This window comes from Prevotella illustrans, from assembly GCF_017426725.1.
Lineage (GTDB): Bacteria > Bacteroidota > Bacteroidia > Bacteroidales > Bacteroidaceae > Prevotella > Prevotella illustrans.
In genome coordinates this window covers 1-48,210 of the sequence record NZ_JAERMS010000019.1, presented here as the reverse complement: position 1 = coordinate 48,210, position 48,210 = coordinate 1, and the positions used below count along the sequence as shown (strand labels likewise).

The 48,210-nt window shown below is 51.1% G+C and carries 33 protein-coding genes and 2 tRNA genes; 21 read left to right on the top strand and 14 right to left on the bottom strand.

Features of this window, described 5'->3' with window-relative positions; genetic code table 11:
• Positions 1–375: 375 nt before the first annotated feature.
• From JHU38_RS07255 to JHU38_RS07245, 3 genes are all read right to left on the bottom strand, one after another.
• Positions 376–2,442, bottom strand: a complete 2,067-nt coding sequence (locus JHU38_RS07255; protein ID WP_107582117.1) for a glycoside hydrolase family 20 protein — start codon at positions 2,440–2,442, stop codon at positions 376–378.
• Between the two features lie 312 nt (positions 2,443–2,754).
• Positions 2,755–4,515: a M56 family metallopeptidase gene (locus JHU38_RS07250; RefSeq protein WP_107582116.1), complete on the bottom strand. Its 1,761-nt coding sequence runs from the start codon at positions 4,513–4,515 to the stop codon at positions 2,755–2,757.
• Positions 4,516–4,522: 7 nt separating this feature from the next.
• Complete coding sequence (locus tag JHU38_RS07245) at positions 4,523–4,882, bottom strand: BlaI/MecI/CopY family transcriptional regulator (RefSeq protein ID WP_021589600.1); 360 nt, start codon at positions 4,880–4,882, stop codon at positions 4,523–4,525.
• Between the two features lie 321 nt (positions 4,883–5,203).
• On the opposite strand from JHU38_RS07245, the gene JHU38_RS07240 reads away from it, so the two are divergent.
• The 5 genes from JHU38_RS07240 to sucD all read left to right on the top strand — a co-directional run bounded on the left by JHU38_RS07240 (position 5,204) and on the right by sucD (position 8,116).
• Positions 5,204–5,404: a hypothetical protein gene (locus JHU38_RS07240; RefSeq protein ID WP_107582115.1), complete on the top strand. Its 201-nt coding sequence runs from the start codon at positions 5,204–5,206 to the stop codon at positions 5,402–5,404.
• A 13-nt stretch (positions 5,405–5,417) separates the two neighbouring features.
• A complete protein-coding gene (locus JHU38_RS07235) occupies positions 5,418–5,552 on the top strand; it encodes an HTH domain-containing protein (protein ID WP_232369878.1) in 135 nt (44 codons plus the stop codon).
• Positions 5,553–5,669: 117 nt separating this feature from the next.
• Entirely contained in the window at positions 5,670–5,828 is a 159-nt protein-coding gene (rd, locus tag JHU38_RS07230) for a rubredoxin (RefSeq protein ID WP_021589580.1), read from the top strand.
• Positions 5,829–6,087: 259 nt separating this feature from the next.
• Positions 6,088–7,227 carry an ADP-forming succinate--CoA ligase subunit beta gene (sucC, locus tag JHU38_RS07225; RefSeq protein ID WP_021589539.1) on the top strand — a complete coding sequence of 380 codons (1,140 nt, stop codon included), beginning with the start codon at positions 6,088–6,090 and terminating at the stop codon, positions 7,225–7,227.
• Positions 7,228–7,243: 16 nt separating this feature from the next.
• Positions 7,244–8,116: a succinate--CoA ligase subunit alpha gene (gene sucD / locus JHU38_RS07220; RefSeq protein WP_025881866.1), complete on the top strand. Its 873-nt coding sequence runs from the start codon at positions 7,244–7,246 to the stop codon at positions 8,114–8,116.
• Between the two features lie 141 nt (positions 8,117–8,257).
• On the opposite strand, the gene JHU38_RS07215 is transcribed toward sucD, so the two are convergent.
• Positions 8,258–9,538 (bottom strand): O-acetylhomoserine aminocarboxypropyltransferase/cysteine synthase family protein, encoded by a 1,281-nt coding sequence (locus JHU38_RS07215; protein WP_107582114.1) that lies wholly within the window; start codon positions 9,536–9,538, stop codon positions 8,258–8,260.
• Positions 9,539–9,800: 262 nt separating this feature from the next.
• Between JHU38_RS07215 and JHU38_RS07210 the strand changes: the two genes are divergently transcribed.
• The 6 genes from JHU38_RS07210 (at position 9,801) to JHU38_RS07185 (ending at position 15,263) form a co-directional block, all read left to right on the top strand.
• A tRNA-Val gene (locus JHU38_RS07210) sits at positions 9,801–9,875 on the top strand.
• Positions 9,876–9,886: 11 nt separating this feature from the next.
• Positions 9,887–9,968, top strand: a tRNA-Tyr gene (locus JHU38_RS07205).
• 13 nt (positions 9,969–9,981) lie between these two features.
• Entirely contained in the window at positions 9,982–10,308 is a 327-nt protein-coding gene (locus tag JHU38_RS07200; RefSeq protein ID WP_146157017.1) for a hypothetical protein, read from the top strand.
• A gap of 13 nt (positions 10,309–10,321) precedes the next feature.
• Positions 10,322–14,107: a phosphoribosylformylglycinamidine synthase gene (gene purL / locus JHU38_RS07195; protein WP_107582112.1), complete on the top strand. Its 3,786-nt coding sequence runs from the start codon at positions 10,322–10,324 to the stop codon at positions 14,105–14,107.
• Between the two features lie 39 nt (positions 14,108–14,146).
• Complete coding sequence (locus JHU38_RS07190) at positions 14,147–14,683, top strand: chromate transporter (protein ID WP_021589583.1); 537 nt, start codon at positions 14,147–14,149, stop codon at positions 14,681–14,683.
• 7 nt (positions 14,684–14,690) lie between these two features.
• Complete coding sequence (locus JHU38_RS07185; protein ID WP_107582111.1) at positions 14,691–15,263, top strand: chromate transporter; 573 nt, start codon at positions 14,691–14,693, stop codon at positions 15,261–15,263.
• 43 nt (positions 15,264–15,306) lie between these two features.
• Here the strand turns inward: JHU38_RS07185 and JHU38_RS07180 are convergent, their stop codons facing one another.
• From JHU38_RS07180 to JHU38_RS07155, 6 genes are all read right to left on the bottom strand, one after another.
• A complete protein-coding gene (locus tag JHU38_RS07180) occupies positions 15,307–17,205 on the bottom strand; it encodes a glycoside hydrolase family 13 protein (RefSeq protein WP_107582110.1) in 1,899 nt (632 codons plus the stop codon).
• A 12-nt stretch (positions 17,206–17,217) separates the two neighbouring features.
• The gene (gene pulA / locus JHU38_RS07175; protein ID WP_107582109.1) at positions 17,218–19,143 is read right to left on the bottom strand and encodes a type I pullulanase; all 1,926 of its coding nucleotides are present in this window, start codon (positions 19,141–19,143) and stop codon (positions 17,218–17,220) included.
• 63 nt (positions 19,144–19,206) lie between these two features.
• Positions 19,207–21,339 carry a glycoside hydrolase family 97 protein gene (locus JHU38_RS07170; protein WP_107582108.1) on the bottom strand — a complete coding sequence of 711 codons (2,133 nt, stop codon included), beginning with the start codon at positions 21,337–21,339 and terminating at the stop codon, positions 19,207–19,209.
• Positions 21,340–21,418: 79 nt separating this feature from the next.
• The gene (locus tag JHU38_RS07165) at positions 21,419–24,115 is read right to left on the bottom strand and encodes a 4-alpha-glucanotransferase (RefSeq protein ID WP_107582107.1); all 2,697 of its coding nucleotides are present in this window, start codon (positions 24,113–24,115) and stop codon (positions 21,419–21,421) included.
• Between the two features lie 352 nt (positions 24,116–24,467).
• On the bottom strand, positions 24,468–25,793 hold the full coding sequence (locus JHU38_RS07160; protein WP_107582411.1) for an MFS transporter: 1,326 nt from the start codon (positions 25,791–25,793) through the stop codon (positions 24,468–24,470).
• Positions 25,794–25,879: 86 nt separating this feature from the next.
• Complete coding sequence (locus JHU38_RS07155) at positions 25,880–26,881, bottom strand: LacI family DNA-binding transcriptional regulator (RefSeq protein ID WP_232369877.1); 1,002 nt, start codon at positions 26,879–26,881, stop codon at positions 25,880–25,882.
• 400 nt (positions 26,882–27,281) lie between these two features.
• Between JHU38_RS07155 and JHU38_RS07150 the strand changes: the two genes are divergently transcribed.
• The 5 genes from JHU38_RS07150 (at position 27,282) to JHU38_RS07130 (ending at position 37,364) form a co-directional block, all read left to right on the top strand.
• Positions 27,282–30,332, top strand: a complete 3,051-nt coding sequence (locus JHU38_RS07150) for a SusC/RagA family TonB-linked outer membrane protein (RefSeq protein WP_107582106.1) — start codon at positions 27,282–27,284, stop codon at positions 30,330–30,332.
• Between the two features lie 21 nt (positions 30,333–30,353).
• Positions 30,354–32,018 (top strand): RagB/SusD family nutrient uptake outer membrane protein, encoded by a 1,665-nt coding sequence (locus JHU38_RS07145; protein ID WP_107582105.1) that lies wholly within the window; start codon positions 30,354–30,356, stop codon positions 32,016–32,018.
• 27 nt (positions 32,019–32,045) lie between these two features.
• Complete coding sequence (locus JHU38_RS07140) at positions 32,046–32,978, top strand: SusE domain-containing protein (RefSeq protein ID WP_107582104.1); 933 nt, start codon at positions 32,046–32,048, stop codon at positions 32,976–32,978.
• Between the two features lie 64 nt (positions 32,979–33,042).
• Positions 33,043–34,575: a SusF/SusE family outer membrane protein gene (locus JHU38_RS07135; protein WP_107582103.1), complete on the top strand. Its 1,533-nt coding sequence runs from the start codon at positions 33,043–33,045 to the stop codon at positions 34,573–34,575.
• Positions 34,576–35,357: 782 nt separating this feature from the next.
• Entirely contained in the window at positions 35,358–37,364 is a 2,007-nt protein-coding gene (locus JHU38_RS07130) for an alpha-amylase family glycosyl hydrolase (RefSeq protein ID WP_107582102.1), read from the top strand.
• Between the two features lie 35 nt (positions 37,365–37,399).
• Here JHU38_RS07130 and JHU38_RS07125 read toward each other — a convergent pair whose 3' ends face one another.
• Genes JHU38_RS07125 through JHU38_RS07110 form a run of 4 tightly spaced genes read right to left on the bottom strand, consistent with a single transcriptional unit; the run spans position 37,400 to position 41,837 of the window.
• The gene (locus tag JHU38_RS07125) at positions 37,400–38,512 is read right to left on the bottom strand and encodes an efflux RND transporter periplasmic adaptor subunit (protein WP_107582101.1); all 1,113 of its coding nucleotides are present in this window, start codon (positions 38,510–38,512) and stop codon (positions 37,400–37,402) included.
• Between the two features lie 48 nt (positions 38,513–38,560).
• The gene (locus JHU38_RS07120; protein WP_107582100.1) at positions 38,561–39,805 is read right to left on the bottom strand and encodes an ABC transporter permease; all 1,245 of its coding nucleotides are present in this window, start codon (positions 39,803–39,805) and stop codon (positions 38,561–38,563) included.
• A 24-nt stretch (positions 39,806–39,829) separates the two neighbouring features.
• A complete protein-coding gene (locus JHU38_RS07115) occupies positions 39,830–41,089 on the bottom strand; it encodes an ABC transporter permease (protein WP_107582099.1) in 1,260 nt (419 codons plus the stop codon).
• Between the two features lie 28 nt (positions 41,090–41,117).
• Positions 41,118–41,837, bottom strand: a complete 720-nt coding sequence (locus tag JHU38_RS07110; protein ID WP_107582098.1) for an ABC transporter ATP-binding protein — start codon at positions 41,835–41,837, stop codon at positions 41,118–41,120.
• Positions 41,838–42,169: 332 nt separating this feature from the next.
• On the opposite strand from JHU38_RS07110, the gene JHU38_RS07105 reads away from it, so the two are divergent.
• From JHU38_RS07105 to JHU38_RS07085, 5 genes are read left to right on the top strand one after another with little or no spacing between them, the layout of a single operon-like run.
• Positions 42,170–43,441, top strand: a complete 1,272-nt coding sequence (locus tag JHU38_RS07105; RefSeq protein WP_107582097.1) for a TolC family protein — start codon at positions 42,170–42,172, stop codon at positions 43,439–43,441.
• Positions 43,442–43,454: 13 nt separating this feature from the next.
• On the top strand, positions 43,455–44,387 hold the full coding sequence (locus tag JHU38_RS07100; RefSeq protein WP_107582096.1) for an HlyD family secretion protein: 933 nt from the start codon (positions 43,455–43,457) through the stop codon (positions 44,385–44,387).
• A 23-nt stretch (positions 44,388–44,410) separates the two neighbouring features.
• The gene (locus JHU38_RS07095; protein WP_107582409.1) at positions 44,411–45,871 is read left to right on the top strand and encodes an ATP-binding cassette domain-containing protein; all 1,461 of its coding nucleotides are present in this window, start codon (positions 44,411–44,413) and stop codon (positions 45,869–45,871) included.
• A gap of 1 nt (position 45,872) precedes the next feature.
• On the top strand, positions 45,873–46,931 hold the full coding sequence (locus JHU38_RS07090) for an ABC transporter permease (protein ID WP_107582095.1): 1,059 nt from the start codon (positions 45,873–45,875) through the stop codon (positions 46,929–46,931).
• Between the two features lie 6 nt (positions 46,932–46,937).
• Positions 46,938–48,023, top strand: coding sequence for an ABC transporter permease (locus tag JHU38_RS07085; protein WP_107582094.1), 1,086 nt, complete (start codon positions 46,938–46,940; stop codon positions 48,021–48,023).
• Positions 48,024–48,210 lie beyond the last annotated feature (187 nt).

Sequence of the window (48,210 nt, the reverse complement as noted above, 5' to 3'; positions counted from 1 at the left end):
TTAAGGCGAAAGCGGATGCAAAAGTAGAGAGTTTTTGGCAAACCACCAAATATTTTCAAAAGTTTTTTGCTTTTTCTGTAACCTTTCTGCCATATTTCCTCCATTGACTTCCAAACAACAACCTTAAAGATGATATTCACCTTATATATAATAATAGAGCGACTCTATCACGTTCGTATAAAAAAGGCGCACGGAACGTATAGATCACCTACCCGTTCCGCACTATGTATAAAAAGAGTTACAAAAATAACATATAGTTAAAATTATTCATCCCAAGGAGGATAGCCCGGCCACCGGTCCGCGACATCTTCCTCTTTCTGAAAGTTAGTGGACTGTCATTTCGATTTGCGGCTTTATATAAGCCTGCTTCCAAAGTCATTGTACACAGATTTCATCGGTAAAAATCCAACCGCCTTCAGGCCCTGCTTTTGCCTGGTAACGAACAAAGCGTGCTTTCGTTTCTCCATTCCATTCACAATCTTTCACGCAAAAATCAGCAGAGGTGTCAACATCATGGCGGCTGTCATCCAGCGTTTTGAAATTCTCCCCATCCTCCGAAACCTGTATGACAACCTCACCAGGTGTATAAATCACGGCACTGGCCGATTGGAAAAAGCTTGCCTTAACCTGCTTCAACGCCTTCACCTCGCCCAGATCAATCGTCACGTCCAACCGTCCATGTCCGATAAATCCCTGCCATGCGCCATCATGGAAGTCCCAACCGCCACGAATGCCGTCCACCAAAGCGCCGTCACCAGAACTCCGATAATTGTCTGCATAGGGAGCATTGTAGGTCACCTTCTTGCCCAAAGCCAAATGGCAGAGCGGTTCTTTCTTTTCCGGTCGGTTTCCAATCTCCTTACGCAAGTCGAAAGGATGGTAACCACGGCCCGCCAAAACATCCTGCATACGCAAAGCCCTGCGATGGAAGTCGGCGAAATCCGCCTTGCGATTGCTCCATCCATTTTCGGCTATCGCAAACAAGCGTGGATAAAGCATATACTCGCAATGCGACATTGTCTCGACCTGCTCAGTCCATAGGTTTCCCTGCACGCCAAGAACACGTCCGGCAATGCTGTCGGGCAACTGGCAGGCCGGGTCGAAAGAATGGCATTGTTCCAGCGGCATATAGCTGCCAAAGGCCTTCGGCTGCGAAGGAGGACAATCTTGGTAATGGTCCAGATAGCAATACCGACCGGGCGTCATGATGACGTCGTGACCCGCTTTCGAAGCCTCGATGCCGCCTTTCTCGCCCCGCCACGACATGACCACAGCGTTGGGAGCCAGCTTTCCCTCGAGAATTTCATCCCATCCTATCAATATCCGGCCATGATCATTGAGGAACCGCTCTATTCGTGCGGTCAGATAGCTTTGCAATTCAGCCACGCTCGCCAACCCTTCTTGCGTCATCCGCAGCTGGCAACGGGGGCAGTTGCCCCAGGCTTTGCGCGAAGCCTCGTCGCCACCGATATGAATATATTTGGACGGAAAGACTTTCATCACCTCCTTCAAGACATTCTCCAAGAAAGTGAAAGTTTGTTCATTTCCCACGCAAAGGTCGGAAGACTTGTCAACAACACCCTGACACAGCAGTTCCGGATAGGCGTGCAAGACCTCCGCACTGTGCCCGGGCATTTCTATTTCAGGTATGACAATGATGTGTCGCGCAGCCGCATACGCCACGATTTCCTTCAAATCCTGCTGCGTATAATAGCCTCCATAAGCTCCATCGTCCCCCTTGCGGGCGTAGGGGCGCCCCTCTTTTCGCCATTTATCCCAATTGGACTCCGTCCTCCATGCCGCCTCTTCCGTCAACTTCGGGTATTTCTTGATCTGCATGCGCCATCCGGCTTCATCTGTCAGGTGCAAATGCAGCCTGTCCATCTTCAGACAAGCCATCGCGTCCAGTTGCTTCATGATGAACTCCTTGGGCCAAAAATGGCGGGAACAGTCCAACATCAGTCCCCGATAGACGAACCGCGGCTCGTCCTTTATCGTACAACAGGCTATGCGTCCCTGCTCCTCCAGCTGTCTCAACGTCTGCAAACCATAAAACAACCCCACCACAGTGGGAGCCTCCAAATGAATCTCCGTGGGCGAGACATGCAACTCATAACCTTGCAACCGCTTGTCATTCGCCGCCAACCTGCCATCCTTTTGCGGACGAGTGAGGTTCATTCGCACGATGCGGTCAGCCTTCTTGTCGAACGTCAAGGCAGGGAAAGCCTCGGCAACCTGCAGCCGCAGCCATCGGCCTTCCTTATGTTTCACGTTGGTGACAAGCCGAAGCCGCCCCGTCGTCACAAAGTTTCCATCCGTCTCGACATACGAAGTCGGCGCGGGAATCAGCTTCGCCGAACCCGCAGGCCGCGCACTTTCAGCTGCAAACGCGCTGGTGACAAACGATAAAAATGCCAAGAAAAGAAATAAAAAGTGTTTCATGAAATAAAATAATTTATGCTTATGGATGTAACAGATAGGTTTAACGTCATTTCATCTTCCGTTTCAATCGCCATATATCCGTTGTTTCCGCATATTCAACTATAGAAACGATAAAACTTGATGCAAAGATACATATTTTTAGCGCAAGACAAAGGGCGCAGGTGTTATTTATGAGAAATACAAACCTTACCGAGCAACCTAAAACCAAAATGCCGAGCATTGACAATCGCAACACTCGGCACTTCCAGAAAGCCATCCCTCACGGACAGCCATTACCGGAGAGATTTATAGTTTACCATCAACCGTGGCCACTTACTTCTTTTTCAGCTTCACCAACACGACGGGCTTGCCGCCGGAATCGTACTGTTTCATCGTGGCTTCGTCCTTCTGCACGGTTATACTTTCAATGTCGTCGGGGTTCAAAGCGTCGACATTATCGACGCGCTTGCCATCGACAAAGAAGACTGACGACGTATTGCCCTTGACCTGTGATATAGTTACGCCGGTAGCATTGTATTGCTCGAAGTTGATAGGAATGTTATACTTCACTCTCACGGGCTTACCGTTCAGCTTGCCCGGTTCCCATTTGGGCATGCCTTTGACGGCATCGAGAGCAGCCTGGTCGAGTTTCGGACTGACGCTCCTGACCACTTTCGGTTCGACAACGGCGCCATTCGTGTCCACGATGAACTGGACAACAACTCTTCCACTCGCCTTGGTAATCGGATATTTCACCTTGCCCGAGATATATTTCATCATCGCCTCCTTTCCACCAGGGAAGTTCGGCATTTGGTCCACTATATCATAAGCCGCCTGCTGCTTGTCGCCCGGTCGCGCCACGCTAAGCGTCACGTCGCGACGGCTGCCCTTCACGGTAAACAGAACAGTGCCCGTGCCGATATATTTCACTTCCACAGCACTTCCGACAGGCACTTCCGACAGGCGATAGCGGCCTTCCTTGTCCGTCACCGTGCCCCGTTTGCTGCCCCGCAGCACAACGGTCGCGCCGACAACGGGCCGCCCTTTCGTGTCGCGCACCGTGCCCGAGACCGTCAGTTTCTTCACGGGCCGGGCGGCTTCGTCCACGGCTTTCGCCGTCATGTCTTCCAACGTGGCGGCCGACTGCGAAGGATTGGCAATCTCGGTCTGCAACAGTTGCTCAGCCTTGTCGGAGAGCGAACGGGCCATCGGCACATTGCGGCCTACCGTGCGCGCCACCGACTCGATGTTGCTTACTATCAACAATGCGGCTGCCAAGGGCGCAAAGAGCAGATACTTGGCCATGCCTATCTGCTTGGTTCTTCTCTTGTTCATCATTTTAATTCTCTTTTTAAGCGGTAAAACATTGAAGTTGTTGGCCACATCCAAATGGTTTGGATGATAAGCCAGGCCGAGCAGATGATACTGATAGGCTTTGCGCGCGTTGCCATCAGCCAGCACCTTGTCGTCGGCAAGAAATTCCAGATTGACTCTCACTTCGTGTTTCAGCAGCCAGGCGAACGGATTGAACCAGCAGAATATGCTGAACCATTCGGCCACCATCGTGTCGACGGAGTGCCACTGCGCCACATGGGCGTGCTCGTGGGTGAGTATTTCGTTCAGCTGAACGGCCGTGTGACGGTCGGGATTGACGAATATCCAGCGGAAGAAGGAGAACGGTCCCTCGCAACCGTCCAGGCAATGCACCCGCATGCCGCCCATACGGCGCACCCGTGTCTTGCGGGCCAGGGCCACAATGCCCATCAACTGCCACGCCATTCGCAGCGAAAGCAGGCCCACACCGAGCCAATATACATAGCCAAGGGCGTCGAATACCGTCATCGTCGGCCCCTGGGCGTAGACCTCCAAGGCCGGCAGCACGTTCACGGCATAGCTCTCCGCCAGGGTGGCCGTGGCCGGCGTGTCCTCTATCCACCAAGCGATGTCGAGCACAGGCAACGCCAACGTCACGCCATAGATGGCCCACAGCGTGAAGCGGCGCAGCGTGAAAAACGTGTCGCGGCTCACCATCAGCCGGTAGAAACCGTAGAGCAGCATGAGCGCCAGATTGACTTTGAGCAGGTAAACAGCCATAAACTTGTCAATTTTCGTTTTCTATTTCAGAGATAATATCGCGCAAATCCTTTTCGGAGATCTGCTCTTCACGTGCGAAAAAAGTAACCATGTCCTTGAACGAGTCTTTGAAGTAATCGCGCACGAAGCCCGTCATGAAGCTGCGCTTGTAGTCCGCCTCCTCGATGTTGGGCGAATAGCTGTAGCCCTTTCCTTCGCGTTCGGCCTTGACGAAGTCCTTCCGTTTCAGGTTGTTCACCACCGACGCCACCGTCGTATAGGGCGGTCGAGGCTCGGGCAGGGCCTCCACAATCTGCTTCACGACGCACCGGCCCAGTCGCCAAATGCACTTCATCACGTCTTCTTCTTGTTTGGTTAGATTTTCCATATCGTCGTTTCTCGGGATTTCAATTGAATGACAGCTTTTCAACAAGCATGTTGCAAATCTACGAAAAAATCGTAACAATCAAACTATTAGTGCGTTAATTAATTCTAAAAGCATGAAAAACGACCGATGGGCGTGGGTGTTCAAAAGCGCAGCAACTGCGTTTCTGCATGACAACGGCACTGCTTTGAGCGTGTAAAAGCAGCCCTTTGGAAACGTGAAAGCAGCCCTTTTGGCGCGCAACGGCAGCCCTTTTGCAAGCCGAAAGCGCAGCTTTTGAAAAACGACGGCGCAAGTATGGATTAAAAACCGTATTTTTGCAGGATGAAGAAGGCATATCGAGACACGAGCAACTACACACCTCCATTCACGGTTTCAGCCAAGGCCATCAATCTGATTGCTGACATTTCGGCGTTGATAGAACGTCATGCTGTCAGGTTGGAGCAGGCTGACAAGTTCCTGAAAAGTGGCAAAAAGCCTTTCCAACCTGTCGGAAACAACGTGGCATGTCTATGCTTTGATTAAGGAAAATCCCTATATGACAAATGTTGTTCTGGCCCGGCGGTTAGGTATTTCAGACCGTATGGTCAGGAAACATATCACGACTTTGAAAAGCATTGGGCTGCTCTCTCGGGTGGGAAGCAATAAAACGGGATATTGGAAGTTGAAATGACAAGGTTCGATTTGCCGATAAAAAACACGTCATTTATTTTGCCATTCCAAACCATTGCGCTATATTTGCAGCCAAGTTAATTAATAAAGACAATCAAACATTAAATACAAAGACATTATGAAGAAGTATGTATGCGACACATGTGGCTGGGTGTACGACCCCGAAGTAGGCGATCCGGACAACGGTATAGCACCGGGAACGGCGTTTGAAGACCTGCCCGAAGATTTCGTATGCCCCGTATGTGGTGTAGGCAAGGAAGATTTTAGCGAAGAATAAAGTCCGATTTGCACGAAATAAGAAGCCATGCTTCATCTGGAAACAGACGGGGCATGGCTTTTCTTGTGGCCGTTGTGGCGGCGGAACGCTGCCACAACGACGCCCCGCAATGCCGTTGCGACGCTTCTGCCGACCGTTGTGCCCGCATACACCTTATTATATATAGCAAAAGCATAAAAATATCAGCATTTCCTTTCGCCCTTGGAAAATATTTTGTAATTTTCCGCGGTAATTCCTAAACATATATTATTTAATAACTATGAAGGTACATGAATATCAGGCAAAGTCTTTCTTTGCGAGTTATGGGGTCCCGGTGGACAGACACGCGCTGTGTCGCACGGCTGAAGAGGCCGTGGCGGCTTACCGGGAGTTGGGAACCGGCAAGGCCGTCGTCAAGGCACAAGTCCACACGGGTGGGCGCGGCAAGGCCGGCGGCGTGAAACTTGGCGGCAGCGAAGACGAGATTCGTCGCCATGCCGAGGCCATCCTGGGGATGGACATCAAGGGATTCACGGTCGACCGCGTGCTGGTGAGCGAGGCGGTGGACATCGCCGCGGAGTATTATGTCAGCATTCTTGTCGACCGAAAGTCGAAGTGTCCCATGATGATGCTGAGCCGTTCGGGCGGCATGGACATAGAACAGGTGGCCAGGGAAACCCCCGAGAAGATTGAGAAGATCGTCATCGACCCCGTTCTCGGCATGACGGACTTCCTGGCACGGCAGGCCGCTTTCAAGCTCTTCGACGACATGGTGCAGGTGAAGCAGGCCACGAAGATTTTCCAAAACCTCTACCGGTTGTTTGTAGAGAAAGACGCCTCGCTCGTCGAAATCAACCCGCTTGTCAAATTGGGAGACGGCACCCTCAAGGCCATCGACGCCAAGATGACGTTCGACGACAACGCCCTGTTCCGCCATCCCGACGTGAAGGAACTCTTCGAACCTACACCCGAAGAGCGCAAGGAGCAAGAGGCGAAGGAGAAAGGGTTCAGCTACGTGAACCTGGGAGGCAAGATTGGGTGCATGGTGAACGGCGCCGGACTGGCCATGGCCACGATGGACATGATTAAACTGTACGGCGGCGAGCCTGCCAACTTCCTTGACATCGGCGGCAGTTCCAACCCCGAGAAGATCGTGGAGGCCATGAAACTCCTCTTGAGCGACAAGCATGTCAACACCGTTCTCATCAATATCTTCGGCGGAATCACGCGTTGCGACGACGTGGCCAAGGGCCTGATAGAAGCCTTCAAGACGATAGAGACCGACATCCCCATCGTGATTCGCCTCACGGGAACCAACGAAGCCGAGGGCCGCGCGCTGCTCCAGGGCACCCATTTCACCGTGGGCACCAGCATGTCGGACGCCGGTCACAAGGCGGTAGAACTGAGTAAACAACATTAAAAACCATGATTAAGCTATGAGTATTTTACTGCATAAAGATTCGAAAGTTATCGTTCAGGGTATCACCGGTCGTGATGGCAGCTTCCATGCCACCAAGATGAAGGCGTATGGAACGCAGGTTGTGGGTGGCACATCACCCGGAAAGGCCGGTCAGGAGGTAGCGGGCATTCCCGTATTCAATACCGTCAGGGACGCCGTTGAGGCCACCGGAGCCGACACTTCCATCATTTTCGTCCCCGCTCCGTTTGCCAAAGACGCCATGCTCGAAGCCATTGACGGCGGCGTGAAGCTCGTCATCTGCATCACCGAGGGCGTTCCCACGCTCGACGCCGTGGCCGCACAGCGTTACGCAAAGATCAAGGGCGTGAAGGTGATAGGCCCCAACTGCCCGGGACTGATTTCTCCCGAGGAGAGCATGGCGGGCATTATGCCGACTAACATCTTCAAGAAAGGCCACACGGGGGTCATCAGCCGCAGCGGAACGTTGACATACGAGGTGGTTTGTCAGCTGACACAAGCCGGTCTGGGACAGTCGACGGCAGTCGGTGTGGGCGGCGATCCCGTCGTCGGACTTTACTTCGAAGACTTGCTCCGCATGTTCCAGGACGACCCGGAGACCGACTCCATCGCCCTCATCGGTGAGATAGGAGGCGACGCCGAAGAGCGTGCCGCACAGTTCATCAAGCAACATGTGACGAAACCCGTGGCCGTATTCATCTCCGGCCGTCAAGCTCCTCCGGGCAAACAGATGGGCCATGCCGGCGCCATCATTTCGGGAGGATCGGGCACTGCGGCCGGCAAGGTGGCGGCATTTGAGGCCGTCGGCGTTCCCGTTGCCGATGAAACGAGCGAAATCCCCACGTTGCTGAAGAAGCAGTTGGGCCGCTAATCAGCGATGATTGATACACGAAAAAGAGGATATTCGGTGCCGAATATCCTCTTTTTTATGGTTGGATGAATCGAAATGGGGCGTCAAACACCCATTTCACGCTTCACGTTCCATATTTGTCACGGGCCTTCGCCCCGCCGTCTACAGCTTCTGCATGGCCTGTTCCAGGTCGGCGATGATGTCGTCGCAGTTCTCTATGCCGACGGAAAGGCGGATGAGGTCGGGAGCTATGCCCGCTTCACGCAGCTGCTCGTCGGAGAGTTGGCGGTGGGTGTGGCTTGCCGGATGGAGCACGCAGGTGCGGGTGTCGGCCACATGCGTCACGATGGAGACGAATTCGAGGCTGTCCATCCATTTGATGGCTTCCTCACGACTGCCCTTCAGACCGAAGGCGATGACGCCACAGGAGCCGTTGGGCAGGTATTTTTGCCCCAATTCATAATACTTGTTGTCGGGAAGTCCGCAGTAGTTGACCCATGCCACGCGCTCGTTTCGCTCCAACCATTCGGCCACTCGCTGCGCGTTGGCGCAGTGTTGGCGCACGCGCAGGTGGAGCGTTTCAAGTCCCAGGTTGAGCAGGAACGAGTTCTGTGGGGCCGGAATGCTGCCCAGGTCGCGCATCAGCTGCGTCACCAGCTTCGTGCAATAGGCCGCCTTGCCGAACGATTGGGTGTAGGTCAGCCCGTGATAGCTCTCGTCGGGCGTCGTCAGACCTTTGAACTTGTCGCCCTGGGACTCCCAGTCGAAGTTGCCCGAGTCGACCACCACGCCGCCCACTTGTGCCGCATGACCGTCCATATACTTGGTGGTGGAGTGGGTGGCGATGTCGCATCCCCACTCGAAAGGCCGGCAGTTGATGGGCGTGGCAAAGGTGTTGTCGACGACGAGGGGCACGCCGTGCTTGTGGGCGATGCGTGCGAAGCGCTCGATGTCGAACACGTGGACGCCGGGGTTGGATATTGTCTCGCCGAAGAAGCACTTGGTGTTGGGACGGAAGGCCGCCTCTATCCGCTCGTCGCTCCACTCCGGGTCGATGAACGTGCAGTCAATGCCCAGCTTCTTCATCGTCACGCCGAACAGGTTGAACGTGCCGCCATAGATCGTATTGGTCGTGATGAAGTGGTCGCCGGCCTCACATATATTGAAGATGGCATAGAAATTGGCCGCCTGTCCCGAAGAGGTGAGCACGGCGCCGACGCCTCCTTCGAGTGCCGCTATCTTCTTCGCAACGGCGTCGTTGGTAGGGTTGGCCAGGCGGGTGTAGAAGTATCCCGCGTCTTCAAGGTCGAAGAGGCGGGCCATCTGTTCGCTGGTTTCGTATTTGAAAGTGGTACTTTGGTAGATGGGCAGCTGCTGCGGCTCGCCCTTCGACGGCTTCCATCCGCCATGGATGCAGATGGTTTCCAGGTTTCTTTTCTTCATTTTTCGTTGTTGGATTATGTATGTGGTGCTGCAAAAGTAGTGCAAACGAACGGAACGCCCAAACAAGAAGGGCATTATTTTCATGTCGCGGGAATCCGAGAAGGCTGCTTCCGCGTCGCAAGGTGCATCCATGACGGTGCATGGAGCGGCGTTTGCGGCTCCAATGGCCGATGTTTTTTGGTTAAAACATGTAAAATTACAATATGAAAGTTTGGCTTTGTCGATATAATCCCATACTTTTGCACCCGCTTACGAGGAGTAAGGGCGTTTAGCTCAGCTGGTTTAGAGCGTCTGCCTTACAAGCAGAGGGTCGGCGGTTCGAATCCGTCAACGCCCACACTACGGTTCGGGTAGTTTCCAGAGTGGCCAAATGGGGCAGACTGTAAATCTGCTGCTTCTAGCTTCGGTGGTTCGAATCCATCACTACCCACAAGCCAAGAGATTTGAATTGCGGTTCAAGTCTCTTTTTTTTATTGCCCTTTTTCAATCAATTCAAACGTGAAGTGTCGGGTGCGCATCGTGCGGTGTTGGAATCGCCGTGCGTCGTTTTCAAGCCCACGGGCCTGCCTTTCCTGCGGGGAAGGATTGCTTTTGGCTCGCCATCGCTGCCCTTTCGGCTTGCAAAAGGGCTGCCGTTGCGCGCCAAAAGGGCTGCTTCTGCGCCGCAAAAACTGTGCTTTCAGAAAACAAAAAAACAGCCTTATCCGGTCATTTATTTGGTCATGTCACGCATTTCGACTAACTTTGCAGCATTGAGTTTAATACATTAATTCATAATTAAACATGATTCTTTTCTTTAGAACTCCCTCCCAAACCGTGATTGCGACAGAGATCGACCATCAGCCGAACCTGGATGAAATCGACAAACTTCGCTGGCTTTACGGCGACGCTACGCCCGAAGAAGCCCAAACGCTGAATGGATTCTTCGTGGGACCACGCCGCGAAATGGTCACTCCCTGGAGTACGAATGCCGTTGAGATTACTCAGAACATGAGTCTTGACGGCATTTCGCGTATAGAAGAGTACTTCCCCGTGGAGTCGGAGCAGGCCGAACACGACTCCATGCTGCAACGCATGTACGACGGTCTGGGCCAGAACATCTTCACCATAGACCACCAGGCGGAGCCCATCAAGTATGTGGACGACCTGGAGAAGTACAACGAGGAGGAAGGACTGGCCCTCAGCGAGGACGAAATGGCCTATCTGCACAAGCTGGAAAAGGAGAACGGACGGCCGCTGACCGACTCGGAAATCTTCGGTTTCGCGCAAATCAACTCGGAACACTGCCGCCACAAGATCTTCGGAGGACAGTTTGTCATCGACGGAAAGGTGATGGAGTCGTCGCTCTTCAGCCTCATCAAGAAGACGACGGAGGAGAATCGGAACAAGGTTATCTCGGCTTACAAGGACAACGTGGCCTTCTCCGAGGGGCCGGTTGTCGAGCAGTTTGCGCCCGCCGACCAAAGCACCAGCGACTATTTCAGGGTCGAGGACATCGAGAGCGTCATCTCGCTGAAGGCCGAAACCCACAATTTCCCGACGACGGTGGAGCCTTTCAACGGCGCCGCAACGGGCACCGGAGGCGAAATCCGCGACCGCATGGGCGGCGGTGTAGGCTCATGGCCCATCGCCGGAACGGCCTGCTACATGACGGCTTACCCACGGTTGAAGGACGACGACGGGCAAACTGACACCGAACGCACATGGGAACAGCTCATCCCCGTGCGCAAATGGCTCTACCAGACGCCCGAACAAATACTCATCAAGGCGTCGAATGGCGCCAGCGACTTCGGCAACAAGTTCGGCCAACCGCTCATCACGGGCAGCGTACTGACCTTCGAATACGAGACGACGGCCGACGACGTGAACCCCGACGGCGCAGGACAGATCTACGGCTACGACAAGGTGATCATGCTGGCAGGCGGCGTGGGCTACGGCAAGAAGCGCGACTGTCTGAAGAAAGAGCCGCAACCGGGCAACAAGGTGGTCGTCGTGGGCGGCGACAACTATCGAATCGGACTGGGCGGCGGCTCCGTCAGCTCGGTGGACACGGGCCGTTACAGCAACGGTATCGAACTCAACGCCATCCAACGCGCCAACCCCGAAATGCAAAAGCGGGCCTACAACCTGGTGCGCGCGCTTGTCGAGGAGGACAACAACCCCGTGGTCAGCATTCACGACCATGGTTCGGCTGGCCATCTGAATTGTTTGAGCGAGTTGGTTGAGGACTGTGGCGGTCGCATTGACATGCCCCAGCTCCCGATTGGTGACCCGACGCTGAGCGCAAAAGAAGTGATTGCCAACGAATCGCAGGAACGCATGGGCTTGCTCATCGACGAGAAGCATATCGAACACGTGCGCAAGATTGCCGAACGCGAACGTGCGCCGATGTATGTGGTAGGCGAAACGACGGGCGACGCGCACTTCAGCTTTGCCCAAAGCGATGGTGTCAAGCCGTTCGATCTTGATGTCAAGCAGATGTTTGGCCACACACCGAAGACCGTTATGGTAGATGAAACGGTCACACGTACCTACGCCGATGTACAGACAGATGATAAGAAAATCGACGAATATTTAAATAAGGTGCTCCAATTAGAGGCTGTTGCCTGCAAGGATTGGCTGACCAACAAGGTCGACCGCTCCGTTACGGGCAAGATAGCACGCCAGCAATGCCAGGGCGAGATACAGCTCCCGTTGAGCGATTGTGGCGTCGTAGCCCTCGACTATCGTGGCCGCAAGGGTATCGCCACGGCACTTGGACACGCTCCGCAGGCCGGATTGGCCGACCCGAAAGCCGGCAGCGTGCTCTCTGTTGCCGAAGCACTGACCAACCTCGTGTGGGCACCGATGGCCGATAAGGAAACTCCGCTCAACGCGGTGAGCCTCAGTGCCAACTGGATGTGGCCCTGCCGCAGCCAGAAAGGTGAGGACGCACGCCTCTACGAGGGTGTTCAGGCATTGAGCGACTTCTGCTGTGCCATCCATGTTAACGTACCAACGGGCAAGGATTCGCTCTCGCTTTCGCAGCAATACCCCGATGGCAGCAAGATTATCGCGCCGGGAACGGTTATCGTCAGTGCCGGCGGCGAGGTCAGCGACGTACGAAAAGTGGTGAGCCCGGTGCTTGTCAACGACAAGAATACAAGCCTTTATCATATTGATTTCAGCTTCGACGAGCAGCGACTGGGCGGTAGTGCCCTTGCTCAAAGTTTGGGTAAGATTGGTAGCGACGTGCCTACGGTACAGAATCCGGAGTATTTTGTCGACTGCTTCAACGCCATTCAGGAGCTTATCGAGCGGGGATGGATTATGGCAGGCCATGATATCAGTGCGGGCGGTTTGATAACCACCTTGCTCGAAATGACCTTTGCCAACACCGGAGGTGGTCTGCATGTCAACCTGCACGACCTGGCAGGCAACGATATGGTGAAAATGCTGTTTGCGGAGAACCCCGGTGTGGTGATCCAAGTGAGCGACGCGCACAAGAACGAGTTGAAAGAATTCCTCGACGATGCAGGTATCGGCTTCGCCAAGATTGCCTATCCTACGCCCGACAGCCGAAAAATTGTCGTGAAGAACGATGCTTACGAGCACACATTCGATATCGACAGCCTGCGCGACACGTGGTACAAGACCAGCTATTTGCTGGATCGCGACCAGAGTTTCAATGGTATGGCCAAGCAACGATTCGACAATTACAAGAAGCAACCGGTAGAAATGAAGTTCAACAACGACTTCAAAGGCACGCTCGAAAGCTATGGTCTCAACGCCGACAGATGGAAAACAGCAACAGCCGACACCCAACAGCCGGCACCCAAAGCAGCTATTATTCGTGAAAAGGGTACCAATGGCGAGCGCGAAATGGCCTATTCGCTCTATCTGGCCGGCTTTGACGTAAAGGACGTGACGATGACCGACCTCATCAGCGGTCGCGAAACACTGGAAGAAGTCAACCTGATTGTCTTCTGCGGAGGCTTCTCTAACTCTGACGTTTTGGGCTCAGCCAAAGGTTGGGCGGGAGCTTTCCTCTACAATCCGAAGGCAAAAGAGGCGCTCGACAAGTTCTACGCACGTGAGGATACGCTGTCATTGGGTATCTGCAACGGCTGTCAGCTGATGGTAGAGCTCAATCTTCTCAACCCCGAACACGAACATCGCAGCCGTCTTCTGCACAATACGTCGAAGAAATTTGAAAGCGTTTTCCTCTCGCTTAACATTCCACAGAACGACAGCGTGATGTTCCGTAGCCTCAGCGGCAGCAAACTGGGTATTTGGGTGGCCCACGGTGAAGGCCGATTCAGCCTGCCCGAAGCCGAAGATAGGTACAATGTCATTGCCAAATACAACTATGCCGAATATCCCGCAAACCCCAACGGCAGCGATTACAACGTGGCCGGTATCTGCTCGAAGGATGGCCGTCATCTGGCCATGATGCCCCACTTGGAGCGTGCGATCTTCCCTTGGCAGAACGCTTGGTACCCTGCCGACCGACGCAATGATGAGGTAACACCTTGGATTGAGGCCTTCGTCAATGCCCGTAAGTGGATAGAAGAGAAGACAAAAGCATAGAAAAGCAAGAAAAAAGAAGCTAAATTTGAACCATAAATAATGTATCTCACATTATTCAAAACATTCTTTAAGATTGGCATAGTCACCTTTGGCGGTGGCTATGCCATGATTCCCATGATCAAGGCTGATGTTGTTGACAAATACAAATGGATTAACGAGGAGGAATTTCTCGACCTTTTGGCAATTGCCCAAAGCTGCCCGGGCGTGTTTGCCATCAACATCAGCATTTTTATAGGCTACAAACTACGCCGACTGAAGGGCGCGATCTGTACGGCATTCGGTACAGCCCTCCCCTCTTTCCTTATCATTCTGGCCATCGCCATGTTCTTCCATGCCTTTCAGGAGAACAAAACCGTGGCTGCCATGTTTGCCGGTATACGCCCGGCCGTGGTCGCATTGATTGCCGTTCCTACGTTTGAACTGGCCAAGAATGCAAAAATCGGCCTGTCCAACTGCTGGATTCCCATTGGCGGAGCACTGCTGATATGGCTTTTGGGTGTCAATCCGATTTATGTAATCATAGCCGCCGGACTGGGAGGTTACATCTACGGACAATTCTTAAAGACCACGGAGTGAAACGCTTATGATATTCCTATACTTATTTCTGACGTTTTTCGAAATCGGACTTTTCGGCTTTGGTGGCGGCTATGCCATGATATCGCTCATTCAGGGACAAGTGGTCAGTCGCTGGCACTGGCTTTCGATGGGCGAATTTACCAACGTCATTGCCATCAGTCAGATGACACCGGGCCCCGTGGGTATCAATTCGGCCACCTACTGTGGCTATATGGCCGTGAAAAATGCCGGCTTCGACGCGCCCATGGCTATCCTTGGATCGGCCACAGCCACGTTCGCGCTGGTGTTGCCGTCGTTCATTCTCATGCTGCTTATCAGTAAAATGCTGATGAAATACATGCATACACAACTCGTAGAGGATGTGTTTTCGGGCCTGCGTCCTGCCGTTGTAGGACTTCTTGGGGCCGCCGCACTGCTGCTGATGACCGCCGAAAACTTCTCTACTCCCGATAACCCATGGCATTTCTACATCAGTATTGCCCTCTTCGTGGCCACTTTTGTGGGCACCAAATACCTAAAAATCAATCCTATCGCCATGATAGGCTATGCCGCTTTTGCGGGTCTTTTGTTACTATATTAATTAATCGGGCTGATCAGATTTGCCTGACCAGCCCGATTAATTACTATTCCGACCACTCCCATATCAAAGTCTGGCGGGGCGACAGCGGCACATTGGCCGACAAATCGACCGGCTGTCCCGTCATCACATCGGTAGCCTGAACATGCTTACCAATGATTTCCGCATAACGTTGAACATCGAGTTGGGCGTTGCGGCGCAACCCATTGAGTACCGTCATCACCGTTTTGCCGCCATGTCGGCGCGCGATGACGTAGACGCCGTTGTGGGGAATGAACTGCGTCTGCGTGCCACGGCTGACGACCTCGTTGCTCTGACGCCAGTGGAGCAGTCGGCTTAGCCAGTTGAACATGGCATTTTCTTCGGCCGTACGGCCCTCTGGCGTGAACGCGTTGCGCTTATCGCCGGGAAAACCACCCGGGAAATCCTTGCGAACATTACCATCGGTCACGGCCTTGGTGCCATTCATAAGCACCTCTGTACCATAATAAAGTTGCGGAATGCGATTGATGGTAAGCAACAAAGCCAATGCCTGCTTCAGTGCCAACGTATCCCGACCCTCGCCCAAGAAGCGATCTGTGTCGTGATTCTCAATGAAAGCCATCACGCTCGATGGATTCTCATAGAGATAATCATAGCACAAGCTGTTGTAAATGCGGTTCAGTCCCTGCCACCAACCATCGGTTTCCTCGGTCTTTGCCTGACTTAATTTGTCGAAAAAACTGAAGTCCATCACCGTCTTGAGATAACTGTTGATGGTCGAAAGCTTTGAATCCTTCTGCCAAGCAGCCGTATAAGCCGGCTCTGTGACCCATGTTTCGCCCACCGTATTGAAGTTCGGATATTCCTCATCCAGCCTTTCCATCCACTGCGCCATGCCCTCGCGGTCGGCATACGGATAAGTATCCATGCGTATTCCGTCGATTCCGACGGTCTCAATCCACCACTCGCTGTTCTGAATCAAGTAAGTAATAACATGCGGATTGCGCTGATTGAGGTCGGGCATGGTAGGAACAAACCAGCCATCCACGGTCTCACGCATGTCCGCTTTCGACGCGTAGGGGTCCAATACGGGCGTCAACTTATAGGAAGTTTGCAGATACCGGTCGTTCACCTTGGCCCGCTGACCCTCCTTTTGGCCGGTCTGCGCCTCATGAAGCCACTCCGGCGTGTTGAACCAGTCCCTTGTCGGCATATCCTTTACCCATGGATGTTCGAAGCCGCAGTGGTTAAAAATCATATCCATAACCACTTTCAGTCCCTTCCGATGGGCCTCATCAATCAGTTGTCGATAGGCTTCATTGCTACCAAAGCGTGGATCTACCTTATAATAATCTGTCGTAGCATAGCCATGATAAGTACTTGTATTGCCTTCATCGGGCGAGTTATTCTCGAGCACAGGCGTAAACCATAATGCCGTAACGCCCAGTTCTTTAAGATAATCCAAGCGCTCGCGAATGCCTTCAAGGTCGCCGCCGTGCCGCAGACTGGGCTGTGTACGGTCTTCCTTGTAGGCATTGAGGCCTTTCACCTGTGCCGGATGGTTCTTTCCTTGCGCAAAACGGTCGGGCATGAGCATGTAGAGTACATCGGCATTGGTAAATCCCATGCGCTTATCGCCGGCCATCTCACGCTCTTTGAGCGGATATTTCACCTTTTTGCCATCGAACTTCAACGTCATCTCTCCGGGCCGGGCACCCTCCAAATTCAGGTAAACCAGCAGGTAATTGGGCGAATCGAGCCGCACGAGCGAGTCGATACGTGCCCCCGGATAGTCCACCGTGACATGGGCATTGCGGATGTTCTTCCCGTAAACCATTAGTTGCAGGCTCGGATTCTTCATGCCGGCAAACCAGTTGGCCGGCTCTATTCGGTCTATCTTCGGGGCTGCTTCTATCGTCACAGTGCCCAGAAGAAAACTCAATAAGGCAATTATCTTTTTCATTTCATGTAGTTTTTAGTTGTGCAGAATCAATGCCGATTGGGGTGCTACGGTCACCGTGCCGCCCTGTTGGCTACCCATTCCCTCCTCACGGATGACCCCATTGCGGCAAACAACAGTGTATTCGCCTGCCGGAATGTCTACCGTGCGACTTTCACGACTGCCGTTGAGCAACACGACAATACGCTTCCAAGGCTCACCGGGATAGTCTGTGAGCATGAAACCCACCAAGCAATCCTGTGTGGGAAGAAACGAAAGACGCGCCCTGACGTCAGCTGCCGAGCCGCTGCCAAAGGCCGGATGGTTCTTGCGAAGACGAATCAGGCGGCTGTAGTAATCGAACACCTGCGGGTAACGCTTAAGATTGTTCCAGTCAAGACGATTGATACTGTCGGGCGAATTATAAGAGTTGTGCACGCCTTTCTTATCGCGCAACATCTCTTCACCTGAGAGTATGAAGGGCACACCCTGTGAAGTGAAGACGGCAGTTTGGGCCAACAAGTCGAGCCGAATAAGTTCTTCGTCGCTGATACCGGGCATTTCGGCACGCAGGCGGTCAACCAGACACATATCGTCGTGACAACTGACGTAGCTGATATGTTGAACAGGCTCGGCCGTCCAGGCCTTCTTGTCGTAGTTCACCTTACTCATATCAACCTCGGGATGGGCAATTCCGCCCACGATACCAAACTTCAGACTCTCTTCCTCGCCTGCGATACCGGCCAGAAAAGCCCCCTTCGTATCATCCGAAAATGGTCCACGAAGCGCGTCACGGATGTTATCGCTGAAGGCCGCGATGCCCGGTAGCTGCGCCATGTGGCCCTTCATGGCCAGTTTTTCCTGCGGATAAACGCAGCTGCCGGCACTCCATCCCTCACCATATATAAATAGGTGGGGATCTATTTTGCTGACTTCGGCACGAATGGCGTTCATCGTCTCAATGTCGTGCACGCCCATCAGGTCGAACCGGAAGCCATCGATATGGTATTCGTTGACCCAGTATTTCACGCTTTCAATCATGAATTGGCGCATCAACGGTCGTTCCGAAGCGGTCTCATTGCCGCAGCCCGAGCCGTTGCCGGGCTGTCCATCCTTGGCGTAACGATAGAAATAGCCGGGATAAGTGCGCTCGAAATTGCTGCCGGCAATATCAAACGTATGGTTATATACCACATCGAGGAAGACACGGATGCCAGCTTTATGCAGGGCCATCACCATCTGCTTGAATTCCTTGACGCGTGCGGCCGGATCGTAAGGATTGGTCGAATAACTGCCTTCGGGCACATTGTAGTTCAGCGGATCATAGCCCCAGTTGTATTGCGGCTGGTCGAGTTTGGTTTCATCCACCGACGCGTAGTCGAACGAAGGCAAGATATGAACGGCTGTTATGCCAAGTTTTTTCAGATGTTCGATGGCCCGTGGCTCCGTAAGAGCCAGGAATTTACCCTTATTCGTTATGCCCGAAGACGCGTCGATAGAGAAATCACGATGATGAAGTTCGTAAATAACGAGGTCGTGAACCGACTTGCTCACCGGTCGCTTATCGTTTTCCCAGCCTGCGGGCTGCGTTGTGGACCAGTCGATGATGGCTCCTCGCCTGCCGTTGACACCTACTGCCTTGGCAAAAATACCCGGTGTCTCGCCCTTTCCTATATCAAACGTATAGAATCGGCCTTTCAGATTGCCCCGAATGGTGGTCGACCAGAGATCACGACCAATCTTTTTCATCCCGACCACACGCAAGGGAGCCCCTTGAAGTCCGTCGGCATAGATGCGGACAACCGGCTTCTGCGGCGCATTAAGTTTGAAAATGGTTTGCGAGGGGGTGTAAGTAACTTCCTTAAAATCAAACTGCAGATTTGTGGAAGCAGCATAGAGGGGGGTCGTTTGTGTCATCAGCGTTGCGGAAAACACGGCTAATAAAGACTTCTTTAGATTCATTATGCTTTAGATTTTAGACACTTCGTCCTTTCTCCGCTTGGGTGGAGAAAGGACGAAGAATTATTATTTAGCTATCAAAGAGATGGCAAAACCGCCACCCGGAGCCTCCGTCAGTTTCAGCACATCGCCCTTCTTAACCATTCGTTTGGTTATGGTATAGGCCTTGGGATTATCCTTATAGTGAGCGTCCTTGGCGTCGGCATAAATCGTACACTCATATTTCCGGCCCTTGTCGAGGAAGTCGAGCCTGACGATACTCTTGTGACCATTCTCGTCGCACTTACCTCCGACAAACCAGTTGTTGGTTCCTTTAGCCTTGCGCGCTACCGTAATGTAATCTGCCGGTTCGGCCTCCAAGTATCTGCTATCATCCCAATCGCAGGCCACATCCTTGATAAACTGGAACGCGTCGTTGAACTTCGCGTAGTTCTCGGGCAAGTCGGCAACCATCTGAAGGGGACTATACATCGTCACATAGAGGGCCAACTGGCCCACCAACGTCGTGCGAACCCACGATTTGTTGTCGCTCCAAGTGCTTAATTGAGTCTCGAGAATACCCGGTGTATAGTCCATCGGGCCGCCCTGAAGACGTGTGAAAGGCAAGATAACCGTATGATCGGGGCGACTACCGCCGAACGCTTCGTACTCCGTTCCACGTGCGCTCTCGTTTCCTACCAAATTAGGATAGGTGCGACAAAGGCCTGTCGGGCGCACGGCCTCATGCGCGTTGACCATGATACGGTGCTTGGCAGCCTCCTTCACCACATAAAGATAGTGCTCGTTCATGGACTGTGAGAAGTGATGGTCGCCCCGTGGGATGATGTCACCCACGTAACCGCCTTTCACGGCGTCGTAACCATACTGATTCATCAGTTTAAACGCGTTCTCCAAGTGGCGTTCGTAGTTGCCTACACTGGAACTCGTCTCGTGGTGCATCATGAGTTTCACGCCCTTGGAGTGGGCATATTCGTTGAGATATTTCAAGTCGAAATCAGGATAAGGCGTAACAAAATCGAAAACATCACGCTTCCAATGGTTGGCCCAGTCTTCCCAACCGACGTTCCATCCCTCTACCAACACTTGGTCGATACCATTGGCGGCGGCGAAATCGATATACTTCTTCACGTTGGCCGTAGTCGCTCCATGGCGTCCGTTGGGCTTTGCCTTCGTCCAATCGACGCGATCCAGCTTGACCGAAGGATATTCATCGGTGTAATTCCATGAGCTTTTGCCGACAATCATTTCCCACCACACCCCGCAATACTTGGTAGGATGAATCCAGCCGGTATCCTCTATCTTGCAGGGTTCGTTGAGATTCAGGATGAGATTCGACGACAACATATCGCGCGCGTCGTCGCTTACGATTACTGTGCGCCACGGCGTCTGACACGGCGTCTGCATGCAACCTTTCAGTCCGGTGGCATCGGGCGTGAGCCAACTTTCGAAAACGAAGTTCTTGTCGTCCAGATTCAAGTGCATCGTAGCGTAGTCAATACACGCCGCCTCATGAATATTGATATAGAGTCCGTCGGCGGTTTTCATCTGCAAAGCCGTCTGCACACCTGTCGGAGAGAAGACTGCCACCGACGAGTTGCTCCAGTTGACCGCGTCATGGAAGCGTCCGCGGATTTCAGAGAGTTTGCTTTCCTGCGTCTCCTGCTCCTGTGTGTCATAGTCGCCGGGCAACCACCACGCCGTATGATCGCCCGTCATGGCAAACTGCGTGTGCTCTTCCTTGATGAGGAAGTAGTTCAACGCCTCCTGCTGGGGGAACTCATAGCGCAGTCCCATGCCATCGTCGTAGACCCGGAAGCGAATGATGATATTGCGATGGGTAGCCGGTTGGTTAAGATCTACCTCCAATTCATTGTACTGATTGCGTATGGTGGCCGTCTCACCCCACACGGGTTTCCACGTTTCATCGAAGGCCGACGTCTTCGTGTCGGTAATCTTGAAACCGTCCATCAGGTCGGTTTCCTTCATTTCGCGTGACGCGTGCCTGTCCTTAGCCAGTTCCAAACCCAGTCGGCTGGGCTTGATGACGCTCTTGTCCTTAAACGTCAACTCGTAGGTAGGCACGCCATTGCCTGTCAAAGAGAACGTCAGTTTGACCTTACCATTGGGCGACGTCACCGTCTGAGCGGCTGCCAGCACAGGCAACAGCATCATGGCCAGAAAAGATTTGATTCGGTTCATGATTTAAAAGTAATGTGATGATTTCGTTAAAACATAATTTTCCCGCCCGTAAAAGCACGGGCAGGAAAACCAATAGGGATTATCGTCCGCTTTCGGCGACAAGCTCCGTGATATTCTCACGGAAACTTTCGTTGGCCATGAGGTCTTCTATCGTCATGTGCATGCGGTACCGCCAATAGTGTTTAGGATTGGCCGGAATGTTGATTCGTTCGGCATTGGGATCTTCCAAGCGCAGGCGTTCGTCGACAGCTAGCCAGTCCTGAATAGACAGCACGCAGAGCATGGAAGGCGAAAACAGCTGACGACTCACGATGTCGCGGGCCAACCAGCCCGGTAACGGATGAGGAGCGCCCCCCGAACGGTAGAGCATGGTGTTATAATAAGCCTGCGTGCGGTCGTAGTCCTCGTCCCACCACTGCCGCAACGTGGGCATATCGTGGCTTGAGATGGTGCAGACAGACCGATAGGGATTGGTTTCGAGATAGCCGAAACGCACCTTCGGATTCTTCGGCATGCTCTGTAATTCAAGGCTCAGAATCTTGAGCTCGCTCATCACCCATGCCACACAGTCGGGCACCATGCCCAGATCTTCGGCGCAAACGAGCATACGCGTGGCCTGAACGAGCTTCGGCAACTTTTTCATAGCCTCACGATACCAGAAGTGGTTGTTGCGACGATAGAAGTAATCATTGTACAAGCGGTTGAAAGCAGCCTTGTCGCTGTCGTACAAAGCTTCGTAGGTGAAGTCGAACTGAGCGCTGATGCGCGGGTGGAAAAGGTTGGCATCCTTGCGGTCGCGCACGAAAAGCACGTTACTAATGAGGGCATAGAGGCCGTCGCGAAGCCAGCATTCGCGCTCATCGGTGACGTCGGCAAAGGCCGCTTCCACCTTTTTCTGCGTGTCATATTCGGGCTTCATGGCCCAAATATCGTCGTGCAGGTGTTGCAGATACGTATCTTTCACGCGCTGAGCGTTCTCACGGAACACGCGGTCTATAATCCAATCGGCGATAAACGGCGTGGTGAAATGCTCTTCCAGAAAGCGCAAACCATAGGCTTCTATCTCCTCGCGCGTCATGCCAAGGGCCGGCGAGAACTGGCCCAAAAGGCCATGAACGGCATCGACAGGTATCTCCCAAATACGGAAGAAGCCCAATACGTGGTCAATGCGGTAGGCATCGAAGAACTTCCGCATGTTCTGGAAGCGACGCACCCACCACGCGCAGTCGTCCTTCAACATCTCCTCCCAGTTGTAAGTTGGGAAGCCCCAGTTCTGCCCATTGACAGAGAAATCATCGGGAGGAGCCCCCGCCTGTCCGTTCAGATTGAAGTACTTAGGTTCCATCCACACGTCGCAACCGTAGCGATTGACCCCAATCGGGATGTCGCCTTTTAAGATAACACCCTTCTTGCGGGCATATTCGTGGGCGGCCTCCATCTGCGAATTGAGGATAAATTGCACGAAATAATAAAACTCTACCTGCTTATAAGCCTTTCTGGTTGTAGCCGACAGGGCCGCACGATCGGCCTCATCCCAGGTCTGATGGTCGGGCCAACGGCTGAAATCGGCCGTTCCGTAAGTGTCGCGCAAATAGCAATACTGGGCGTATGGCACGAGCCACTGCTGTGTTTCCTTAAAGAAAGTCTTGTATTCGGCCGTATTCAGCATGGCCTTACCTTCCTGAGCATAGAGTTCTTTCAGATAGTCGAGCTTGGCCCGGTTCACCTGTTCGTAGTCGATTTGCTTCAGGGCATTGAGCTGTTGACGCAAGGCTTCAAAGTCGTTGCGCTTCTTGGCGTCTTTCAGCGCGGGCAACCCGCTGAGATCGGCATACTGCGGATGCAGGGCGAAAATACTGATGCAGCTGTAAGGGTAGGAATCTGTCCAAGTATGAGTGGTAGTGGTATCATTGATGGGCAGCACTTGCAGTACCCGCTGACGGGTCAATGCCACCCAGTCGATCATCTTTCTGAGGTCGCCGAAGTCGCCCACGCCAAAGCTGGTCTTGGTCCGGAGCGAGAAGAGGGGCACTAATGTGCCGGCCAACTTGCGGTTCCAAATCTCAAAGAAAGCCTGTTCCAACTCGTAGACAACAGCCTCGCCATCTTTCAGGTCGAGCACTTCAACGGTACGGTTAAGCCCTGTTTCCCACATCGGATCAGACGAATCATCGCTGCCGAGGGCTACAAACTTAAATTCAAAAACATGGTCTTCAAATGAATCGGCATTGAGATCGACAATCCACTCATTGAAATTGTGCTCATACATGGGCACGGCCTTGGCGACATTCCACGCACCCAGTGCATCGCTCGCGCCACACATGACCAGCCGCTCATCTCCTCGCAGCTGCGGAGCCCGCACCACGAAGCGCACGGTCTTGGCAAAAGCCGTTGGATTGACCACCACGGTCTTGCGCGGATTGACACACTCCATGAAAGCCGAACTATACAGGTAGGAGTCTTCAGGCACGTCGATCCACTTATCAAAGATCTGATACGTGTCGGCTTTAATCAGGTTCAGATTGAGCGTGTGACACTCGGTAGACCACTCGTGGCGACGTTCGCTGCCCTCGCAGTCCACACTATAGAAATAGGTAAGTACTCTGGCGAGATTGTCTTTCTTGAGATTCATCTCGTAAGTCCACTGAAGACCGTCGACCGTAGCCATGCGATATTGCGCAACGCGTTCGTTTCCGGCCTTGTCGGTCTCAATACAATTCAGCAACAGTTCTTCACCGAAGACCGTCTGATAGTCAATATTGAAATATAAGTTCATAGCGAATGGTTAGTAAATATGCTCCAAAATTAACAATAATCCATGGTCTCCGTTTTCACGGCGAATGGTATTTATTGAAAAAGAAATGCAATCGTTTGCATGGAGAAATATGTATTTTAAAAAACTAAAGAAAAGAGATGATTTGGGGAACGCGGTATGATTGTTTTCTAAAAGCATAACTATTAGCGTGTAAAAGCTATGCTTTGAGCGTGTAAAAGGGCTGCTTTTAGCGTGTAAAAGCTATGCTTTGAGGAGGTAAAAGCAGCCCTTTTGCAACGCGTTCGTTATCAAATTGATTATCAATTACTTACAAAGCCGAAAATCAGAGTATAATCTTCGGAATCGCAAAATTCTATTTCTCCTTGATAATCGACACGCACAGGGCACCGATACCCAACAGCACACCGGCGATAAACATCATATTGGACTGGTCGGAACCTACCAAAGTGAGAATCACACCGCCCAAGAGAGCCGCTACAATCTGCGGCACGCAGATGGTACCGTTGAACAATCCGAGGTAAGCTCCCATGTGGCCGTAGCCCTGCAAGGCATTGGTGACAAAGGTGAAAGGCATGGCCAGCATGGAGGCCCACGCGCAGCCGATGAGCAAGAAGGCCACGAATTGGCCGTACTGGTTAGGAATGAACGGAACGAGCATAAAACCGATACCTCCCAATACGAGGCTCAAAGCGTATGCCAACTTGCGGTTCTTGAACTGCGGCAGCACCATAGCCCAGATTACGCTGCCCATGGCCTGCACGGCATAGAGGATTCCCACCCAGTTGCCGGCCACCTGATAGGCTTCGGTCGACGTAGCGTTCGGGTCGAGCATATCTACATTCCAGCACGTATCGGCAATGGCTCCGTTGGTATAAGTCCACATATACATCATCGAAGCCCAGCAGAAGAACTGTACCAGACCTACCTGCCAGAACGTCTTGGGGGCATTCTTCAGCAGCGTTATCCAGCCGCCGCTGCCGGCGTCCTTGGCATTCACCTCCGTGCTCTCGCCGTTATAAAGGGCGTATTCCTGCGGATTCCACTCCTTTACTTTCAAGGTGGTGTAGATAACACAGAAGATCAGAATGGCCGCGCCTATATAAAACGACCAGATAACGGAGTCGGGAACAATGCCCGGAGCGGCCGTATTGGCAATACCCAAGGCCGTAAAGAGGAAGGGAAAGACAAAACCCACTACGCTGCCCGAATTGCAAAGAAAGCTCTGAATACTGTAGGCCAGTCCTTTCTGCTTCTCGTTCACCATGTCGCCCACCAACATTTTGAAGGGTTGCATGGCCATGTTGATACTCGTATCGAGGAACATCAGCGACATAAGACCAAAAATCATGGCCCCCGAAAGGGTGAGCCCCAGCGAACCGGCGTTGGGCAACAGACACATCACCAGCACCGCCAGAGAGGCTCCTATAAATAAATAAGGTACGCGACGGCCGAACCGACACCACGTTTTGTCGGATAACGTGCCGATGATTGGCTGAACCAGAATCCCCATCAGTGGTGGAAGAATCCAGAAATAACTCAGGTTGTGCGGGTCGGCACCTAACGTAGCGAAGATTCTTGAGATGTTGGCGCTCTGCAGCGCGTAAGCAATCTGTACGCCAAAAAATCCAAAACTCAGATTCCATAGGCCCCAGAAATTCATGTCCGGTTTTTGTTTCATTTTCGTAATATTTTTGTTGTTGTTATTCAGCATTTAGGTTTCGACCACATCATTCAGCTGTGGCGGCCGGGGTATCGGACAACGTTTTAGCGCGTCGTGCCCCGGATTATCAATCGGGTTCTCACGATTCTCTTCTCCACTTTATCCATGGGAATAGAACCTTCGACCTGTCCTATCAAGATATCGGCAGCCTCTTCGCCTACTCTTTTGCCCCGTTGCTCGACGGTGGTGAGCATGGGATCGCAGGCTATGGCACGTTCACCATTGGTAAATCCGCAGATACTCACATCCTCGGGAACCCGGAATCCAAGTTTCTTCGCAGAGTAGAGAATGCCGATGGCCGTATCGTCGTTGACGGCAAAGAAGGCATCAGGGGGTGGATCTAAGGCCAGCATGTCGGGCGTAATGGCCTCGGCGGAAGCACGGTTGTCGCAATATCGAATCAGGCTATCATCGGGTTTGATTCCGTTATTGAGCAAAGCGTCGCGGTAACCGTTATACCGATTCTTCGAGATTTCAAGCTTCATCGATGTGCCATAGAACGCAATGCGCCGGCAACCGGTGCCAATCAAGTGGTTGACGGCAGTGTAAGCTCCCAGATAATCATCCACGACGACGCGGCAGGCATTCAGTCCCGTACAGATACGATCATAGAAAACAAGGGGTAATCCATGCTCCACCAATTTGGTGAAATGGTCGTATTTCTGCGTGTCCTTGGCCTGCGACACAATGACTCCACACACCTTATTCTCGTAAAACGACTGACAAATGGCCGCTTCGCGTTCATATTTCTCATTACTTTGCGCCACGAGAATGCGATAACCACACGCGGAGGCTTCTTCCTCGATGCCACTAAGGATAGAAGAAAAATAGTAATGATTCAACTGTGGAATAATAACCCCGATCAGTTTTTGAGGCTTAACCCGGCTGTTGCGCAAATTCTCGGCTATCACATTGGGATAAAAATTATGCTCACGGGCATAGTCCTGAATCATTTTTCTGCGCTCTTGGCTGATACGCGGACTATCTTTCAGGGCACGAGATATCGTTGACACGGAAACACCAAGTTCACGTGCTATATCCTTCATCGTTATAGGCGTAGTTTCATTCACGGTTAATGAGGTCAATAGTAATCAATCGGACTGGGAGAAAAGCAGCACTATTGCGTGTCTGCAGTTTACCGGTTGCTCCATCCTTGTGTGCAAAGATAGTGCAAATCCATATCCATCATGTCGCCGCAAATATAAAAAAAAAGTTTTGCAAGCGCAAACGTTTGCACATCAAAACACGCATTTTCAACGTTAAAAACGAACAAGCTATTGGGATTCGAACTATTTTTGCATCATCAAAATTACCAAACCGTTGCGCAAACAATGTGCGCAAACAACCTAACGATAAAACGACTGCCCATAAAACCGGAAGTTTCTTATTATAGGAATACGATAATTACTATTATATAAATAACATTAACTTAAAAAACAAAGCAAAATGATGAAGCAGGTAAAAATCAAATTGCCTCTAAGGATGTTTGCCTTTATATTCGGCTTACTCCTTTCTATCAGTGCCTTTGCGCAGCAAAATACTGTCAAAGGTAATGTTAAAGATGCTTCCGGAGAGCCTGTCATGGGCGCTACCATTACTGCCAACGGTAAGACAATCGGTATTACCGACATGGACGGTAACTTCGTAGTCAACGCGGCTCCCGGAACCGAATTGACGATTACGTATTTAGGTATGAGTCCGAAGAAAGTCACAGCCTCGGCCAACATGTCTATCACCATGAACAACGATGAAAAAATGCTTAATGAAGTCGTTGTCATCGGTTATGGTGTCGCCAAGAAAAATGACCTTACAGGATCTGTAACAGCTATTAAACCCGATGAAAAGAATCATGGTCTTGTAACCAATGCCCAAGACATGATCCAAGGTAAGATTGCCGGTGTGAGTGTGGTTAGCAGCACCGGAGAGCCGGGCGCGGGAGCCTTTATCCGCATTCGTGGCGGTTCGTCGCTCAATGCTTCTAACGACCCGTTGATCGTTATTGACGGGCTTGCCATGGACAACCAGGGCGTGAAGGGTCTTTCCAATCCGCTGTCAATGGTAAACCCGAACGATATCGAGTCGTTCACAGTGCTGAAAGACGCCTCGGCCACGGCAATCTATGGTAGCCGTGGCTCCAACGGTGTCATCATTATCACCACCAAGAAAGGCCGTGCCGGTACTGCTCCTCAAGTAAGCTACAACGGCAACGTTTCCGCGTCTATCGTCAAGAAATACATGGACGTGCTCAATGGTGACGAATATCGTTCGCTCGTGGGCAAGCTCTACGGTACAAGCTCGAGTCGCTATGCCCTGCTCGGCAACGCCAATACCGACTGGCAGAAAGAAATCTATCGTACGGCTATCAGCTCCGACCATAATGTAACGGTGCAAGGCGGATTAAAGAATCTTCCCTATCGCTTCAGCATAGGTTATACAGGACAGGATGGTATTTTGAAGACTTCTAACTTCCAGCGTACTACTGCCAGCGTCAACCTAAGTCCGTCGCTGTTGGACGACCATCTGAAGTTCAACGTCAACGGTAAGTTCATGTATGCCAAGAACCGCTATGCCCAAACAGACGCTATCGGAAATGCCATCAGCTTTGATCCTACACAACCTATCACCTCTACCGACCCGAAGTTTGAACGCTTCAACGGCTATTGGCAATGGACACAAAACGCGCCCGCTACCTTTGACAAGTCATGGCCTTACTCCAAGATTGCCCTTGCAAGTTCCAACCCTGTATCACAGCTCAAAGCCAACGACGACCGCTCACGTGCCCACGATTACATGGGTAACGTTGAAATAGACTATCAGATTCACGGCTTTGAGGACTTGCGTCTTCACATGAACTTCAGCGGCGACTGGAGCAACGGTAAGAAAGAACAACACATCGAGCCGTGGTCTCCTACCAACTTCTACTACGGATATCATAAATATGATACCGAAAACAAATATAATCTCAACTACACCGCTTACCTGCAATACTACAAAGATTTCCTCAAGAACCAACACTTCGATATCATGGGTGGTTATGAATGGAGACATGAGAAGTATTGGGGTGACTATAACGATTACGGTATTCACCCTGCCGGAGCCGATGCCGGCAAACATTATAACGATCAAAAGAGCGAATGGAAATCGGAACACTATCTTGTTTCTTTCTATGGACGTTTGAACTACAGCGCGTTGGATCGTTACATGCTCACCGCGACATTCCGTACCGACGGTTCTTCAAGATTTGCCAAAGGACACAAGTGGGGGTATTTCCCGTCTGTGGCACTCGGTTGGAAAATCAATGAAGAGGCGTTTATGAAGGACGTGAAAGAGATCAGCGAACTGAAACTCAGACTCGGCTGGGGTATGACCGGACAGCAGGAAGGCATTGGCGATTATCAATATTTCGCCACCTATCAGCAACCCACCGATACACAGGCGCTTTATCCCGCGGCCGGCGACGGTTATCAATATATTCCCGAACCTTATAACCCTGACTTGAAGTGGGAAACCACCATTACCTACAACGCGGGTATTGACTTCGCGCTTGCCAAGAACATTCTATCGGGTAGCATTGACGTTTACCACCGCAAGACCAAGGACTTGCTGATGTCTGCTCCTGTGGCTGCCATGTCGAATTTCGGTAATAGAGTAACAAAGAATGTTGGCTCATTGGAGAATACCGGTGTAGAAGGTTCACTTACCGTACGTCCTATCCGCACGGCCGATTGGCAATGGGAAATCACGGGTAACGCTACCTATAATAAGAATAAAGTAGTAAAACTTGCCGGTGACGGACAGCCTATCGGTTACGGCGATATCGGACTGGGTAGAGGCTCAACAGCCATGTGTCATCAGGAAGGACAGCCCATAGGAGCGTTCTGGGTATATCAGCAGGTCTATGGTGAGGATGGCAAACCGCTTCAAGGTGTGGTTGTAGACCGTGACGCCAACGGTGTAATAGACGATAACGATCGCTATTACTACAAGTCGTCGATTGCTCCTTGGCTTTTGGGCCTCAGCTCACGCTTGCAATATAAGAATTGGGATTTAGGCTTCTCTCTCCGCGCCAGTGTAGGAAATTATGTGTTCAATAAAAACAAGATGGGCTACCGTTCTCCCGAGTTCATTGGTTCCGGTTCCGGTTTTATGAGCAATACAACTCCTTATGCTAATAAGGTAAACTTCAAACTCTCTGATAAGACTTACGACGCGCTCACCGACTACTTCGTAGAAAACGCATCATTCCTGAAGTGTGACAATATTACATTGGGCTACTCATTCGAAAACCTGTTCAAAGGAGCCAAATACAAAGGCATAAGCGGTCGTGTCTACGCAACGGCCAGCAACGTATTTACCCTTACCAAATATGACGGACTCGACCCCGAAGTTTCGGCTGCCAAGCCGGATGGAAGCAAGCCGGATGTGGCAGGTGGTATCGACAACATCATTTATCCGCGTCCGCTCTCACTGCTTCTGGGTGTGTCGCTTAACTTCTAACATCTCATCAAAGCAACTATTATGAACTTCAAATATATTAAAAATATACTCCCTGCCGCAGCCATTGTGCTGTCCATGGGACTAAGTTCCTGCGTGAACGATTTGAATGTCGAGCCTATTGACCCACGCAAAAATACAACCGTTGACGCGCAAAAGCTCTTCAACAAATGCTACGCGGAATTCGTACTCGAAGGTTATGGTCCCGGCAAATCGGAACTCGATCTCGACGATGCCGGTCTGTCCGTATGCTATCGCCTGATTTGGAATGCCAACGAACTGACCACTGACGAAGCTATCTGTGGATGGACCGACAAAGGTATTCCCGAATACGTAAATAACAGCTACACTCCCACCAACGAAGTTATCTATGGTCTGTACTGGCGTCTCTGCTTCGGCGTGAGCATCTGCAACCAGTATCTTAAAGAGTGTGCCGATTACGATGCTTCAATGACTGCGGAAGTCCATTTCCTCCGTGACCTTTACTATTATTATTTGCTCGATAATTTCGGCAATCCTTCATACACTGAGGTTGTAAGTTCTGACAATCCTGTTCAGATTCAGAGCGCGGAATTGTTCAACAAGATTGTGACCGACCTCGAAACCAATATGGATAAGATGCTGGCACCTTCGGTTCGCAAAAAAGGAACCGCCAATTACGGACGTGCCGACCAAAGCGCTGCATGGATGCTCCTTGCACGCCTCTATCTGAACGCAGAGAAATATACCGGCACCGCTCAGTGGGCCAAAGCCAAGGAATATGCAGAGAAAGTCATCAACAAGTCAGGACGTTCCATTTGGATGGGCGACAATGCTACGACTCATAAAAGCGCCAACGGACAATGGTCTGCCTATCAGATGTTGTTTATGGCCGACAACGACCAGTCTGGCGCATTCAACGAGTCTGTGTTCTCATTCATTCTCGACGGTGCGACAACCGCTTCATGGGGAGCTTCGACATTCCTCGTAGCCTCAACACATGACAGCTATATGGCAGCCGACTATCCACAGAACACCGATCAGGCATGGGGTGGCAACCGTACACGCAAAGATCTTATTGAGAAGTTTATCACTCTTAGTGATTTCGATGCCTTGTCTGACTGGAAGACCGAAACAATCGTAAAGGCTGCCGGTGACGATCGTGCCCTTTTCTATGGTGACAATGCCGACGGAACAGGAAAAGTGAAGAGCCGCAAATATACCAATGACAAAGTTGCGGAGTTCACAGACGGTATCGCTACTACGAAGTTCACCAGCCAGCGATCTGACGGCGGCAAGACAAGCAACACGACACATGTCGACAACGATATCATTCTGATGCGCTTGGCCGAAGCCTATCTCATTTACGCCGAGGCAGAAGCACGCGAAGCCGGTTCCAACCTGACACAGGCAAAGGGTACCGAATATATCAATATCCTGCGCCAACGTGCCAACAACACGAACCTCAAGAGAGCCTATACCCTCGACGAAGTGCTTGATGAACGTGCCCGCGAACTCTATTTCGAAGGCCTGCGCCGCACCGACCTCATCCGATATGGTTACTACGGCAACAGTTCGTATACTTGGCAATGGAAAGGCGGCGTGCAGAATGGTGCCAAGTTTGAGGCTTATCGCAATATCTTCCCGATTCCGAAAACAGAGAAACAAGCCAATCCCAATCTGAAACAGAATCCCGGTTACAACAATTAAATCACTAATTTCCAAGACGATTATACAATGAAAAAGATCATATCATTTGCAATGATGTTGCTGGTGAGCGTTACGGCACTGACATCATGTTCAGACGATCGTGACTCCAATCCCGACATTCAAAAGCCAACGGCTTTTACACTGAACACTCCGGCGATGTCTGAACAGTATATACAGTTGACAGCCCAAAACAAAGTGAACCTCACATGGTCGCAACCCAATTATGGCTACAACGCTTTTGCTACCTATAAAATACAGGTGGGCGTTATGGACAATGGAAACGCGAAATGGAATACGGAAGATATTGTCGATGAAAACGGCAAGGTAACCGGTAACAAACCGAAATATCTGGAAACCTCTTTCAATGTCTGCAATGCCAACATCAGTGGTGAAGAAATCGCTATGGCCTTGTGTGAGATAGATGGTGTCACGAATGAAGGCAACTATGTTGACAAAGGCTATCGCGAAGTAGCCATGCGCGTTGTTTCTTCGGTCAACACCTCGGTCAACGAAGAGGTGCCCAACACCAATATCGTTTCAAATACCATCACTTTCAAGCACATGGCCGGCTACTGCGCCGTGAAGAGTCCGGCTGCCATCTACATCATTGGCAGCTGCTCGGGTTGGAAAGAGCCTTCCGCATCCAATGCCGACATTCTGGCTTCATGGAGAATCTATGAGACCAAGATCGGCAGCGGAGTCTTCCAAGGAATCATCGACATGCCGGCCGGCGACTTGCAGTTCCGCTTCTACAGCAGCCTGACAGGTTGGGACGGTGGAGCCTCTATTGGTTCACAGGCAGAAGACAACGCCGTAACAAGTCAATTCACAAATGGTGTCTTCGAAGGTACATGCGTAACTCCCGGTAAGGGATCATGGCAGTTCAAAGATTTCGCGGCCGGCAAACTGAAGCTGACCGTCGACATGAACCAAAAGACCGTGAAGTTTGATTTACAGTAAGAGTAAGGTATAACCGCGATGGGAATTTTCGCCATTCCCATCGCTATCATAACAAGCAAAGAACATGAAAAAGATAAGTATATACATGATGGCTCTCCTGAGCATGGGTCTCATGGCTTGTAACGGAGACTACGACCCTGAAGTCGGTCCACAGTCAAACCCACAGGAAAGCATTCTCAAAGTCAGTGACATCACTGTCAATAGCGCGAAAGCTCCACAGGCTGTCAGCATTGCCGACTTTATCAATGCCCAAACGGGAACTCAGACATCTATCCATATTGGTGACGTATCGGTGAAGGAAGGCGCTATGCCAACCAATACGATCCTTAAAGCCTGCGTGGAATTTTCTCTAAAAGAAGACTTTTCTGACAAGATTAGCGTAGATGCCGCCAGCTTGGCCGACACCACCGCTATCTGTGTTGCACCCGATGATCTTCAGAAAGCTTATTTCGATAAGATTACTCACAACCCGAAAAAGACCGACCTCTATGTTCGCACCGTACTCTATACAGTTACGGCGGGGAGTTCTGAAGCACGAATCGGGCAACCCGACGTAGACTATTTCGACACACACAAGATATCATTCACCCCTGCCGACACGGGTCTGAAGATTTCAGATGCCTACTATCTCGTAGGTGGACCAAAAGACTGGAACGCTTCCGCCGCCAGCAAAGAAATGAAATTTGAGCATAGCGACATTGATGTTTACGACGATCCTGTCTTCACCATCACTGTTCCTGCCGCAGCGTCAGGTGACACCGAGTTTGCTTTCGGCGATGCCGAAGCGTTAGACGCCGCCGCAAAGGGCGACTGGAGCAAGGTGTTTGGCGTAGCCGAAAAGTCGACCGACCTCACCGGCAAATTCGATACACGCAAGAACTTGGGAGGTAACAATCCTTTCAGTGTGCCCGCAGGCTGCAACGACATCAAGGTGTCTATTAACATGGCCGACCACACCTACGAGATCACGCCGCTCTATGCCGGTGCCATCGTACCCGACCCGATACTCTATCTCACCGGAGATCACTATGGATGGGGCGCCACATGGGTTCCTTTGGTTCCCATACACAGCCAGCCCACCATGTCATGGATTATCAAATATCTCCACAAAGGCGAAGAGTTTAAGTTCGCGCCGCAGCCCAACTGGGGTAATGATTTCGGCACTTCCGCTACAATCACCGACAATGCCGGCATGAATCCGAGTGACAACGGAGGCAACATCGTTACAGGCAACGCCGGATGGTACCTTATTAAAGTCGACAATACTCCAGGCGCACGCACCATCGAATTCCACAAGGCCAACATCTATCTCTTCGGCAACACCTCGCCGGCAGGATGGAGCGCGACCCCCGAAGGCCTGTTTACGATTCCCGAAACGGAAAATGGCCAGTTCGTTTCTCCTGCGTTCATCGCCGATGACGAAGTGCGAATATGCGTCAAATTTGACGGCATTGACTGGTGGCAGACCGAGTTTATCGTAAATGCCAAGGGCCAATTAGACTTCCGTGGCGCAGGCGGCGACCAGGCACGTGTGAAAGTAACCAAGGGCAAGAAGACTTACCTCAACTTCACAACGCTCAGCGGTAGCTACAAATAAGAGAAAATCATAAGTTTATAAAGTGGGAAGACCAAAATCATCTTCCCACTTTTTTTGTTTCATACCACGAAAGGGATCATCTTTCTTCATAGGAAAACAACCCAAAACTGAACATAAAAAATCAAGAAATATTCGTTCTTTGTCCTGCTTTTAACAGCCGTGTCAGATAGAAGAAAACAAAGATCACAAAGCGAAACGTGCATTTTATCCGCTCCCTTGAATTTCGTTTTGTTCGCTTCATACACTCGACAAAGGGATAATTTGTAAACTTTTATTCACTCAAAACAGCCCAAAAAAATAGTTCAAATAGCGTGGCCACTACCTTATTTCTTGTTGTTTGCGGACTATAAAAGCCTTTTTGGGGCACGATTTTTATGTTTTGATAGGTCATAGCATAGCTTTTACCTTGCGAAAGCTATGCTTTTAGCTCATCAAAGCAATGCTTTCGCAAGGTAAAAGGGGCATAATTAGCGGACAAAAGCTATGCTTTGACGAGGTTGTATGGGGCAAAAGAGGGTATGATTTTATGTAACCAGCTGATTATAAGCTAAATACGAAAACCGTCGTAGAATTGCGTTTTTCCGGCCAATGTTTAATAATTTTGAAATAACGCAAGCATTTTCGGCCTTTTGTAAAGATTATTCTTAACCATCAGTCCGCAAGAGCAGCCACGCACATGCAAACGTTTGCATAGCGAAAAAGATGCTTGACACGCTCAAGAAGTGAGGAGTTGAGGGAATATTCCTATTTTTGCAGCAACTTACCTAATATAAACAATCACAATGAAAAAGTTTTTTTCCATACTCACCATGTTATTAGTGAGTTTGCACATCACGGCGCAGTCGCAAGGATGGCCGGCCGGTTATGGCGGCGTCATGCTGCAAGGGTTCTACTGGGACTCGTTTGACGACAGTAAATGGACTACCTTAGAGAGCCAGGCCGATGAACTAAGCCCGTATTTTTCGCTCATCTGGGTGCCGCAAAGTGGCAAGTGTCTCAATCCGACTTCCATGGGTTACGACCCTTACTACTATTTCAACCAGAACAGCAGCTTCGGTACGGCTGCCGAACTGAAGCGCATGATTGCCACGTTTAAGGCCAAAGGACTGGGCACCATCGCCGATGTCGTCATCAACCACCACAACACCATGGGCTGGTGGAAGTTCCCCGAGGAGACATACAACGGCACAACCTATCAGTTTAAAACTACCGACATCGTGGCCAACGACGACAGTCAGAACACGGGTTACGTAACGGCCGATCAGGCAAGAAAGGACGGCGTCACGCTCGGCACGCACAATGACGACGGCGACGACTGGCCCGGCATGCGCGATCTCGACCACAAGAGCGACAACGTGAAGACCATCGTGAAGGCCTACGAGCAATTCCTGCTCAAGGAAATGGGCTACGTGGGCTTCCGCTACGACATGGTGAAAGGCTTCGCAGGCTCGCACATCGCCGAATATAACGACGCGGCGAAGGTGGAATACTCCATTGGTGAATGCTGGGATGGGCTCGACAGAGTGAAGAACTGGATTAACTCGACAAGCAAGAAGAGCGCCGCCTTCGACTTTCCGTTCCGCTACAACGTGCGCGACGCTATTCGCGACAACAACTGGAGCCGTCTGAACAGCACGCAGAACTTGCTGCACGACACCAATTATCGCCACTATTCGATTACGTTCGTCGAAAATCACGACACCGAATACCGTGGTGCCAACAACTCACAAGACCCTATTCGCAGCGATACGCTGGCCGCCAACGCCTACATGCTGGCCATGCCGGGCACGCCTTGCGTATTCTTCAAGCACTGGCAAACTTACAAACAAGACATCAAGTCGATGATTGACGTGCGCAAGGCGGCGGGAATCACCAATACAAGTGACTACGTGTTCCTCGTCGGCAACCGGATGAGCCATGCCGTTATCCGGTCAACGGGCCGAAACAAACTTATCACCGTCATTGGTTCAACGAAAGAATATACGCCCGACGCCACACAGTTTACCAAGGTATTGCAGGGGTATCGCTACGCCTACTACCTGAGCAATGACGCCGAAACGGCTTTCGTCGACCGTGCTTCGGGTAATTATCAAAATAAGGCTGAGGTATTGTTAAGTGCCGTTTCAAATCGGCCGGACGCCAAACTGGTCTATACGACCGATGGTTCCACGCCTACAGCCACCCATGGAACACAGGTGGCAAGCGGCACGAAGCTCACGCTGACCGAAGACCGCACACTAATCGTGGGGCTACTGACCGGCGGCGTGGTAAAAGGACTATGTAAACGCGACTATAAGATTACATCGTTCAACGCTCAAGACATCAAGGTTTACGTCCGTGCCGACGAGGCCGGAACGAATTGGTCGGCCGCTGCCAACGGTATAAACTACTGGACTTGGGGTGGTGACGGCAGCCATGGACCTGACAACAATAGTTGGCCCGGAGACAAGATAACCAAAAAAGAAACGATCGACGGTAAGCAATGGATTGTCAAAACCTTCCGTATCAACAGCCCTACCGACTATATCAACTTCGTTTTCAGCGTAGGAACGGGCTCGCCTCAGACCGTTGATGTCAATAATATCAACAAGACAACCTTCATCACCATCGACAGTTCCACCGACTCCGGTGGCAAACATCAAATCAAAACGATAACAACGGGAATCCGTTCGCTCACCGATTCCAAATCTTCAAATAATCATAAATGGTATAATCTGCGCGGACAGCAGGTCGAAAAGCCGCTGCACCCCGGCATTTATATCCACAACGGCCGAAAAATAGCAATTTAACGATCGTGTTCAGGCCCGTCCGTTCGGGTCTGTCGCTACTTTTCGTCCTTATCGGCTACCTTCTTCGGGCCTCTCACGGTGTCTTTCCGTGTGAGGCCTTTCTTAATTTCCATATTGATGCCGTCGCTCATTCCTACGACAACCTTGCGACGCTCGTAAACGCGCTGCTTCGCATCGCCTTTGGCAATATAGACAAACGTGCCATCACCGACAAACTCAACGCAGCTCTCGGGCACGGTCAGCACGCCCTTGGCCTCGGCCAATACGATTTCCGCATTGGCGCTGTAGCCCGAGCGAATGCGTGTCTTGCCCAGGCCGGTGATGGCCGCCTTCAGTTCAAACTGATTGGCGCCATTGCTCTCTACGGCCTTTGGCGATATGTATTCCAAGCTGGCTTGGAGCTTATCGTTCTGCAACGCGCCTATCGTTATCTTCATCGGCATGCCCGTAACCAGGCTTCCCACTTCGGTTTCGTCGATATTGCCCCGGAAGATAAGGTCGCTCATGTTGGCCACAGTGGCGATGGTGGTACCGTCGTTGAAGGTATTGCTGAGGATAACCGTGTTACCCACTTTCACAGGAACGTCGAGAATGAGTCCGCTGATGGTGGAGCGGATAAGCGTAGAACTGGTGTTGGCGTTGCCGCTCGATACGCCGTCGCGCACCACTTCCAGATTATCGCCCGCCGCCTGCTCCTCTTCACGGGCCTGACGGTAGGTCTGTCTCACCTTCTCGAACTCGTCGGCGCTGACCAATCCCTTGTCAAACAATTCCTTCTCGCGTCGGTAGTCGGTCTCGGCCTGTTTCACGTTGACGCCCGCCAGACGCACTCTGGCCTGCGCGTTGCTCAACTGTCCCATGTCGGGAATCACCTTTACCTTGGCAATGATCTCGCCGGCCTGCACCGCCTGACCGGCTTCTTTCATGATTTCCGTGATGATACCGCTGATTTGGGGCTTCACGTTCACCTCGTTACGAGGCTCTATCTTGCCTGTCACGATGGTGGTTTTGCGCAAGTCCATCACCTTCGGCGCGAATTCCTCATACTCTACGGTCTTCGGTCGGCTCTGCATCCACAGGAAGATGAATGTTCCGATGAACACTAAGGCGATAACGCCCGCAACAATAAACTTTAGATACTTCTTCATATTTGTTAATGCGTATTACTTGATTTCTATGCTTTTAACCTGTCACTACTACTCGTCGCGCATGGCGTCGACCGGTTTGATACTCATGGCACGGGCCGCCGGAGCCAGTCCGGCGAGCACGCCGAGGACGCTTAAAAGGACCACCGCGCCGACGGCCGTCCAGAAACCGACTTGGAAACGCGCCGCTACGATACCGTCGGTGGTATTGGCCATCTCGGCCAGTTGCAGGATAATGACGGCAAAGAGAATGCCGCTCATGCCCGCTACGGCCGTCAGGATGATACTCTCGCTGACGATTTGGCTCAATATATTGCGCGGCGTGGCGCCGATGGCCCGACGTATGCCGATCTCGGTAGTGCGCTCGCGTACCGTCACCATCATGATATTCGACACGCCGATGGCACCGGCCAACAACGTTCCGATACCCACCAGCCATATCAGGAAGTTGACACCGGAGAACAGGTTGTCGACCATGCCGAACATCACCTCGGTGTTGAACACCGAAACAGCTTTTTCATCGGTCGGATCGACGCGATGGGCACGGGCCACGACATCGCGCATCCGCCGCGTAATCGAACTCATGGTGACGCCCGGTTTGGCCGTGACACAGATCAGCTGAACCCGGTTTCCGTAGTTATAGGCTTGCTGCATGAGCGTCAACGGAATGACAACACTTTCCTCGGCACGGCCGTTGACACTCATATTACCCGTATTATAATCTACGCCTACCACGCTGTAGTAGATAGAATCGACGCGCACCAACTGTCCGCAAGGGTCGCCGCCGCCGGGAAACAGCGTCTTATAAACTTTCTTTCCCAACACGCATACCTTGCGCCGCTGCCGCATATCCATCTCGTTCAGGTAGCGGCCGTAATAAAGTTTGGGTTCCTCCACCTTGGCATAGTCGGGCAGCAATCCCTTGACGGAGCACTGAGCCTTCCTGTCGGCAAAGACAACGCTGCCGCCCCAGCTGGACAATATCGGCGAAACGACATCCAATTCGGGCACCTGCGCTTTCATACGGGCGACGTCCTTATACTCCATGGTCCACTGGCGGCCCTTGCGGAAACCCGCGAAAGGCTTGCTTGTGGGTTGCGCGAAGATGATGGCGGAGTTGGTGGCAAAGCCTTCGAAGTTCTTGGAAAGCAACTCCTTCAGTCCCCGGCCGCCGCCGATGAGGCCCACCAGCATGAAAACGCCCCAAAAGATGCCAAACCCCGTCAGAAAAGAGCGGCTCTTGTTGCGCGTCAGCGTGTCGAGAATCTCCTTGTATGTATCTATATCTATCTTCATAAACGATGAAAAAAAAGCAAAACGTTATTCCGCTCTCAACGCCTCGATGGGACGTATCTTGGCCGCCTTGCGGGCCGGAATGAGTCCGGCAAGGGTTCCGGCAAGCACCATGACCAGCGTTGCCTCGATACAGACGTCAATGCCCACTCTGGGATTGACAAACATCGTGGCCGTAAACATTCCCGAGTCTATCTGCATGTGGCCGATAGTAGCGTCCATATACTCGTTGGCCGCAATGCCCATGAGCATACCGATGTAGCCGAAGAAAGTGGTGATGATGACGCTCTCGACGATAATCAGTTTCAAGATGGACCACGGCTTGGCCCCGATGGCCTTGCGGATGCCAAACTCGCGTGTGCGCTCCTTCACGGTGATGAGCATGATGTTGGAAACGCCCACGATACCGCTCAGCAGTGTGAAGAGGCCGATGATCCACAAGGCCGTGCGGATGATGGCAATACCGGTGTTCATCTGCAAAACATCCGTAAAACGGTTGTGCAGCCATATCGCTCCCTCGTCGTCGGGAGCGGCCCGGTGGTTGCGGTTCAAGCCGGCACGATAACGCTTCTCGAAGGCTTTGTTGTCCTCCTCCGTATTGAGTCCATGGAAGGAAAAATGCAGCTCGTCGGCCTTGTCGCCACGGCCGTAAATGCCGCGAACCGTATTGAACGCCGTGTAGGCCGCGCTGTTGCCGCCGCTTCGGTCGCTCTTATAGATTCCCACAATCCGGAATCCGAAAGCCCCCACGTCCACATATTGCCCTACCAAGCCGGCAATATCGCCGGTGGTGAGTTCCTTGGCCTGGTCTTCGTTGATGACCAATACCTTGCGCGACTGCTCGTTGTCAATTCGGTTGATGAAGCGGCCATGACACATTTCCAGCTTGTAGATGTCGGCTTCGTTGGGATAGACGCCGTTGAGTGACGTGCTCGTATAGTTTCCACGGTATGAAATCGTCACGCTGTTTTGCGATATGCTCGCTCCCATCTCGTCCACATTCGAGGCAAAGCGGGCCGTCGTCGTTTCAAAATCCTTGTCGTTCAACGTAATCCACCGCCCCTCTTTCAGTCCTTCGAAGGCTTTCGACGTCCTGCCGCCATACACCGACATGGAGTTAGCCATGAAGCGGTCGCTGTTCTGCATGGTGGCGTTGATGAGTCCGTTGCCGGCACCCAACAGGAATATCAGCATGAAAATACCCCATGCCACGGCAAAGCCGGTGAGTGCCGTGCGCAACTTGTTGCGCTTGGCCGTTGACCATATTTCCGCTATCACATCTCTCATACGTTCTTTTTGCTTTGCTTTCTTCCCGTTACTTCATCACGCCGTCCATGCCGAAGGGACCGGCATGATGGTCGAGATTTTCCTCTATGCGCCCTATCAGGCCGTCTTTGATATGTATAATCTTATCGGTTTCGTTGGCCACGCCGCTCTCGTGCGTCACCACGACAATGGTCTTGTGCTCCTCGGCATTGAGTTGCTTCAGCAGCCGCATCACTTCCATCGACGTCTTGCTGTCGAGCGCGCCCGTAGGTTCGTCGGCCAGGATGACGCGGGGCTGCGTGATGAGCGCGCGGGCGATGGCCACACGCTGCTTCTGTCCGCCGCTCATCTCGTTGGGATAGTGCTCGGCCCAGGGCAGAAGTTCTAACCGTTCGAGGTAGTCGAGAGCCATCCGGCGACGCTTGCGACGGCTGACGCCCTGATAAAAGAGCGGCAGTTCGACGTTCTCCACGGCCGTCTTGAAGCCGATGAGATTGAAACTCTGGAAGATGAAGCCTATCATGCGATTGCGGTATTCGGCCGCACGGCGTTCGCCGAGGTCCTTGATGAGCGTGTCGCCAAGGATGTATTCGCCGCTGTCGTAGTTGTCGAGAATACCCAATATATTTAATAAGGTGGACTTACCTGATCCCGACGCGCCCATGATAGAGACGAATTCGCCTTCCTCAATATCGAGATCAATGCCTTTGAGCACGTGCAAAGGCTGGGCGCCTTGATAAGTCTTGTTGATATCTTTTAGATGTATCATACACGTATTTATAAGTAACGCTAAAATATAGACGCCAACAATGGCGTGAAAAGTTGCATACAGAAAAACAATGGAAGGCAAACTTGTTGAAAAGAAAATAAAAACAGGAGAACTGTTTTTCTACTAAACATTGTCATTTTGTACGATTCGATTGTAAAATTAGTATTTATTTTAAATAATACCACCATAAAAATATGGAAATCATACAAAGAGATCATTTATTCGTTGTATTTGATAATCATATCTTATTATTATAAACCTATCTTTGCAATGTCAATACGGAAACAGAATCATTTCCGGAGGACAAGATTGCAAATAAAAATCAGGAAGATATGAAACAAAACATGCTGACCCTTGCTTTGATCGCGTTGGCAACAGTGGCAAAGGCACAGACTTTGGAAGAATGTCAGAAGGCTGCCGAGCGAAATTATCCGCTCATCAGGCAGTATGACCTCATTACCAAAACAACAGATTTGACTGTGAAGAACATTCAGAAAGGATGGCTGCCCCAAATCACGGTCTCCACACAGATTACCTACCAGAGTGATGTAATGTCATGGCCCGGAAACATGAAAGGTTTGTTCCAACAGATGGGGCTCGACATGAAGGGACTGACGAAAGATCAATACAAAGTGGGAATCGATCTGCAGCAAACGATCTATGACGGCGGAGCCATCGGCAGCCAAAACAAGATAGCACGTCAACAGGGAAAAGTGAAGGAAGCGCAACACGAAGTGACGCTTTATCAAATACGCAAGCGCGTCAACGAAATGTACTTCGCCCTATTGCTCCTTGATGAGCAAATCAAGCTCAACGATGATATAAAGGCGCTGTTGATGTCGAGCGAGAAGCGACTCTGCAACATGATGAAGAGCGGGACTGCGGCTATGAGCGACTTGGAGAATGTGAAGGCTGAGCGATTAAACGCTGAGCAACAAAACACAAGTATGAAATCGCAGCGCAATACATTACAGCGGCTGCTAAGCATTTTTTGCGGCATTGAGGTAAATAATGCCCAAAAGCCTGAAATCGTGAAAGAGCGCTCTTTAAGTATCAACCGGCCGGAGCTCAGGTTGTTTGACGCTCAACTTCAACTGACCGACGTACAGGGAAAAGCACTCAACGCGCAGCTGTTGCCCAAACTGGGACTTTTCGCGCAAGGCTATTATGGTTATCCGGGACTCAATATGTTTCAGGATATGATAAAACACAAGTGGGGACTCAATGGTATTGTGGGCGTGAAACTGTTCTGGAATATCGGCGCGCTCTATACTCGTAAGAACGACAAAGCAAAGCTGCTGTTGCAACGCGAAATCACCGAAAATTCCCGTGAGGTATTCCTCTTCAATACCAAGCTGGAGCAGACACAACAGAACGAAAATATCAGCCGTTATCTCAATATGATACAGAGCGACAATGAGATCATTGCATTAAGAACTCATGTGCGTAAAGCGGCAGAATCGAAACTTGCGCATGGCATCATCGATGTCAATAGCCTGCTGCGTGAGATCAACAGTGAGAACGCTGCCAAGATACAACAGGCTATACATGAAATAGACATGCTCAAAGAAATGTACAACCAAAAAAACACAAACAACGAATAAAACATCAATCGACATGAAAAAGATATTTTTATTGACAAGCATTGCTTTCGTCATGATAGCCTGCAGGAATAGCGGGAAAGAATATGACGCTACCGGTACCTTTGAGGCCACCGAGGTTATCGTTTCGGCCAAGGCTTCGGGAGAATTAAAGACTTTTACCGTCAACGAAGGAGAAAATGTAAAGAGAAACCGGATTGTGGGTTCCATCGACTCTTATCAGTTGCGGCAAAAGCAAGACGAGCTGACGGCGGCCGGACAACAGTTGGACGCCAACGCCGCGGCAACCGGCAGCCGTCAATTAGACTTGCGGAAGCAGTTGGCGTCAATAGCGCAGCAAATAGCCAATGCCCGGCACGAGCAGAAACGCTTTGCCGAACTCGTGAAAGACGGGGCCGTACCACATAAGCAACTTGACGACATCAACAATCAGCTCAAGGTGCTGCAGCGACAACTTGACGCCACCCGAGACCAGATACGCAGTAACAACCGCTCGCTTGATGAGCAAACTCGTGCCATCAAAGCCCAACGGCAAGGCGTTGAGGCGCAGAAGCGGCAACTCAATGACCAGATCAACAACACCAAGATTCTCTCGCCCATCACAGGCACTGTTTTGGAGAAGTATGTAGAACAAGGTGAGTTTGTGGTTGTGGGTAAGCCGCTCTTCAAGGTGGCGAATAGCAATCAAATGTATATTCGTGCCTATGTCACGTCCATACAACTGAAAAATATCAAGATCGGGCAGAAGGTAAAGGTGATGGCCGATTATGGTGATAACCGGAAAAAACAATACGACGGTACTGTCACTTGGATATCAAGCCGTTCGGAGTTCACGCCCAAAACCATTCTTACCAACGATGAGCGAGCCGACTTGGTATATGCGGTCAAGGTTCAATTTAAGAATGATGACTATGTAAAGATCGGTATGTACGGAGAAGTGAAGTTTTAGTTGACGGTCGAAAGTTGATGGTCATGAATGCTATTGAAATAAATAACCTATCCAAGAATTACGGCAAGGTGCGGGCATTACACAATGTCAGCTTCTCGGTGGGTCAGGGCGAGTTGTTTGGCCTCATAGGTCCCGACGGAGCCGGCAAGACATCGATATATCGCATTTTATGTTCCTTGCTCCTCCCTGACAAAGGCACAGCTTCGGTAGACGGCTTTGACGTTGTGAGCCAACTGACGGAGATACGCAAGCGAGTGGGCTATATGCCCGGTAAGTTTTCGCTGTACCAGGATCTGACGGTAGAGGAAAATCTCAACTTCTTTGCCACACTCTTTGGCACTACCGTAGAGGAAAACTACGACTCTATTAAGGCTATCTACTCACAGATAGAACGATTCAAGAATCGCAGGGCGGGGGCACTCTCGGGTGGCATGAAGCAAAAGCTGGCACTCTGCTGTGCCTTGGTTCATCAACCCAGCGTGCTCTTCCTCGACGAGCCTACCACAGGCGTTGACCCTGTGAGCCGTAAAGAGTTCTGGGAAATGCTTGCCCAACTGAAAGAGCGTAAGATTACGATTGTTGCCTCTACACCTTATCTTGATGAGGTGAGATGTTGTGAGCGGGTGGCATTCCTCTCTGAGGGCAGTATACGGGGGCTCGGAACACCCGACAACATTCTCACCGAGTTTAGGGATATCTTTAATCCTCCCGGCATTGAACATGAGAAAGGCAAGGAGACCATCGGAGAGAACGCCATCGAGGTGGAACACCTGGTCAAGGTATTTGGTACATTCCATGCGATTGATGATATTTCTTTCACTGTAAAGAAGGGCGAAATATTTGGATTTCTTGGTGCCAACGGCGCAGGCAAGACCACAGCCATGCACATGCTCATAGGACTCAATCAGCCTACGAGCGGCACCGGACGCGTAGCGGGGTTCGACATCCGAACGGAATATGAACAGATAAAAAAGCATATCGGCTACATGAGTCAGAAATTCTCGCTCTACGAAGATCTCACGGTAGCCGAGAACATCCGTCTCTTTGCCGGAATCTATGGCATGAATGATAAAGAGATAGAACGCAAAACGGATGAGCTGTTGGAGCAGCTGAAGTTCTCAGAACATAAGAATACGTTGGTAGCGGGCCTACCATCAGGATGGAAACAGAAACTCGCTTTCTCCGTAAGTATCTTTCATGAGCCGGGCGTGGTATTCCTCGACGAGCCGACAGGAGGTGTGGATCCCGCCACTCGTCGCCAGTTTTGGGAACTCATCTACGACGCGGCCTCACACGGCATTACCGTCTTCGTGACCACTCACTACATGGATGAAGCCGAATATTGCGATCGTATTTCCATTATGGTCGATGGAAAAATCAAGGCCATAGGTACACCGGATGGCCTAAAGAAGGAATTCAAACAACCCGATATAGATCACGTATTCACTTACCTGGCTCGTCAAGCCACCCGTTCAAGCGATTAAAATGAAACAATTTATATCATTTGTCATCAAGGAAACCAAGCATATTGTTCGTGACAAGCGCACGATGTTAATATTGTTTGGTATGCCGATAGTCATGATGTTGCTCTTTGGTTTTGCCATTACCAACGACGTAAAAAACGTGCGCACGGTCATCGTGATGAGCAATGCCAACCATGCCACGCGGCAGGCAGTGGATCGTTTGAGCGTCTCCGAGTATTTTACAATTACTAAGGTTGTAGACACGCCTGCCGAAGCCGAACACATCATCCGCAATCAGAAAGCCGACATGGCTGTAGTATTTGCTCAAAACTTCACCGGCAAGCAGTCGGGATATCAGTTCATCGTGGATGGCACCGACCCTAATATGGCCCAGCAATGGTCGAACTATGCCGGTGCCGTGATTATGAATATAGACGGAGGGCTGATCAACTTTAAAATGCTCTACAATCCACAGCTGAGGTCGGCCTATAATTTTGTACCTGCCATTATGGGTATGTTGCTCATGCTCATCTGCGCCATGATGACTTCCATCTCTATTGTACGTGAGAAAGAGAGAGGCACCATGGAAGTATTGCTTGTTTCTCCTACCAAACCATTGATGATCATCTTCGCCAAGGCTGTGCCTTATCTGGCGCTTGCCTTCACCATCCTGATTGTCATTATTCTGATGGCCACCTTCGTGTTGGGGGTGCCGCTGCAAGGTTCACTGTTCTGGATATTCTTCGTCTCCACCATCTATATTTTACTGGCACTCTCCTTAGGTTTGCTCGTTTCCAATGTGGCAAAGACCCAACTCGTCGCTTTGTTGTTGTCTGCCATGGTGCTGCTCATGCCTATCGTGATGCTGTCGGGCATGGTGTTCCCTATAGAATCCATGCCACAGATATTGCGATGGGCATCGGCCATCATCCCCACACGCTACTACATCAGTGCCATGCGCAAACTGATGATTATGGGCGTGGGCGTAGATCAGGTGTTCGGCGAGCTGACGATTCTCGCAGGCATGCTCGTGGGATTACTCTCACTTTCTCTCGCTAAGTTTAACAAACGATTGGAATAGGAACTTATGACACTAAAATATCTTATACAGAAAGAGTTCACACAGATACGGCGTAACTCATTCCTACCCAGGCTTATCATCATCTTTCCCATCGTGATCATGTGCGTTTCGCCTTGGGTGATGAACATGGAAGTGAAAAATATCGTAATAGATGTAGTAGATAACGACCATTCCACCCGGTCGCAACAACTCGTCCACGACATTGAGGCCAATCGCTACTTTATCTTCCATGGTCAACAACCCACTTATAAGGCAGCCCTCGATAATATCGAGCATTCCAAGTCTGATATGGTCATCGTGATACCGCAAAATTATAGTAAAGACTTGACTATGGGCCGAGAGCCACAGATACTCATCGCTTCAAATGCCGTAAATGGCACCAAAGGGGCAATAGGTAGCATTTATCTTTCGCTGGTTGTCAGCTCCAATGCCATTCCTGTTGCGGCAACCATTCAGTCGAAGGTTTCTACGCTGTATCTATATAATAAGCATCTCAATTTCAAGCTCTTTATGATTCCGGCACTTTTTGCTATCGTGATGATGCTGATGACAGGATTCCTTCCCACCCTCAATATCGTGAGCGAGAAAGAGACGGGTACCATCGAGCAAATCAACGTGACACCAGTGAGCAAATGGACATTCATTTTGGCCAAGCTCATTCCCTATTGGCTCATTGCCGCTTTCATCATTACCGTATGTCTTGTATTGGCTTGGGCAGTCTATGGCATTACCTCAGTGGGCAGTCTTGCGCTCATCTATCTTCTCGCCATGCTGTTGGCGCTTTTTTTCTCATCATTCGGGCTCATTATCTCCAATTACTCCGACACCATGCAGCAAGCTATCTTCGTGATGTGGTTCTTCGTGGTGATTCTCCTGTTGCTTTCTGGTCTTTTTACTCCAACACGTTCCATGCCATCTTTGGCTTATCTCACCACATACATCAACCCTGTAAGCTACTTCATTGAAGCCATTCGCACCGTCTTCATCCGTGGCGGCGACTTCAGCAGCATTGCCCATCAGGTAGTGGCCCTCCTTTGCATAGGACTTTTCATGGGAGGATGGGCCGTGCAGAGTTATAAAAAGAATCGTTAATCGGAATAAAAGGGCGTTTTTCAAAAACGGGTGTCACGGCTCACTCGATCATTTGTGGGGACAAGTCTGCAAGCGATGAAGTTATTATAAAATCTGTCAATCGTTTATGGGAGCGGGAGAGACGCACCGATAATGAAGTCTCCGGCTTCATCACTTGTAAGCCCATCCAATTATATTGATTCAACGT

What these genes read in the sequence shown, in the direction of transcription:
- JHU38_RS07105 (WP_107582097.1), top strand. Translation starts at nt 42,170, where the DNA reads ATGAAACAAAACATGCTGACCCTTGCTTTGATCGCGTTGGCAACAGTG.
- pulA (WP_107582109.1), bottom strand. Translation starts at nt 19,143, where the DNA reads ATGAATCTAAAGAAGTCTTTATTAGCCGTGTTTTCCGCAACGCTGATG.
- JHU38_RS07085 (WP_107582094.1), top strand. Translation starts at nt 46,938, where the DNA reads ATGACACTAAAATATCTTATACAGAAAGAGTTCACACAGATACGGCGT.
- JHU38_RS07180 (WP_107582110.1), bottom strand. Translation starts at nt 17,205, where the DNA reads ATGAAAAAGATAATTGCCTTATTGAGTTTTCTTCTGGGCACTGTGACG.
- JHU38_RS07150 (WP_107582106.1), top strand. Translation starts at nt 27,282, where the DNA reads ATGATGAAGCAGGTAAAAATCAAATTGCCTCTAAGGATGTTTGCCTTT.
- JHU38_RS07125 (WP_107582101.1), bottom strand. Translation starts at nt 38,512, where the DNA reads ATGAAGAAGTATCTAAAGTTTATTGTTGCGGGCGTTATCGCCTTAGTG.
- JHU38_RS07250 (WP_107582116.1), bottom strand. Translation starts at nt 4,515, where the DNA reads ATGGCTGTTTACCTGCTCAAAGTCAATCTGGCGCTCATGCTGCTCTAC.
- JHU38_RS07255 (WP_107582117.1), bottom strand. Translation starts at nt 2,442, where the DNA reads ATGAAACACTTTTTATTTCTTTTCTTGGCATTTTTATCGTTTGTCACC.
- JHU38_RS07185 (WP_107582111.1), top strand. Translation starts at nt 14,691, where the DNA reads ATGATATTCCTATACTTATTTCTGACGTTTTTCGAAATCGGACTTTTC.
- JHU38_RS07160 (WP_107582411.1), bottom strand. Translation starts at nt 25,793, where the DNA reads ATGAAACAAAAACCGGACATGAATTTCTGGGGCCTATGGAATCTGAGT.
- sucD (WP_025881866.1), top strand. Translation starts at nt 7,244, where the DNA reads ATGAGTATTTTACTGCATAAAGATTCGAAAGTTATCGTTCAGGGTATC.
- JHU38_RS07130 (WP_107582102.1), top strand. Translation starts at nt 35,358, where the DNA reads ATGAAAAAGTTTTTTTCCATACTCACCATGTTATTAGTGAGTTTGCAC.
- JHU38_RS07165 (WP_107582107.1), bottom strand. Translation starts at nt 24,115, where the DNA reads ATGAACTTATATTTCAATATTGACTATCAGACGGTCTTCGGTGAAGAA.
- JHU38_RS07245 (WP_021589600.1), bottom strand. Translation starts at nt 4,882, where the DNA reads ATGGAAAATCTAACCAAACAAGAAGAAGACGTGATGAAGTGCATTTGG.
- JHU38_RS07215 (WP_107582114.1), bottom strand. Translation starts at nt 9,538, where the DNA reads ATGAAGAAAAGAAACCTGGAAACCATCTGCATCCATGGCGGATGGAAG.
- JHU38_RS07145 (WP_107582105.1), top strand. Translation starts at nt 30,354, where the DNA reads ATGAACTTCAAATATATTAAAAATATACTCCCTGCCGCAGCCATTGTG.
- JHU38_RS07155 (WP_232369877.1), bottom strand. Translation starts at nt 26,881, where the DNA reads ATGAAGGATATAGCACGTGAACTTGGTGTTTCCGTGTCAACGATATCT.
- JHU38_RS07110 (WP_107582098.1), bottom strand. Translation starts at nt 41,837, where the DNA reads ATGATACATCTAAAAGATATCAACAAGACTTATCAAGGCGCCCAGCCT.
- JHU38_RS07240 (WP_107582115.1), top strand. Translation starts at nt 5,204, where the DNA reads ATGAAGAAGGCATATCGAGACACGAGCAACTACACACCTCCATTCACG.
- JHU38_RS07190 (WP_021589583.1), top strand. Translation starts at nt 14,147, where the DNA reads ATGTATCTCACATTATTCAAAACATTCTTTAAGATTGGCATAGTCACC.
- JHU38_RS07140 (WP_107582104.1), top strand. Translation starts at nt 32,046, where the DNA reads ATGAAAAAGATCATATCATTTGCAATGATGTTGCTGGTGAGCGTTACG.
- JHU38_RS07235 (WP_232369878.1), top strand. Translation starts at nt 5,418, where the DNA reads ATGACAAATGTTGTTCTGGCCCGGCGGTTAGGTATTTCAGACCGTATG.
- JHU38_RS07090 (WP_107582095.1), top strand. Translation starts at nt 45,873, where the DNA reads ATGAAACAATTTATATCATTTGTCATCAAGGAAACCAAGCATATTGTT.
- JHU38_RS07120 (WP_107582100.1), bottom strand. Translation starts at nt 39,805, where the DNA reads ATGAAGATAGATATAGATACATACAAGGAGATTCTCGACACGCTGACG.
- sucC (WP_021589539.1), top strand. Translation starts at nt 6,088, where the DNA reads ATGAAGGTACATGAATATCAGGCAAAGTCTTTCTTTGCGAGTTATGGG.
- rd (WP_021589580.1), top strand. Translation starts at nt 5,670, where the DNA reads ATGAAGAAGTATGTATGCGACACATGTGGCTGGGTGTACGACCCCGAA.
- JHU38_RS07135 (WP_107582103.1), top strand. Translation starts at nt 33,043, where the DNA reads ATGAAAAAGATAAGTATATACATGATGGCTCTCCTGAGCATGGGTCTC.
- JHU38_RS07095 (WP_107582409.1), top strand. Translation starts at nt 44,411, where the DNA reads ATGAATGCTATTGAAATAAATAACCTATCCAAGAATTACGGCAAGGTG.
- purL (WP_107582112.1), top strand. Translation starts at nt 10,322, where the DNA reads ATGATTCTTTTCTTTAGAACTCCCTCCCAAACCGTGATTGCGACAGAG.
- JHU38_RS07100 (WP_107582096.1), top strand. Translation starts at nt 43,455, where the DNA reads ATGAAAAAGATATTTTTATTGACAAGCATTGCTTTCGTCATGATAGCC.
- JHU38_RS07170 (WP_107582108.1), bottom strand. Translation starts at nt 21,339, where the DNA reads ATGAACCGAATCAAATCTTTTCTGGCCATGATGCTGTTGCCTGTGCTG.
- JHU38_RS07115 (WP_107582099.1), bottom strand. Translation starts at nt 41,089, where the DNA reads ATGAGAGATGTGATAGCGGAAATATGGTCAACGGCCAAGCGCAACAAG.